The sequence below is a fragment of the Mesorhizobium sp. M0018 genome, assembly GCF_040323955.1.
Classification (GTDB): Bacteria; Pseudomonadota; Alphaproteobacteria; order Rhizobiales; family Rhizobiaceae; genus Mesorhizobium.
The window spans coordinates 1-57671 of sequence record NZ_JAMYVL010000019.1; the positions used below are offsets into that span (position 1 = coordinate 1).

Here is a 57671-nt window from a genome sequence, read left to right on the forward strand (position 1 = left end):
CCAGGGTGCGCCGCTTGATCTCCTGGTTCAGCCGCTCCAGCATGTTCGTCGACTTCATGTGCTTGTGGTGAGCTAGCGGCAGCCGATAGAAGCTCAGCGTCTCGCCGCGGAACTCGCTTCCGGGGGGACGCGCAGCCACAGCGCTTTTTCGCCGAGGCTGCCAACCATGCCTGCGTGTGCTGCGCGCTCGGCATCGGTCAGGCGCGACGGCAAGGCGATCGGCCGCACACCGATCGAAATATCGATGTCGTCGACATTCTGCCTGCCGCCCGCCGGAGTCAGGATGCTGTCGAGGATAAGGCTTGCCTGCTTGCCGCCGATGAGCTCGATATAGACCTCGGCCAGCAATTCCGAATCGAGCAGCGCGCCGTGCTTGGTGCGGCGGCCGTTGTCGATGCCGTAGCGGCGGCAGAGCGCGTCGAGCGAATTGGGGCCCATCGGATGCTTGCGGCGCGCCAGCGCCAGCGTGTCGACGATCCGTCCCGGATCGATGGCCGGATGGCCAAGCCGGCCGAATTCGAGATTGAGGAAGCCGATGTCGAAGCCGGCATTGTGCGCGACCAGTTTGGCGCCGTCGATGAAGGCCAGAAACTCCTCGGCGATCTCCATGAAAGTCGGCTTGCCCTGAAGATCGGCGGCACTGATGCCGTGCACGGCCTGCGCCTCGTGATGGATCTGGCGGCCTTGCGGGTTGATATATTTGTGGAAGGTTCGGCCGGTCGGGAAACGGTTGACCAATTCGACGCCGCCAAGCTCGATGACCCGGTCCTCGCGCGTGTCGAGGCCGGTGGTTTCCGTATCGAAGATGATCTCACGCATCGAATCAGTCCACTGGTTCCGGCATCATTCTAGCCGAATCACACCAGGAACAAAATGGCAACAAGTAATGCGGGTCTGCAAGCCTCTTAACCAGGCCTGGCTGCCTTATCCACGACTAGTTCGGCGATGATGGCCTTGACGGCCGCGCGAGTGGCGTCAAAGCCCTGACCGGTGTCGATGACAAAGTCGGCGCGCCGGCGCTTTTCGGTGTCGGGAACCTGCCTGGCCAGGATCGACGCCAGTTTCTCTTCGTTCATGCCCGGCCGCGCCAGCACGCGGGCGCGCTGGACTTCGGGCGGCGCGGTGACGACCACGACCTTGTCGACGCGGTTGCGGCCGCCGGTCTCGAACAGCAGCGGTATATCGAGCACGGCAAGCGGCGCGCCGGCGGCACGATGTTCAGCCAGGAAGGCATCGGCGTCGGCACGGACCAGCGGATGGATGATCGCTTCCAGCCGTTTCAGCGCGGCGGCGTCGCCGAGCACCCGCTCCGCCAGTGCCGCGCGGTCGACCGCACCGGATCGGGTGGTGCCGGGAAAGGCCGCCTCGACCAACGGCGCGGCCTTGCCGGCATAAAGGCGATGCACCGCCTCGTCGGAATCATGGACCGGCACGCCGGCTTCGGCGAACATCTTGGCCGCGGTCGATTTGCCCATGCCGATCGATCCGGTGAGGCCGAGCACGATCATTTTATCGCGCCGATATCGGCAGTAATTATTTGCCGCAGTTCGGCGGTGACTTCTGGCCTGATGCCGAACCACCGCTCGAAGCCGGGCACCGCCTGGTGCAGCAGCATGCCGAGCCCATCGACGGTTCTCAGGCCGCGCGCTTTGGCGGTAGCAAGCAGCGGCGTCTCCAGCGGCACGTAGACGATGTCGGTGATGATGGCGCGGTCCGGCAGTCTGCCTGGATCCGCGGACAGGCCTTCATTGCCATGCATGCCGAGCGCTGTCGTGTTGACCAGCAGGCCGGCATCTTCGAGCAATTCGCCGGTCGCCGCGAGGTTGTGGGCGGAAACGCCGGCACCGAAGCGGTCGCGCAGCTCCTGCGCCCTCGCAAGCGTCCGGTTGACGATGCGGATGTCGCTGACGCCGCGCTGCTTCAGCGCATGGATGACCGCGCGAGCGGCGCCGCCGGCACCGAGCACCACGGCGGGGCCGTTGGCCGCCCAGCCCGGTGCATATTCGTCCAGATTGGCGGCAAAGCCATGGGTATCGGTGTTGCCGCCGCACAATTCGCCATTCTCGAACCACAGTGTATTGACCGCACCGATCTGTTCGGCGTCGGCGTCACGCCGCTTGGCCAAAGCGAAGGCGGCTTCCTTGTGCGGGATGGTGACGTTGCCGCCGCGATAGCCTTGTGCCTGCAGCGTCTGCAGGAATTCGGCAAAGGCCTCCGGTGCAACGTCGATGGCCTCGTAGACGCCGTCGATGCCGTATTTCGCCAGCCAGTGGCCGTGGATCTTCGGAGACCTGGAATGCGCGATCGGGTGGCCGGTGACGAAGGCTTTTTTTGGGGCCTCAGCCATCGATCGCCCCGAACTCTCGCAGCTTGGCCAGCACCGGCAAAAGTGGCAAGCCGACAATAGTAAAATAGTCGCCTTCGATTTTTTCGAACAGCTGGATGCCTTCGCCTTCGATCTGGTAAGCGCCGACGCTGGACAACGCTTTGGCGCCGACGCGCGCCAGATGGCGGCCGATGAAGGCCGGATCGAGCTTGCGCATGGTCAGGCTGGCGATGCCGACATGCCGCCACAGAACCTGGCCGTCACGGGCGAGCACGACGGCGCTGTTGAGATGATGCGTCTTGCCCGACAGCGCCAGCAGATGACGGCGCGCCCCTTCCATGTCGGCCGGCTTGTGGAACAGCTCGTCGCCGAGCGACAGCGTCTGGTCGCAGCCGAGCACCAGGGCGCCGGGCTTGCGCTCACTGACGTCGGTGGCCTTGGCTTCGGCGAGCACCAGGGCGACGTCCTCCGGCGACACGCCAGTGTTCTGCAGCGGCGCCTCGAGCGCGCGCTCATCGACAGAAGCCGGAACCGCTTCGACAGTGACGCCGGCATTGACGAGCAGCGCTTTGCGGAACGGGCTGCCCGAGGCAAGGATGATTTTTTCGGCCATTTTTTTCGCCCGTTTGCTGGCGTCACTAGGGTGCGTCGAGATTCAGGTCAGGCCGCGCCGAAAATGGTGGCTTCCGAGAACCGGAGCGGAGCGTACATTTCGTACGTGAGCACCGGAAGCGCAGGAAACCGCCGTTTGCAGGCCGGCATCACCTGAATATCACACGCCCTAGCGCGTCTTGCCGCGCAGGGCAACGATGGCCGCCGCCGTCTCCTCGATCGAACGGCGGCTGACGTCGATCATCGGCCAGCCGTGCCGCGTGCATATCTGGCGGGCATAGGCGAGCTCTTCGGCGATCGCGGCGCGGTCGACATAGTCGGTCGGTTCGTAGGCGCTGGTGCCGAGAATGCGGTTCTGCCGGACCTGCGAGATCCGTTCGGCGGTGGCGACCAGGCCGACGATCAGCGGCCTCGTGGCATTGACCAGGCTTTCGGGCACTGGAACGCCGAGCACGATCGGGATGTTGGCGGTCTTGATGCCGCGATTGGCGAGATAGATGCTGGTAGGCGTCTTCGAGGTGCGGGAGATGCCGACGAGCACGATGTCGGCATCATCCATATTGGCCGGCAGCTGGCCATCGTCATGCTCCATGGTGAAGTTGAGCGCGTCGATGCGGCGGAAATATTCGGCGTCCAGCACATGCTGGGCACCGACGCGGCGGCCGGCCGGCGTGCCGAGATAGGACTGGAACACCGTCAGCACCGGTTCCAGCACCGAGACGCAAGGCAGGCCCATCGCCGCGCAGCGTTCGTCGATGCCGCGGGCAAGCTTCTGGTCGACCACCGTATAGAGGATGATGCCCGGCTCCTCCTCGATATCCTCGAACACCTTCGTCACCTGCTTTTCGGTGCGGATGAGCGGGTAGATATGTTCGATGGCGCGCGCGTCCTTGTATTGCGCGGAAGCCGCGCGGCCGGCGGCCAGCAGCGTTTCGCCGGTGGCGTCGGAAATCAGGTGAAGGTGAAAGAAGCTCTGCGGTTTGTTCACAGGATACATTCCAGGCTGTGGGCCGATGTGGATAAGCCGGGCGGGAAACTCGGCCACCGCAAAGCGACTGTATCAGATGGCGGTTTGTCCACAATTCGATGTGCTGTCGGCTTCTCCGGGCGGTTGGGGACAAGTCCGGGGACGGAGCTTTTTGCCTTCGCTTCATCCACAGGGGCAATTTCCCTGGCCTGGCGGCAACGCATTGACTCCAGTCGTAAATTCCCGACTTTCCACAAAGTCCTGCAATCCCGTTGGAGAAGCGCGCGACAATATGCTGGCTGGTCTTTTCGAGGGCAAAGCGGGACAGGAGACAACCACCACAACCAACAGACTCTTAGAATCATAAGATTCCTAAAAATAGAATATTTAATTATAGGGAAGCCTGGAAAGGCGAGCGCTCAATGCCTCAAGACCGGATCGTGCTGGACGTGTTGAGAGGCAAGGCGGCGTTTCCGCCACCGCTCTGGATGATGCGCCAGGCCGGCCGCTATCTGCCGGAATACCGGGAGACGAGGAGACGGGCCGGATCCTTCCTCGATCTTTGCTACGACCCGGATCTCGCCGTCGAAGTGACGCTGCAGCCGATCGAACGCTTCGGCTTCGATGCATCGATCCTGTTTTCCGATATTCTTGTCGTGCCGCATGCGCTCGGCCGCGACGTGCGCTTCGAGGAAGGACGCGGCCCGCTGCTGACGCCGATCACGGCTGCGGAAATTGCGGCTCTCGACGGCGAAACGTTTCACGTGAATCTCGAGCCGGTCTACGAGACGGTGCGGCGGTTGCGCGCCAGACTGCCTGATGAAACGACGCTGATCGGCTTCTGCGGTGCGCCCTGGACGGTGGCGACCTACATGATTGCCGGCCACGGTACGCCCGACCAGGCGCCGGCCAGGCTGTTCGGCTATCGCGAGCCGGCGGCCTTTCTTAGGCTGCTGAAGGTGCTCGCCGATCATTCGGGTGCCTATCTGATCCGCCAGATCGAGGCCGGCGCCGACGTGGTGCAGATCTTCGATTCGTGGTCAGGCGTACTCGACGAAGCGTCTTTCGAGTTGTTCTGCGTCGAGCCGGTGGCCTCGATCGTCCGGCAAGTGAAGGCTGCTCATCCCAATGTTCCGATCATCGGCTTTCCCAAGGGCGCGGGAGATCACTATCGAAGCTATCGCCAGAAGACCGGCGTGACCGGGCTGGGCCTCGACTGGACCGTGCCATTGTCGACGGCGAAGGAATTGCAGCGTGACGGCGCCGTGCAGGGCAATCTCGATCCGCTGAGGCTTGTAGCCGGTGGCAAGGCGCTTGACGACGGCGTGGGGGCGATCCTGAAGGCGCTGGGCGACGGGCCGCTGATCTTCAATCTCGGCCATGGCATCACGCCGGAGACGCCGCTGGCGCATGTCGAGCGGATGGTCAAGCTGGTGCGGAGCGCATCGTGACGATGATGGGCGCGGACAATGCGAACGGCACCAACACCGGTAAGGGCGCGATGCGCCGCGCGGCAATCGCGATCGCCATTTTCCTGGTGCTGGCCGGGCTGCTGTTTTTCTTCGGGCCCGATGATTTCTATCCCTGGGCGAAGGCGATCCATGTGATTGCCGTCATCTCCTGGATGGCTGGCATGCTCTATTTGCCGCGCTTGCTGGTCTATCATGCCGATGCCGAAAAAGGCTCCGTCCAGTCGGAGACTTTCAAGGTTATGGAGCGCCGCCTGCTGCGCGGCATCATCAATCCGGCAATGGTGATCACCTGGGCATTCGGCCTTTGGCTCGCCTGGAAAGGCTTTGGTTTTCAAGGCGGCTGGCTGCATGCCAAGATCGCTGCGGTGGTTGGCCTGTCGGCCGTGCATGGCTATCTCGCCGGCGCCGTCCGCAAATTTGCCGAAGACCGCAATGAAAAATCGGCAAGGCACTGGCGGATCGTCAATGAGATCCCTACATTGCTGATGATCGTCATCGTCGTCCTGGTAATCGTGAAACCGTTCTGACGTCTTCGGTTGCCCGCAAAAGGCGGCTTGCTCTTTCAACCGACCGACGATAAAAGACGGGTCTTCCTTCCCGTCATGCGCCGCCCATTTATCGCTTCGGCCGCGCCCGGCATTTGTCGCATCCCGCCGATATTTTTCCCAAAGCTTACTCAGAGTCCGTCTAATGATGCAAGAAATGAAACTCACAGAGTTCAAGAACAAGAAACCGCCAGAGCTGATCGCTTATGCGGAATCGCTCGAGGTCGAGAACGCCAGCGTCATGCGCAAGCAGGAGCTGATGTTCGCGATCCTGAAGAGGCTGGCGACCCAGGATATCGAGATCATCGGCGACGGCGTCGTCGAAGTGCTGCAGGACGGCTTTGGCTTCCTGCGCTCCGCCAATGCCAACTATCTGCCGGGTCCCGACGACATCTATATTTCACCGTCGCAGATCCGGCGGTTCTCGCTGAAGACCGGCGATACGGTCGAAGGGCCGATCCGCAGCCCGAAAGAGGGCGAGCGCTATTTCGCGCTGCTCAAGGTCAACACGATCAATTTCGACGACCCGGAAAAAATCCGCCATAAAATTCATTTCGACAATCTGACGCCGCTTTATCCGACCTCGCGGCTGAAGATGGAGATGGAGGTTCCGACCTCCAAGGATATTTCGGCGCGCGTCATCGACCTGGTGGCGCCGCTCGGCAAGGGCCAGCGCGCGTTGATCGTGGCGCAGCCGCGCACCGGCAAGACGGTGCTGCTGCAGAACATCGCCCATTCGATCACCACCAACCATCCGGAATGCTATTTGATCGTGCTTCTGATCGACGAGCGGCCGGAGGAAGTCACCGACATGCAGCGCTCGGTGAAGGGCGAGGTGGTGTCCTCGACCTTCGACGAGCCGGCGGTGCGCCACGTCCAGGTTGCCGAAATGGTCATCGAGAAGGCCAAGCGCCTGGTCGAGCACGGCCGTGACGTCGTCATCCTGCTGGATTCGATCACCCGCCTCGGCCGCGCCTACAACACCGTCGTGCCGTCATCCGGCAAGGTGCTGACCGGTGGTGTCGACGCCAACGCGCTGCAGCGGCCGAAGCGCTTCTTCGGTGCTGCCCGCAATATCGAGGAAGGCGGCTCGCTGACCATCATCGCCACGGCGCTGATCGATACCGGCAGCCGCATGGACGAGGTCATCTTCGAAGAGTTCAAGGGCACCGGCAATTCGGAAATCGTGCTCGACCGCAAGGTGGCGGACAAGCGCATCTATCCGGCCATGGACATCCTCAAATCCGGCACCCGCAAGGAAGACCTGCTGGTTCCGCGCCAGGACCTGCAGAAGATCTTCGTGCTGCGCCGCATCCTGGCGCCGATGGGAACGACCGACGCCATCGAGTTCCTTATCGACAAGCTCAAGCAGACCAAGACCAACGCGGATTTCTTCGATTCGATGAATACGTAAAGGGGGCAAGGCGCTGTCCCGCCGGCGTTCCGGTTCTGTGCACCTCGACCTATCGACGGCGCAACTGCCGCTCGAGTTCCTCAGCGTCGGTTATCACCGGCAGGCAGACCTGCCCCGTGCAGAGCCAGGCGCCGGGCTCGGTCGTTGGCGGCAGGACGCCGCCTGGCAAGGCCGGCAGATTTGTCGCCGAGCCAACAGGCACGACGACGTCCACCCGGCGCGGGTCTGGATTTCGATTCGCAACCGGAACAAGCCTTGGATGCTCCGGTCCATCCACGATCACCAGCTTCAGCGGTTCAAGCGCCAAGGCACAGGCATTGACTATACCCGCCTGGCCATAGCCCTGGTGCTCCGCCCGCCCGCCCGCGTGCTCTGCGACTGTCCAGGCTTTTTCCCAGAGATCGAGATCGCCCGAAAGCGACGACAATCGGACCAGAGCCTCGATGATCTGGCCGGTAGCGGAAGGAATGGCTTCGTCGACGTCGCCGCGGATGCGGATGGGCACATCCGCGCTGTCGGACGCGGTCAGATAATAGCCGGTCTTGTCGCTGTCCCGGTGCCAAAGATCGAGTTGCTCAATGAAGTTCCCGGCGCGATCGATGTAGCCGGGATTGCCGGTCGCCTCGAACAGTGAGATGGCGGCGTTGGCCATGGCGGCATAGTCGCTCGACAGAGCCGGAAACAGCTTCTTTGCGCCGAGCATCGAATGCGGCAGGCGGCCGTCACGTCCGGCAGCCGCAATCGCGGCAAAGGCCGTTGCCGCCGCTTCGATCCAGTCGGATCGGCCAAGCGACCGTCCGGCCTCGGCAAGGGCTGCGATCATCAAGCCGTTCCAGTCGGTCAGGGCCTTGCCGTCACGCCCGGGCCGCACGCGCTGTTCCCTCGCTGCCAGCAGCCTTTGCTTGAGCGGAACCAGAAGGTCACGATCGATGACGTTCTGCGCCTGTTGAGCATCAGTCTGGCAAATGATCGGCTTGCCTTCCCAACCATGCGGGTCGGCAAGCGTGAAGTATTTGAAAGACAATGCTGAATCGTCGCCAAGGGCTGCTTCTAGCTCATCCCTGCTCCAGGTGTAGAACAACCCCTCCTCGCCCTCGCTATCGGCATCAAGGCTGGCGGCGAAGGCATCGCCCTCGACTCGCATTTCGCGCAACAGCCAGGCAATCGTCTCTTCGATTCGCAACCGGAACAATTCCTTGCCGGTTGACGCATAGGCCCAATTGCACAAGCGGATGAGCTGGGCATTGTCGTAGAGCATTTTTTCGAAATGCGGGACCAGCCATTCGGCGTCGGTCGAGTAGCGGCTGAGTCCGCCGCCAATATGGTCATAGATGCCGCCGGCCAGCATCTTTTCGAGGCTGAGGAGGACGGCGTCGCGGTGGGATGCGGTGCCGTCGCGCAGCCAGGACAGCCAGAGGCTCTGCATGAACGGCGCGTTGGGGAATTTCGGCGCGCCGCGCAGACCGCCCAAATCGCGGTCGATCATGCCGTCAATGCCATTGGCGAGGTTCGCCAGCATGCCGCGGTCGAGCACGGCCTTGGCATGGCTGCCCGCTAGCCGCGTCTCGACATGCGTGGTCAGGCCGTCGGCACTCTGGTTAACGCTTTCTTTCTTCTCCCGCCAAGCCTTGTCAACCGCCTCCAGCACCTGGACGAAACCCGGCCGGCCGTAGCGGGCTTCGCGCGGAAAGTAAGTGCCGCCCCAGAACGGCTTGCCCTCCGGCGTCAGGAACATGGTCAGCGGCCAGCCGCCCTGCTCGCCCATCGAGGACAGCGACGCCATGTAGATCTGGTCGATGTCGGGGCGCTCCTCGCGGTCGACCTTGATATTGACGAAGAGACGGTTCATGACGGCGGCGACGTCGTCGTTCTCGAAGCTCTCATGCGCCATGACGTGGCACCAATGGCACGCGGCGTAGCCGACAGAGAGCAGGATCGGACGCTGCAGCACCTTTGCTTCGGCCAGAGCGGCGGGCGACCATGGCCGCCAGTGCACGGGATTGCCGCTGTGCTGCTGCAGATAGGGGCTGGCCTCTTCGGCAAGCAGGTTTTGTGCAGGCAATGTCACGGCACTACTCGATGCGGATTGAACAGGCATAGCTAGGGCGCTTCGGCAGAGCGGGCAAATGATTTCAAAAGACTCCATCGTGGCGCTGTCGAGCGGGCGCCTGCCGGCCGGCATTGCGGTGATCCGGATTTCCGGGCCGCAGAGTCGATTCGCTGTCGAAACGATTGCTGGATCGAAGGTGCCAAACCGCGTTGCCACCTATCGCAGGTTCCGGGCGCCCGACGGATCGGTGCTGGACAGCGGCCTGGTCGTCTTCTTTGCCGGCCCCGACAGTTTTACCGGCGAGGACGTTGCAGAGTTCCATGTGCATGGCGGGCGCGCCGTTGTGGCGAGGATGCTGGAAACGATCGCCTCCTTCGACGGCGTCAGGCATGCCGAGCCTGGCGAATTCACCCGCCGCGCCTTTCTCAACGGCAAGCTCGATCTGGTCGAAACCGAGGCGCTGGCCGATCTCATCAACGCCGAAACCGAGGCGCAGCGGCGCTTTGCCGTTCACAACGCCCAAGGCGTGCAGAGCGAACTCTATCTGGGCTGGCGCCGACGGCTGATCCACGCCCGCGCGATGATCGAGGCCGAGATCGATTTTGCCGACGAGGACGACGTGCCGGGCTCGGTCGCCGACACAGTCTGGTCGGATGTTCAGGCCGTGATCGACGAAATCGAGCGCCATGTCGCAGGCTTCCGGGCTGCCGAGATCATCCGCGACGGGTTCGAAGTCGTCATCCTCGGCGCACCGAATGCCGGCAAATCCAGCCTGTTCAACGCCCTGGCGCGGCGCGAAGCGGCCATCGTCACCGACGAGCCGGGCACGACCCGCGACCTGCTCGAGGTGGTACTGGACCTGCAAGGGGTGCGGGTCAGGGTAACCGACACCGCCGGTCTGCGGGAGGCGCCCGGCAAGATCGAGGCGATCGGCATCGAGAAGGCCAGGACCAAGGCGCACAGCGCTGATCTGCTGTTGCTGCTGGAGGATCTGGCGGAGCCAATCGCGATCGGTATGCTGCCGGGCGACATTCAGGCGCTGAGGGTCGGAACAAAAATTGACCTGCTGGGGGGTAAATCGCCCTCGCCTGCGGTGCACTATGATTTCGCTATCTCGACGCGGGACGGCACGGGTCTGGCCGAACTGCTGGACGAGATCGGGCGTCGTGCCGCAGTCCAGATCGGCAAGGCCGGCGATGTCCTGCCGTCGCGGCTGCGGCACGTCGAGCTGCTCAACGAGACGAAACGCTTCCTGCTCGCAGCAGTGGTCAGTGGTGATCGCGGGCAGGAGCTACGGGCCGAGGAACTGCGCCTGGCGGCGGATCGGCTTGGACGCATCGTCGGGACGGTCGATGTCGAGGATATGCTGGACGTTATTTTTTCGCAGTTCTGTATCGGCAAATGACTCACGTGAAACATTGCCAAGTACCGAGATGCGGGCGTGTCGCTAGCTTGCTCGCTTAGTGGGGGGAAGCCGGTGATGATTCACGTGAAACACGTAGCGATGAACGCAGACGGAATTGTTTCACGTGAAACGACTAGTGGGTGTCCTTGACAGTGCAGGCTCACGGGCACATGTGTCGGCGGATTTGAATCGGAATATACAAATGACCAATCACTATGATGTGGTGGTGGTGGGCGGCGGTCATGCTGGTTGCGAGGCGGCTAGTGCGGCCGCGCGGGCTGGCGCCAGGACCGCGCTGGTGACGCTGCGCTTCGACACGATTGGCGTGATGTCCTGCAATCCGGCGATCGGCGGCCTCGGCAAGGGCCATCTGGTTCGTGAGATCGACGCCATGGACGGGCTGATGGGCCGCGTTGCCGATGCGGCCGGCATCCAGTTCCGTTTGCTCAACCGCCGCAAAGGGCCGGCGGTGCGCGGGCCACGGACGCAGGCCGACCGAAAACTCTATCGGCTCGCCATGCAGGCGGCGATTCGCGAACAGGCTGGCCTCGATGTCATCGAAGGCGAGGTGCTGGATTTCGAAATCAACATCCGGGAAATCGACGACGGACGCATCGCGGCGGTGCTGCTGGCGGATGGAAGCCGGCTCGCCTGCGGCGCCGTGGTGCTGACGACCGGCACTTTTCTGCGCGGGCTGATCCATATCGGCGAGAAGAAGATCGTCGCCGGCCGCATGAACGAGCAGGCGAGCATCGGCCTGTCGGCGACGATGAGCCGCGCCGGCTTCAAGCTCGGGCGGCTGAAGACCGGCACGCCGCCGCGGCTGGACGGCAGGACGATCGATTGGGCGTCACTGGAGAGCCAGGCGGCGGACGAGGACCCCGTGCCGTTCTCGCTGCTGACCGATCGCATCGAAAATCCGCAGATCCATTGCGGCATCACCCGAACGACCAATGCGACGCACGAGCTGATTCGCGCCAATCTCGGCCGCTCGGCCATGTATTCGGGCTCGATCGAAGGCGTCGGGCCGCGTTATTGCCCGTCGATCGAAGACAAGATCGTCAAGTTCGGTGACCGCGAAGGCCACCAGATCTTTCTGGAGCCGGAAGGGCTGGACGACGACACGGTGTACCCGAACGGCATTTCGACCTCGCTGCCCGAGGACGTGCAGCTCGACATCCTGAAGACCATTCCGGGGCTGGAGCGGGCAACCATGCTGCAGCCGGGCTATGCCATCGAGTATGATCATGTCGATCCACGCGAGCTCAAGCCGACGCTGGAAACCAAGCGGATCGCCGGCTTGTTCCTCGCCGGCCAGATCAACGGCACCACCGGCTACGAGGAGGCCGGCGCGCAAGGGCTGCTTGCCGGCTTGAATGCAGCGCGCAAGGCGTCGGCGAGCGAGGAAATCGTGCTCAGCCGCACCGAAGCCTATATCGGCGTGATGGTCGACGATTTGACCAGCCGCGGCATTGCCGAACCCTACCGCATGTTCACCTCGCGGGCCGAGTTCCGGCTATCGCTGCGAGCCGACAACGCCGATGAGCGGCTGACGCCACTGGCGATAAGGCTGGGGATTGCCTCGCCGGAGCGGATGCAGCGGTTCAACAATGTCGTGCAAGATCTTGAGAAGGCGCGACAGCTCGCCCTCGGCACCACCATGACCCCCAATGAGGCAGCGCGCCATGGGCTTGAAATCAACCGGGACGGCGTCCGCCGCTCGGCCTATGAGCTGCTGGCCTATCCCGGCGTCGACATCGCCTGGCTGGCGCGAATTGAGCCGGCTTTCGCGGCGATCGACAGCAAAACGGCCGAACGTCTTGAAACGGAAGCCAAATATTCTGTCTATCTCGACCGGCAGCAGGCCGATGTTTCGCAGATCAGGCATGAGGAGAGCAGGCTTATTCCCAAATCGCTCGACTTTGCTTCTGTTCCCGGCCTGTCGAACGAGTTGAAGCAGAAGATGCTGGCACGCCAGCCGCGCTCGATTGCCGATGCGCAACGCATGGAAGGCATGACGCCGGCGGCGCTGGCGATTATCGTCGCCCATGTCCGCAATGCCGAGGCGACCGCGCGAAAGCAGGTCGCGTGAGCGCTGCGTCCTGGGCAAACCTGCAGGCGGCAGCGGGCCCGGTTTCACGTGAAACATTCGATCGCCTAGTCGAGTTCGAGGCCGTGTTCCAGAAATGGAACCGCCGGATCAATCTGGCCGCGCAATCGACGCAGGACGATGTCTGGCGCCGCCACATCCTCGACAGCGCGCAGCTGGCGCGAATCAAACCAGAGGCGAAGCGCTGGGTCGATCTCGGCTCCGGCGGTGGGTTTCCCGGCCTTGTGCTGGCCTTTTTGCTTGCCGAGCGGGACGGCGCCGGTATCGACCTGGTTGAAAGCAACCGGAAAAAAGCATCGTTCCTGCAAGCGGTCATCGGACAGTTCAGCCTGCCCGCCAAGGTTATCGCGCGCCGCATCGACGACAGCTATCCTCTTGTTCCTGCACCCCAAATCGTCACAGCCAGGGCACTCGCCTCGCTTCCGGCCTTGCTCGACCTGGCGGCACCGTGGCTGACCAAGGGGTCGCGCGGCCTGTTTCACAAAGGCCGGGATTACCGCGCCGAAGTGGCAGAAAGCGCTCAACGATGGTCTTTCGATCTGGTAGAACATGCCAGTGCAACCGACGCGCAGGGCGTCATTCTCGAAGTATCCGACTTGCGACAGCACCCTGGCTTGTGACCGGCGACCCAAATGAATTTCTGGCATAGACCCATGATGAAGAACGGCCCCCGAATCATCACCGTCGCCAACCAGAAGGGCGGCGTCGGCAAGACGACGACCGCCATCAATCTGGCCACCGCGCTGGCGGCCATAGGCGAACAGGTGCTGATCGTCGATCTCGACCCGCAGGGCAATGCCAGCACCGGGCTTGGCATCGACCGGCGCGACCGCACCGTCTCGTCCTATGATGTGCTGACCGGCGAGCTGGATCTCGAAGCGGCGGCGATCCCGACGGCGGTGCCTGGCCTGTCGATCGTACCGTCGACGCTCGACCTGCTCGGCATCGAGATGGAAATCGCCTCGGCGCCGGATCGGGTGCTGCGGCTGCGCAACGCTCTGCGGGCTTCGGCTGAGCGCTCGGCCAATTTCGGCTATGTGCTGATCGACTGCCCGCCGTCGCTCAACCTGCTGACACTGAATTCGATGGCTGCGGCCGATTCGGTGCTGGTGCCGCTGCAGTGCGAGTTTTTCGCGCTGGAGGGCCTGAGCCAGCTTTTGGAGACGGTCGAGCAGGTGCGCCGCTCGATCAACCCCGACCTGACGATCCAGGGCATCGTGCTGACCATGTTCGACGGGCGCAACAATCTCGCCAACCAGGTGGTGCAGGATGTGCGGGCGCATATGGGCGACAAGGTCTATGAAACCGTCATCCCGCGCAATGTTCGCGTTTCCGAGGCGCCGTCCTACGGCAAACCGGCGATTCTCTACGACCTCAAATGTTCGGGCAGCCAGGCCTATCTGCAGCTTGCTTCGGAAGTCATCCGCCGCGAGCGCAAATTGCGTGCCGCTTAACCGTTGTAAATAATAAACCTGATTCGATACCGAAACGATCTGGACGGACGATGAACGAAGACCCTTCGAGGAAAAGACTGGGACGGGGACTGGCGGCCCTGATCGGCGAAATCGATCGCCCGGCAGCTCCGGAAAAGCTCGGGCTGGCGGCCGACGGCAAGGTGCCGATCGAGTTCCTCAGCCCCAATCCCAAAAACCCGCGCCGGCATTTTGGCGACGCTGACCTGACCGACCTCGCCCAGTCGATCCGCGAACATGGCGTGGTGCAGCCGGTGGTGGCGCGGCCGTCGAAAACCCAACCGGGCCGCTACGAGATCATCGCCGGCGAGCGACGCTGGCGTGCGGCGCAACGCGCCGGGCTGACCGAAATCCCGATTATCGTGCGCGACGTCAACGATCGCACGGCGCTCGAACTGGCGATCATCGAAAACGTCCAGCGCACCGACCTCAATCCGGTCGAGGAGGCGCTCGGCTACCAGCAGCTGATCGACGACCATGGCTATACCCAGGCCGATCTCGGCCAGGTGATCGGTAAGAGCCGCAGCCATGTCGCCAACACGTTGAGACTGCTCAAGCTGCCCGACGTCATCCGCGACATGCTGGTCGACGGGGCGCTTTCTGCCGGCCACGCCCGTACCCTGGTGACGGCCAACGACCCGGCTGGGCTTGCCAAGCGGATCATCGATGAGGGGCTTTCGGTGCGCCAGGCCGAGGCCTTGGCGCAGCTGCCGGTCGGCGCGCCGTCGGCAAAACGCCAGCCCGCCGCACCGCCGCAAAAGGATGCCGACACGCTGGCGCTGGAGCGGCTGATGACCAGCACGATCGGCATGATCGTCACGATCGAGCACAACCAGCGCGGCGGCGTGATCAGCGTCGCCTACCGGACGCTGGAGCAGCTCGACGAGCTTTGCCGAAGGCTGAAGCGGGAGTAGGTAGGTTGCTAAAATTAGCCGGCAAATAAGATTTTTGCTGCCGCGCGGTGATTGGCGAAATCGTCGAAGTAGTCAATCTCCCCCCTTGAGGGGGAGATGGCCGGCAGGCCAGAAGGGGTCGTCAAATTTCAAGCGCCACCTCCTCTGTCGTCGCGGAAGGGGCTGGTGTTCTACGCGCTGTGATCCCCTCTGTCGCCTTTGGCGACATCTCCCCCTCAAGGGGGGAGATCAGGTGCGCTGCGCCAGCCTGGCGCTCTCCACGGCGATGCCGAGCAGGGCCTGGCGTGCCAGCGCGACCGACAGATCCGGCCGCCGGCGTGTCTGCAGGACCGCCGTCTGCAGGCGGTTGAGGGCGCGCCCGAGCGCCTCGCTGCTCCAGCGTTCGAGGGCTTTCTCGACCAGCTTGCGCCTGGAGAAAAACACCGGCGGGCGCGCCGCGGCAACGACCGAAGCGGCATTGCGGCCGCCGGCGTCCATCTGGCCGCGCATCGCCTGGATCGCCTGCAACTGCCGCATCGCCGATGAAAGTACCAGAAAGGGCTGGCCGCCGGACTGGCAATGGCGGGTGAAGGCGGTGTCGAAATCGGCGATCCTGCCTTCGAGCAGGGCGTCGACCGCCGCGTCGAAGGAGAGGCCCGAGACATCGCCAGACGTCGCCTTGACGTCGTCGAGGCCGATTTCGGCCTGGCCATGCGCGTAAAGCACCAGCTTTTCGATCTCGCCGCGCGAGGCCAGCCGGTCGCCGCCGAGATTGCGGCGCAGCGCCTGCCGCGCCTCCAGCGTCATCGACATGCCGGCCTTGCGCAGTTCGTCGTCGATGATCGTATCGATATCCCTGGCCTCATCGGCGTAGCAAGGCAGAGCCATGGCATTGTCCGCCGCCTCCACCACGGCGCGCAGGCCGACGCCCTTCTTCAGGTCGCCGGCCTCGATGAGGATGATGGCGTCCCGCGCGGGCTCCGACGTCAGCGCCTTGACGTCATCGGCAAGCGCCTTCTGAGCGCCGGCGTTGCGCACCCATAGCAGGCGCCGCTCCGAAAACATCGGCACGGTGCGGGCCTCGTCGAGCAGGCGGCCCTCGTCGCGATCGACCTCCGAACCGTCCAGCCTGACGACCGAGAACGGATCGTCAAGCGGCAGGCCGGTCTTGCCGGCAAAGGCCTTTGCCCGCTCGGCAACCAGCCCGCGATCGGGACCGTAAAGCAGCACGATCGAGACGCGCGGATCCGGCTTCGCGAGCCATGCATCGACCTCGTATGCTTTCTTTTGTGCCATGGGCGCTGATTAGCATGACGCGGGCGCGGGGTGAACGGCGCCGCCCTCCTTTCCTTCTCCCCCTTGTGGGAGAAGGTGGATTGGCGCGCAGCGCCAAGACGGTTGAGGGGTGCTGGCCGGAGCGCTGTTGGTGCCAAGCTGGAACACCCCTCATCCGACCGAGCTTCGCTCGGCCACCTTCTCCCACAAGGGGAGAAGGAGGTGCTCGTGCCGCCCAACCCGACGCATTGCCTTATCTGGCGGGAAACCCGGCGCAATCATCTCCCAAATTGCGCGCCGGCGCGGAAGATCGACAAGAAATTTCGCCGACATATCTCCATCCTGTCGGCCGCGGGCAGCAGCCAGCGGCAGCGAAGCCTCGCCCGACGAATTGGCACTGGTCTGGCGGTGTGCAAGTATCCTGGCCGGGCAACAGTGGAGGACCGAGATCATGGCCGATGCCGGAATGCTGCGCTTCCATGTTCCGGAACCGGAAGTGCGGCCGGGCGGGACGCCGGATTTCTCCAATGTGAGCATTCCAAAAGCTGGCTCGGTGCCGCGCCCGAAGATCGACGTCGACCCGCGCGACATCCGCGATCTGGCCTTCTCGATCATTCGCGTGCTCAACCGCGCCGGCGAGGCGGTCGGGCCGTGGGCAGGGCTGCTTTCGGACGACGAGTTGCTGGAGGGGCTGCGCCATATGATGACGCTGCGCAGCTTCGATGCGCGCATGCAGATGGCGCAGCGCCAGGGCAAGACCTCTTTCTACATGCAGCACCTCGGCGAAGAGGCTGTGAGCTGCGCCTTCCGCAAGGCGCTGTCGCGGGGCGACATGAATTTTCCGACCTATCGGCAGGCCGGCCTGCTCATCGCCGACGGCTACCCGATGGTCACGATGATGAACCAGATCTATTCGAACGAGGCCGATCCGCTGAAAGGGCGGCAATTGCCGATCATGTATTCGTCGAAGGAGCACGGCTTCTTCTCGATCTCCGGCAACCTGGCGACGCAGTACATCCAGGCGGTCGGCTGGGCGATGGCTTCGGCGATCAGCAACGATTCAAAGATCGCCGCCGCCTGGATCGGCGACGGCTCGACCGCCGAGTCCGACTTCCATTCGGCGCTGGTGTTCGCCTCGACCTACAAGGCGCCGGTCGTGCTCAACGTCGTCAACAACCAGTGGGCGATCTCGACCTTCCAGGGCATCGCCCGCGGCGGTTCCGGCACTTTTGCCGCCCGTGGGCTCGGCTTCGGTATTCCGTCGCTGCGCGTCGACGGCAACGACTATCTCGCCGTCCATGCGGTGGCCAAATGGGCGGCGGAACGGGCGCGCAGCAATCTCGGGCCGACGCTGGTCGAATACGTCACTTACCGCGTCGGCGCCCATTCGAGCTCCGACGACCCGTCGGCCTACCGGCCGAAGGCCGAGTCCGATGCCTGGCCGCTCGGCGACCCGATCGTCAGGCTGAAGAACCATCTCATCCAGCGCGGCGTCTGGTCGGACGAACGCCACGCCCAGGCCGAGGCGGAAATCCTCGACACGGTGATTTCGGCGCAGCGGGAGGCCGAGCGCCATGGCACCCTGCATGCCGGCGGCAAGCCCTCGGCGCGCGACATGTTCGAGGGCGTCTATGCCGAGATGCCGCCGCATCTCAGGCGCCAGCGCCAACAGGCAGGGGTCTGACCATGCCGCGGCGGACCATGATCGAGGCTATCCGCGACGCCATGGACGTGTCGATGGCGCGCGACAGCCAAGTCATCGTGTTCGGCGAGGATGTCGGCTTCTTCGGCGGCGTCTTCCGCTGCACGCAAGGCCTGCAGGCGAAATACGGAAAGAGCCGCTGCTTCGATGCGCCGATCAGCGAATCCGGCATTGTCGGCGCGGCCATCGGCATGGCCGCCTACGGGCTGAAGCCTTGCGTCGAGGTGCAGTTTGCCGACTATGTTTATCCAGCCTATGACCAGATCGTCTCGGAAGCGGCGCGGCTGCGCTACCGGTCGAACGGCGATTTCACCTGCCCGATCGTCGTGAGAATGCCGACCGGCGGCGGCATTTTCGGCGGCCAGACCCACAGCCAGAGCCCGGAGGCGCTGTTCACCCACGTCTCCGGCTTGAAAGTCGTGGTGCCCTCGAATCCGTATGACGCCAAAGGCCTTTTGATCGCGGCGATCGAGGATCCGGACCCGGTGATCTTCCTGGAACCGAAGCGGCTTTATAACGGCCCCTTCGACGGTCATCACGAGCGGCCGGTAACGCCATGGTCGAAACATGAGCTCGGCGAGGTTGCCGACGGCCATTACACGGTGCCGCTCGGCAAGGCGGTGATCCGACGGCCGGGTGCGGCGGTCACCGTGCTTGCCTATGGCACGATGGTCTATGTCGCCCAGGCGGCAGCCGAGGAGACCGGCATCGATGCCGAGATCATCGATCTGAGGACACTGCTGCCGCTCGACCTCGAGACGATCGTCGCCTCGGTCAACAAGACCGCGCGCTGCGTGGTCGTGCACGAGGCGACGCTGACATCGGGGTTCGGCGCCGAACTTTCGGCGCTGGTTCAGGAGAGCTGCTTCTATCATCTGGAAGCGCCTGTGGCGCGGGTCACCGGCTGGGACACGCCCTATCCGCATGCGCAGGAGTGGGACTATTTTCCCGGTCCTGCCCGGCTAGGCCGCGCGCTGGTCGAAACGATGGAAGCCTGAAGAGGGAACGATGGGCGAATATGTCATCAAGCTGCCCGATGTCGGCGAAGGCGTCGCCGAGGCCGAGCTCGTCGAATGGCAGGTCAAGGTCGGCGATCTCGTGCGCGAGGACGCCGTGCTTGCCGCTGTCATGACCGACAAGGCGACGGTCGAAATTCCGTCGCCCGTCGATGGCGAGATCGTCTGGTTGGGCGCCGAGATCGGCGACACGGTGGCGATCGGCTCGCCGATTGTCAGGTTGAAGGTGGCCGGCGAGGGAAATGTGAACGCAGGCGCGAAATCGGCGGAGGGTGAGGCGGCACCTACCCCCACCCCTAGCCCCTCCCCACAAGGGGGAGGGGGACGAGCTTCGGCCGCCAAAGCCGAAGCCAGGTCCAGCTCGCCCTTGGTCGGGCATGTGCCAAGAACCGAGGGCGCACGAACGGCGGATACGGAGTCCCCCTCCCCCTTGTGGGGAGGGGTTAGGGGTGGGGGTATTGCGCCGGCTTTCGAGGGTATAGCGCCGGTCGGTGCGCCGCGCCCCGAGGGCGAAAAGCCACTGGCCTCGCCGGCCGTCCGCCTTAGGGCGAAAGAGGCCGGCATCGACCTTCGGCAGGTCCCGGGAACCGGCCCGGCCGGCCGCATCCGGCACGAGGACATCGACGCCTTCCTGGCACGCGGACCGCAGCTCGCGAAGGCCCCTGGCCTCGCCCGCAACGAGGCGGTCGAGGACATCAAGATAGTCGGGCTCAGGCGAAAGATCGCCGAGAAGATGACGCTGGCCAGGTCGCGCATCCCGCATATCACCTATGTCGAGGAGATCGACGTCACCGCGCTCGAGGATTTGCGCGCCGCGCTCAACAAGGAGAAGCGGCCCGGCGCGGACAGGCCGAAGCTGACGCTGCTGCCGTTCCTGATGCGGGCGATGGTCAAGGCAATCGCCGACCAGCCCAATGTCAACGCACTGTTCGACGACGAAGCCGGCATCGTCCACAAGCATGGCGGCGTCCATATCGGCATCGCCGCGCAGACGGCTTCCGGGCTGATGGTGCCGGTGGTCAAGCACGCCGAGGCGCGCGACATCTGGGACTGTGCAGCCGAGGTTGTCAGGCTGGCCGAGGCGGCAAAATCCGGCACGGCGACGCGCGACGAACTGTCGGGATCGACCATCACCATCACTTCGCTGGGCGCCATGGGCGGCGTGGCGACGACGCCGGTGATCAATCATCCGGAAGTGGCGATCGTCGGCGTCAACAAGATGATGGTGCGGCCGGTATGGGACGGCAGTCAGTTCATCCCGCGCAAGATGATGAACCTGTCCTCCAGCTTCGACCACCGCGTCATCGACGGCTGGGACGCGGCGGTGTTTATCCAGCGGATCAAGACGCTGCTGGAGACGCCGGCGCTGATTTTTGTGGACTGAGGAGATGAACAGAGGATCGCAGGGGCGTGAGATGAGAGCAGTAGCGATCCTTCGCGCCCCCCTCTGCCCTACCGGGCATCTCCCCCTCAAGGGGGGAGATCGGACGTCATCCCGCCTTTCGCCAATCTCCAGCTTTGCAGGACTAAGCCGAACGCGAAAGCTGCCAATCTCCCCCCTCGAGGGGGAGATGTCCGGCAGGACAGAGGGGGGTGCTGCCCCGCCGGCTCGTCGAACTAAGGTGCAATGATGAAGGAAATCTCCTGCAAGCTGCTGGTCATCGGCGCCGGTCCGGGCGGCTATGTCTGTGCCATCCGCGCCGGGCAGCTGGGCATCGACACGGTGATCGTCGAGGCAGGCAGACCGGGCGGCACTTGCCTCAATGTCGGCTGCATCCCGTCAAAGGCGCTGATTTATGCAGCCGAAGAGTTCGAAAAGCTCTCGCACATGGCCGGCGGCAAAAGTCCACTCGGCATAACGGTCGCGGCACCGTCGCTTGATCTCGCCGCGACCATTGCCTGGAAAGACGGCATCGTTAGCCGGCTGAACAACGGCGTCGCCGGCCTGCTGAAGAAAGCTGGCGTGAAGACGGTGCATGGCTGGGCGACATTTCGCGACGGCAAGACCGTTGCCGTCGAGACCGAGATCGGCATGCAGGTGATCCGAGCCGAAACGGTGGTGATAGCGACCGGCTCGGCGCCGGTCGAGCTGCCGTCGCTGCCGTTCGGCGGGCCGGTCATTTCGTCGACCGAGGCGCTGGCGCTGAGCGAAGTTCCGGAGAGGCTGGCGGTGGTCGGCGGCGGCTATATCGGGCTGGAACTCGGCATCGCCTTTGCCAAGCTGGGCGCCAAGGTGACCGTGGTCGAGGCGTTGCCGCGCGTGCTGGCGCAATATGATGCGGAACTGACCCGGCCGGTGGTGAAGCGGCTGGCCGAACTCGGCATCGAGGTGCTCGTGAACGCCAAGGCCAAGGGGCTGTCCACTAAGCGCGACGCGCTGCTGGTCGAGACGAATGGCGGCAAGAACGGCAAGATCGCTGCCGACAAGATGCTGGTCACGGTCGGTCGCAAGCCGGTGACCGAAGGCTGGGGGTTGGAGCAGATCGACCTCGACATGGCCGGACCCTTCATCCGCATCGACGACCAGTGCCGCAGCTCGATGCGCGGCATCTTTGCCATTGGCGACGTCACCGGCGAGCCGATGCTGGCGCATCGGGCCATGGCGCAAGGCGAAATGGTCGCCGAGATCGTTGCCGGCCACAAGCGCAGCTGGGACAGACGAGCGATCCCGGCTGTCTGTTTCACCGATCCGGAGCTGGTCACCGCAGGCCTGTCGCCGGAGGAGGCCAAGACCCGTGGCGAGATCAAGGTCGGACAGTTTCCCTTCACCGCCAATGGCCGGGCGATGACGAAGTTGGGCGAGGACGGATTCGTCCGGGTAGTGGCGCGGGCGGACAGCCATCTGGTGCTTGGCATCCAGGCCGTCGGCCAGGGCGTGTCGGAGCTGTCGACGGCGTTTGGGCTGGCGCTGGAGATGGGTGCGACGCTGGAGGATATCGCCGGGACGATCCATGCCCATCCGACACAGGGCGAGGGTTTTCCGGAAGCGGCGCTGAAGGCGCTGGGGCACGCACTGCATGTCTGATGGCTCGCGCTCTCCCCCCTTGAGGGGGAGATGGCCGGCAGGCCAGAGGGGGTCGGTTCGACTGGATGCGACCTCCCTTGCGACAGATGGAGGTTGGCGCTCTACGCGAGGCGACCCCCTCTGTCGGCGACATCTCCCCCTCGAGGGGGGAGATTACGCAGCTCACCCTGCAAGCCGGCTAACCATTTCGTGCTGCGCATAGGCGCGGCCGAAGCGGTTGGCCAGGAAGGCGTCGAGGGCGATGTCCTCCTGCTTGATGAAGCCCCTGGCCGGCAAGGTGCCGTCCGCGAGCATGTCGAGCACCGCGCAGATGGCGGAGGCGGTGGTGATCTGGATGGCGCTGCGCACCGTTTCGCCGTCGCGCCTGGCGTAGATCTTGTTGGCGTAGGTTTCCTGCAGCAGACGGCCGTTCTTGCGGCCGCTGACGGTGACGAAGACGACAACCACGTCCTGCAGCGTCGCCGGCAGGGCGCTTTCGAAAATGTCCTTCAGCACGTCGCGGCGGTGCCGCAGGCCGAGGTCGTTGAGCAGCGCCTTCATAATAGCGGCATGGCCGGGATAGCGGATGGTGCGATAGTTCAGCGTCCGCACCTTGCCTTTCAGCGTTTCGGCCAGCGTGCCCAGCCCGCCCGAGGTGTTGAACGCCTCGTAGGTGACGCCGTCGAGCGAGAATTCTTCACGCTCCTCCAGCGGCGGCACTTCGATCAGCTCGCCTTCGACGATCGCCTCGCAAGGCTCGCAATATTCGTTGATGACGCCGTCGGTGCTCCAGGTCAGATTGTAGTTCAGCGCATTCGACGGGTATTGCGGCAGCGCGCCGACCCGCATGCGCACGCTTTCCAGCGTGTCGAAGCGGCTGGCGAGATCGTTGGCAACGATCGAGATGAAGCCCGGCGCCAGACCGCATTGCGGGATGAAGGCGCTGCTGCCGGAACGAGCCAGTTCCTTGACCCGCCTGGTGCTGACAACGTCTTCGGTCAGATCGAGATAGTGCACGCCGGCGCTGGCCGCCGCCTCGGCGATGCGCGTGGTCAGATGGAAGGGCGCCGCGCTGAGCACCGCGAATTTGCCGGCCAGGGCCGATTCGAGGGTGCCGGCGGCTTCGATGTCGAGTTCCAGCGTCTCGACCGTTTCAGGCAGTTCGGCCGCGCCGAGCTGCGCCGCCGAGCGGTCGACGAGCGTAACATGGTAGTTGCCCGTGGAAGCCAGCATCTCGGCAATGGTCGAGCCGATCTTGCCGGCGCCGACGACGATGATTTCCTTCATGACCGGTCCCTCGCACCAATGCTAAATTCACGGTTAGAATCGCAGCTTGCCTGTCGAAAGGAAGCGTGAGATTGTACGAAACGCAGCCTCTCTTTGGGCAATGTGACGGTAAGGTTCGTCGAAATGCTCAGCGATGCCGACCAGGCTCTGCTTTCCCTGCTGCGCACCAATGCGCGCGCCTCGACCGCAGAACTGGCGCGGCGGCTCGGCGTCTCACGAACGACGGTGCAAAGCCGGATCGAGCGGCTGGAACAGCGCGGCATCATCGCCGGCTACGGGGTCAGGCTGTCGCCGGATTACGAGCAGGGGCTGGTCAGGGCGCATGTCCTGCTCACCGTCACCCCCAAGCTTGCCGACAAGGTGGTGCGCAGCCTGCAGGCGCTGGCACCGGTTCGCACGCTGCACTCGGTCAGCGGCAATTTCGACATGATCGTCATCGTCGAGGCGCCGTCGATCAGGGATCTCGACACGCTTCTCGACCAGATCGGCGCCATGGACGGAGTCGAGCGCACGTCGTCGTCGATCATCCTGTCGACGCGGATCGACCGCTGAGCGGGCTGGTGTCGCGGGTCCAGATGCTGGCGGGACAGCGCCCCCCTCTGCCCTGCCGGGCATCTCCCCCTCCAGGGGGGAGATTGGATGTCACCGCGGCTTTCGCCAATCTCCAAGGTGGCTGAATGGATGCTATCGGCGAAGCTGCCGATCTCCCCACTAAAGGGGAGGATGTCCGGCAGGACAGAGGGGGGCGCGAAGGATCACCAAGGGCGGTGATCGTTCTGGCGTTACCGCAGCAAAGCGATATAGGCTTTCAAAATGTGGATCGATGGCGTGCAGCCGCCCCCTATCTCTCGCAGCATCGCGCGTTCACCCAAAGAACCTAGACAGGAGGCCTCCTTGCCCAAGCAGTGTTTTGGAAAATCCCATGTGCCATTGTCGCCGGCGGTCAGGGCCGGCGATTTCGTCTATGTCTCGGGCCAGGTGCCGGTCGGCACAGACGGGCTGGTGGTCAAGGGCGGCATCGCCGAACAGACCGAGCAGGTGCTGTCGAACGTCAAGGCGGCACTGGCGCTGGCCGGCTGTACCCTCGACGACGTAGTCAAGACGACGGTCTGGCTCGAAGACGCCCGCGATTTCGGCATTTTCAACACCGTCTATGCCAGGCATTTCCCGAAAGACCCGCCGGCGCGCACGACAGTGGAGTCGCGGCTGATGATCGACATCAAGATCGAGGTCGAGGCCGTTGCCTACAGGCCGGCCTGACGGGAAAATGGAGACAGGCGCGATGCAATTCGATCTCCTGATAAAAGGCGGCCGCCTCATCGATCCGGCCTCCGGCCTCGACGCGCAGCGCGATCTGGCGATTGCCGACGGCCGTATCGCCGCGATCGACACCGAAATCCCATTCGAACGTGCCGCCCGCGTCATCGATGCCACGGGCTCGATCGTCGCGCCGGGCCTGATCGACCTGCACAGCCATGTCTATTGGGGCGGCACGTCGCTCGGCGTCGATGCCGACCGGCTCGCCGCAAAGAGCGGCACCACCACCTTCATCGATGCCGGAAGTGCCGGTGCCGGCAATTTCCTCGGCTTTCGCCGCCACGTCATCGAGCGCTCGAAAGTCCGTATTCTGGCTTACGTCAACATTTCCTTTGCCGGCATATTCGGCTTCTCGCAGACCGTGGCGGTCGGCGAGTGCAGCGACCTCCGGCTCTGCGAACCGCGCGAGACCGTAGCGGCGGCTCGCGAGCACGCGGACGTGGTTGTCGGCGTCAAGGTCCGCTCGGGTCGCCATGCCGGCGGCACCAGCGGCATCGCGCCGGTCGATCTCGCGCTCGAAGCCGCCGACAAAGCCGGCCTGCCGCTGATGGCGCACATAGACGAGCCGCCGCCGGGCCGCTCGGAAGTGCTGCCGCGGCTGCGCAAGGGCGACATCCTCACCCACTGCTTCCGGCCGTTTCCCAACGCGCCGGTCTTCGCCTCGGGGGCGGTGCGGCCAGATATGCGGCTGGCGCGCGAGCGCGGCGTCATCTTCGATATCGGCCACGGCATGGGCTCGTTCGATTTCGAAGTGGCCAAGGCGATGCTCGGCGAGGGGCTGGCGCCGGACGTGATCAGCAGCGACGTGCATCTCTACTGCGTCGACGGGCCGGCCTTCGACATTCTGGTGTGCATGTCGAAGCTGCTGGCGCTCGGCATGCCGCTGGTCGAGGTGCTGCGCGCCGCGACACAGCGGCCGGCCGAAGCGATCGCCAGGCCCGATCTCGGCAGGCTGGCGGTGGGTGCGGTCGGCGACATCGCGGTGCTGCGGCTGCGTCCGGGCCGCTTCACCTTTGTCGATTCGGTCGGCGCCTCGCTGGTCGCCGAGCAAAGGCTGGTCTCGGACGGAATCGTGGTCGGCGGCAGCTGGTGGCCGAACGAGGCGGTGGACGATCTCGGCGAGACCGAACGCTTCGAAGCGCATGCGCACGACACGCATGTCGAGGTGGCGAGCCGGCATTTCGGGCGTGGGTGATCTCCCCCCTTGAGGGGGAGATGTCGCCGAAGGCGACAGAGGGGGTCGGTTCGACTGGGCTCGCTTCCTGCAACGGACGGAGGTTGGCGCTCGACGCGCCGCGACCCCCTCTGGCCTGCCGGCCATCTCCCCCTCGAGGGGGGAGATCACAGCTTCACCGCCCCGCCGCTCCATAAACCGGCGTCGCAATGCCTTCCATCCTCGCCTTGATCTGCAGCGCGACGTACTTCGAATAGAAGCGCGACAGCGCCAGATTGCCGCCGTGGAACCACAGCGCTTCCTGTGCCGTCGGCTTCCACATGTTGCGCAATTCGCCTTGCCACGGACCCGGGTCGCCTTTCACGCCCGAGCCAATCCCCCAGCACGGGCCGACCTTGTCGGCGACTTCGCGCGAGACGATCGCCGCCACCGTTTCGTTCATCGAGAGATAGCCGGTGCAGGCGATGATTGCGTCGGCCGCCAGTTCGGTGCCGTCGTCGAAGAGGATGCCTGTCTGCGTCAGCGACTTGATCCCGACGCCGCTGCGGATGCCGATCTCGCCGTCGATGATCAGGTCGCAAGCGCCGACATCGATGTAGAAGCCCGAGCCGGTGCGGTAGGCCTTCATCAGGAGCCCGGTCTCGTCGTCGCCGAAATCGATGGCGAAGCCGGCGCCGCGCAAACGATCGTAGAAGGCCGCGTCGCGCGCCTTGATGATGTCGTAAAGCGCCCGCTGGCCTTGCGGCAGCAGCGCGAACGGCGTCGAGGCGACGATCATGTCGGCCTTCTCGGTGGTGATGCCGCGGGCCAGCGCCTTTTCCGAAAAGATCTCGAAACCGATCTCCATCAGCGTGTCCGACTTGACCACCGTCGTCGGCGAGCGCTGGACCATCGTCACCTCGGCGCCGCTCTCCCAGAGGTCGACGCTGACGTCATGGCCGGAACTTGCGGCGCCGATGACGGCGACCTTTTTGCCGCGGAATTTCTCGCCGCTGGAATACTGGCTGGAATGCAGGATCTCGCCGTTGAAGACATCGGCACCCGGCAGGTCGATGCGCCTGGGCGGGCCATAGGCGCCGGTCGCAAAGACGATATGCTTCGGCTTTAGCGTGATGCGCTCGCCGGCGCGATCGAGTTCGACCGTCCAGACCCTTTCGGTCTCGTCATAGGACGCGCTCACGCATGTCGTGGAGGTCCAGTAGTTGAGCTCCATGACGCGCGTATACATCTCCAGCCAGTCGCCCATCTTGTCCTTGGGCGTGAACACGGGCCAGTTCTCGGGAAACGGTATGTAGGGCAGATGGTCGTACCAGACCGGGTCGTGCAGCACGAGCGAGCGGTAGCGATTGCGCCAGGAATCGCCGGCCTGAGCGTTCTTCTCGATGACTATGGCCGGCACGCCCAATTGCCTGAGCCGCGCCCCGAGCATGATGCCGCCCTGGCCGCCGCCGATGACCAGGCAATAAGGCTGCTGGCCGGCGCCGAGTTCACGTGTCTCGCGCGCCCTCGCCTCCAGCCAGGTCTCGCGCTCCGGATCGGCCTTGTGGCGGACGCCCAGCGGCCGCGCCGGGCCCTTGCGCTCCTCAAACCCCTTGAGATCGCTCATCGCGGTAAACAGTGTCCGGCATTTGCCGTCCCTGAGGCGCATGATGCCTTGGCCCCACGCCGATGACGTCTCGAAAGAAAACCAGGCTTCGATCGTGCCTTCGTCCGAAGTCGCTTCGCCGCTGAGCTGCCACCGGGCAGGTTTTGTCGTTGCCAGCGTCGCCGCCAGCATGTCGCGGATCGCGGCGCGGCCCTCCATCGTCCTGACGTTCCAGGTGAAGGTCAAGAGATCGCGCCAGTAGCAGTCCTCGACGAACAAATTGGTTGCCGCCTCGACGTCGCCGGCCTCGAGCGCCCGGGCAAAGGAATCGAGCCAGGTGGCCGCCTGTTTCGTCGGTGCGATGTCGAGCATCTGTCTTCCTAACTTCCAGTGGCCTTTGCGCTGCCCTCATTCTTACCCTTTCCCGGATCTTTGCGGGAGAGGGTGAGGGCAGCGCAAACAGTCCGGAAGCTAAGGGCGCAGCGTAGGCCGAAGCGACTGCCGCTGCCGTCAGGCCCGCGCGCGGGCCTGATCCGAACCGCTATCCAGCCATGCAAGATCGTCCGGCGAAAGTGAAATGTCGAGCGCCTGGAGGCTGTCTTCCAATTCGTCGAGCGTGCGCGGCCCGATCAGCGGGACGGACGGAAACGGCTGCGCCAGCACATAGGCGAGCGCGACGTGGATCGGGCTTTTGCCCAGCCGTCTGGCGAGCTCGATGGCGCGGTCGCGACGGCCGAAATTCCTCTCCGAATACCAGACCCGGACCAGCTCCTCATTGTCGCGCCGGTCGCGGCCGGCGCGGTCGGTGAAGAAGCCGCGGCCCTGGCTCGACCAGGCGAAATTCGGCATCTGCCGGGCGGTAAGCCAGGCCTTCCATTCGTCGCTGGAGGAGGTGACGCAGCCTGCCCAGATCGGCTCCAGCATCTCGGCCAGCGAGAAATTGTTGGAAAGCGCGCCGGGCTTCTGCTTGCCGGTGCGCTCGGCGTAGGCAATCGCCTTGTCCATGCGTTCCATCGTCCAGTTCGAGCCGCCGAACGGACCGCGAATGCGGCCGGCCTTGACCTCGCGGTCCATCGCATCGACGAATTCGTCGACCGGCACGTCCGGATTGTCGCGATGCATGAAATAGACGTCGATATGGTCGGTCTGCAGCCGTTCGAGCGACTGGGTGAGCTGCTTGCCGATGACGTCGGGATAGCAGAGCGGCGAGTGCGCGCCCTTGCCGATGACCACCGACTGCTCGCGCACGCCGCGGTTCTTCAGCCACTGGCCGAGCAGCGTCTCGGTATAGCCGGAACCGTAGACGAAGGCGGTGTCGAACAGATTGCCGCCGGCCTCGAAATAGGCATCGAGCAGGATGGCGCCCGACGAAAAGGTGCGGAAATCCTCGAAGCCGAGCGCCAGGCACGAGGCCGGCCGCGGCAGGCCCGGAATGCTGCGCTTGGGGATGGCGGTTCCGCCGGAGCGCAGCTTCCGTCCGGAGATCGTGTTGACGCGCTTTGCCGGTTTCTCGATGTCGTATTCGAGCCCGATCGCGGCCCGCCATTTGTCAAGCACGCGCAGATTGCCGAGACTGTCGGCCCAGCCCATGCCGGGCCAGGCGAACTCCTGCTTTCCGCCGAGAATTGCCTCGCCGGCGGCGTCGACCTCAAATGCGTACAGCCAGCCGTCTTCCGTGACCTCGACCACCTCGGTGTCACCCGGACGGATGATGCGGATTTCGCCGGTGCCGCCTTGCTGGCCGCCGGCATACCAGAAATCCGCCACCTCGATGCGGCCTTTGCTGCCGACAATACGCAAGACATTGTCCTGAGCGAGCGAGATGCTGCAGGACACTTCCGCGACGATGCCGCCCGGAAAATGCAACAGCGCCGACGCCCATTCGTCGACGCCGGATTGGCCGAGATGCGCAGCGCCGACGACTTTGTCCGGCTCGGCGAAGGGCTTTCCCACTGCTGCGCCGGCAATCAGCCGCGCCATCGAGACGGGATAACCGCCGACATCGAGAATGCCGCCGCCGGCGAGATCCTTGGCGTAAAGCCGGTGCTCCGGCATGAAGCCCGGCATGGCGAAGCCGAAGCTGGATTTGATCATCTTGATGTCGCCGATCGCGCCGGCCCTGATCAGCTCGACCAGCTTGGCCGTCTGCGGATGCAGCCGGTACATGAAGGCTTCGCCGAGAAAGGTGCCGGCCTTGCGCGCGGCATGGATCATGGCGTCGGCTTCGAATGCGGTCAGGCCAAGCGGCTTTTCGCAAAGCACGTGCTTTCCGGCCTCGGCCGCCTTGATCGCCCATTCGGCATGGCTCGGATGCGGCGTCGAAATATAGATCGCGTCGACATCCGGATCGCCAACCAAAGCCTCGTAGCCGTCCAGGATGCGGGCGCCGGGGAAAGCCTCGGTGAGCCCCGCCTTGCCGGGATTGCGCGCCCCTAAGGCGACCAATGTGCCGGTGCGCGAATGGGCGACGCCCCCGGCAAAAGCCTTGGCGATGTTGCCGGGCCCGAGAATGCCCCAGCGAACTTTTTCTGGTTTGGACGTCATGTCAAATCTCCGTGGGGTGGCCGCGAGCAATCGCGATCGGACAAAAGAAAGATGGGTTAGCGAACGCGTGCGCCGGTGGCGTCGAAGAGAAGCGAGCGGTCGGCTTTGATCGACACCACCAGGTCGTCGCCGTTCGCGCGATGCCGCGAGGCCTCGCGCTCGATGATCAGTTCCTCGCGTCCGCCCCCGGTACCGGAATTGGCATAGACATAGCTCACCGATCCCAAGTGCTCGGCGACGTCGGCCTTGAGGGTAAGGTCGCAATCGCCCTGGCCGGCGTCGAAGAAATGCTCCGGCCGCACGCCAAGCACGACATCGCCGCCTGTTGCAGGCAAGGCATCCGAAAGCGGCTTGCGCAGTCGCGCGCCGCGATGATTGACCAGTTCGACGACCGCCGCACCGTTGTCGGCCCCGACCATTTTTGCCGCCAGGAAGTTCATTTTGGGCGAGCCGACGAAGCCGGCAACGAAGCGGTTGGCGGGGTCGTCGTAGAGATCGAGCGGCGCGCCGATCTGCTCGATATTGCCGGCGTTGAGCACGACGATCCTGTCGGCCAGCGTCATCGCCTCGGTCTGGTCGTGCGTCACATAGACCATGGTAACGCCGAGTTCCTTATGAAGGCGCGATATCTCGACGCGCATCTGCACCCGGAGCTCGGCATCGAGATTGCTGAGCGGTTCGTCGAACAGGAACACTTGCGGCTCACGCACGATGGCGCGGCCGATGGCGACGCGCTGGCGCTGGCCGCCCGACAATTGCCGCGGCCGCCGCTTCATCAGCTCGGCGATGCGCAGGATTTCGGAAGCCCGCTTCACCCGCCGCTCGGTATCTGCCTTGGGGTTGCCGGTCATTCTCAGGCCGAAGCTCAGATTCTGCTCGACCGTCATGTGCGGATAGAGCGCGTAGGACTGGAACACCATGGCGATGCCGCGATCGGCCGCCTCGACGTCGTTCACCACCTTGCCGCCAATGGCGATCTCGCCGTCGCTGATGTCCTCGAGCCCGGCGATCATCCGAAGCAGCGTGGACTTGCCGCAGCCGGAAGGGCCGACGAAGACGACGAATTCGCCGTCATCGATGTCGATATTGGCGCCGTGGACGATCTCGAAGACGCCGAAGCGCTTGATGACGTTTTTGAGTGTGACTGCCGCCATGCTGATCCTTACTTGATGGCGCCGGCGGCGATGCCGGCAACGAAATGGCGCTGCAGAAGCACGAACACGACGAGCATTGGCGCCGTCAGCATCACCGCGCCCGCCATGATGCCGCCCCAGGACACCTTGGTGAGACCGATCAGCGTGCCGAGCGCCACGGGCGCGGTCATCGCGCCCGGCTTGGAATTGATCAGCAGCGGCCAGAGATAGTTGTTCCAGGAGGCAAGGAAGAGGATGATGGCGAGCGCCGCCAGCATCGGCCGCGCCAGAGGCAGTGCGACGAACAGGAATATCCGCCATTCCTTGACGCCCTCGACCTTGGCGGCGTCGAACAGCTCGTGCGGCATCATCGAAAAACTCTGCCGCATGAAGAGCACGCCCAGCGAATTGAACAGCGGCGGCACGATCAGCGCCACCCAGGTGTTGGCGAGCTTGAAGTCGCGCGCCACCATGATGAATTGCGGGATCAGCACGACCGCATAGGGCAGCGTGATGGTGCCGAAGATGATGGCGACGACCATGCCCTTGCCGAAGAAGTTGTAACGCGCCAGCGCCCAGCCGGCCATCGAGGTCAGCATCACCGATAGGAAGGTATAGGTCACCGCCACCGAGACGGAGATGCCGATGGCGCCGATGAAATTGGTGCCGCGCTGCAGATTGCTGACATTGTCGAGGAAATTGCCATGCGGCAAAAGCTCGATGTCGGGGCTGAAGATGCCGTTGTCGGGCATCGTCGAAAAAACCACCATCATCCACAGCGGAAACAGCCAGACCAGCGCCAGCGGCGTCAGGAACAGATGCAGCGCGATGCTGCGTCCCAATCTGGCCTGGGAACGGCTGACTCTTGAGTGCGAGGTCATTTCGGTTCCCTCGTCAGCCATATCTGCACCAGCGAAATGGCAATCGCCAGCCCGGCCATGGTGTAGGCGACGGCCGAAGCGTAGCCGAAATTGAGCGACCGGAAGCCCTGGCGGTAAAGCAGCAGCCCGAGCGTTTCGGTGCCGCCGCCCGGCCCGCCGCGCTCGGTGATCAGGAAGGGCTCGGTGAACAGCTGCATGGTGCCGATGATCGACAGCACGGCGCAGAACACGATGATCGGCTTGAGCAGCGGCAGCGTGATGTAGAAGAACTGTTTGACCTTGCTGACCCGGTCCAGGGTCGCCGCCTCGTAGACATCCTCGGGAATCGACTGCAGGCCGGCGAGCAGGATGATGGCGTTGTAGCCGGCCCAGCGCCACGTCACCGCCATCATGATCACCGCCATCGCCGGGGTGACGTTGGTAAACCAGTCGACACTGGGCAGGCCGATGCTGTTCAGCAATTTGTTGATGATGCCGTAGTCGAGATTGAACATCAGCCGGAAAACCGCCGAATAGGCGACCTCGCCGACCACGACCGGCGCGAAGAAGGCAAAGCGGAACAGGCCACGGGCCTTGAGCAGTGGCGAATTCAAAAGCACCGCCATCACAATCGCCAGCGAAATCATCACCGGCACCTGGATGACAAGGATCAGCAATGTGTTCTTCAAGGCATTGAAGAAGGCCGGATCGCCGATCAGCCGGCCCCAGTTGAAGGTCGGCGCGAAGCGCCACGGCACGGTGCGCGTCGCCTGGAACGAGATCAGGAAGGAATCGATGATCGGCCACAGCCAGAAGATCGAAAAAATCAGCAGATACGGCGCGAGGAAGCGATACGCCGTGGCGTTCTGGTAGCGCATCGTTTTTCCTCCTTTCTGCTTTCAAGTTCTTGCCTTCTCCCCTTGTGGGAGAAGGTGGATCGGCGCGTAGCGCCGAGACGGTTGAGGGGTGATGGCCGGAGTGCCGCCGGCGCCAAGCTGGAGCACCCCTCATCCGTCGCCTTCGGCGATACCTTCTCCCACAAGGGGAGAAGGGGAGCCGCGCGCTCGGAGCCGCCTCGTCTAGATCACGACTTGACCGGCAGGCCGGTCGCCGCGGCGATCTGGCTTGCGGCATCGTCGAGAGCTGCCTTGGCGTCGGGATAGCCGCCGGCCAGATATTTGGTCTGCACCGCGCGGATGATGATTTCGGCGTCGCTCTGGAACGGCGTGCCGCGGCTGGGGACGACCTTGGGCAAGGTGCCGAGGATGTCCTTCCACACGGCCTGGCCACCCCAATAGGGCAGGCCTTCGGAGACATAAGGGTCGTTGAGCGCCGAGATCAGCGACGGCACCAGGCCGAAGCCTTTCAGCATGGTGATCTGGCCCTCATTCGTCGCAAGCGTGTATTTCAGATAGGCGTAGGCGGCTTCCTTGTTCTTAGACACCGAGGTGATGGCGAGCGAGGAGCCGCCGAGATTGGCGGCGCGCGGACCGTCGGCGGTCAGGCTCGGCATCAGATAGACGCCCCATTTGCCTGCCCCATCGGGCGATTCGGTGCGCACGGTGCCTTCATACCAGCCGCCATACATCTGCGTGGCGACCTTGCCGGCGGTGTTGTTGGTGATCTTGGTGCTCCAGTCGGCAGAGGAAATGATGCCGGCATCCTTCATCTCCTTGATCTTGGTCATGGCATCGACGCATTTGGGCTGGTTGACCGTGATCGATTGCCCGTCGGCGGAGAAGTAGGCGCAACCCTGCTCATTGGAGATCATGCGGAAGAATTCGGAATCGCCGTTGAAATCGGCGTTGGTCATCGTGACGCCGGGATTGGCGGCCTGGATTTTCTTGGCGGCGGCGATGAAGTCGTCCCAGGTCTTGATCGAGGACGGATCGACGCCAGCCTTCTCGTAGAAGTCGCGGCGGTAGAACATCGCCACTGGACCGGAATCCCAGGGCATCGCATAGGCCTTGTCGTCAACCTCGAGCTCGGTACGCTTGAAGTCGGGGAATTTTGCCTGGTCTTCCGCGGTGTAGCCGAGCGTATGCAGGTCGACGAAGCAATCCGGGAACTGGCTCCAGTAGTTTTCGGCTTCGCCGTTCTCGATCGTAACGATGTCAGGCAGCCCCTCGCCGCCGGCGGCACAGCCGGCGATTGATTTGTCGTAGGTCGGCTGGTTGCCAAGGTCCTCGACCGTCACCTTGATGTCGGGATACTGCTTGTTGAAGCCCGCTATGGTGGCCTTCAGCGACGAAGCGGCGATATTCCAGCTCCAGATCGTGATTTCACCGGACTGCGCAAAGGCCGGGCTGGAGCCCAAGGCAAGCGCGAGCGCGGCGCAGGTCAATTTTATGCGCATTGAAATCCTCCCATTTCAGTTGCTCTCTGTTTGCGAGCGTGGCTAGACTAGGCCTCGGGAAAGCCTTGTCCGCGACAAAGGGAATAAGAAATGAGCGGAAAGTAAGATGCCGGAAAGGCCGTTTTACCAGCCTGGCGCCAGCAGCGTGGAGGGCCTGCCGCTGCTGCTGCAGATGTTCCACACCCAGCCCCTGGTGATGCTAAAGCCGCATTGGCACGCCCAGGTCGAGGTGAATTTCATCGTGCGTGGCGCCGTGCATTACCGCATGGATGGGCACGGGCTTTCACTTTCTGCGGGTGACATGTGCCTGTTCTGGGGCGGCCTGCCGCACCAGATGGACGAAGCGTCCGACGATGCCATCTATGCCGGCGCGCATTTGCCGCTGGTGCATTTCTTCCGGCTGCATTTGCCCGTCGATGTCCGCAACAGGCTGATGACCGGCGCGACGCTGGTGACCGACGCCACCGACCGGTCGGACGACCACAATTTCGAGCGCTGGAATCGCTATGCCCGCTCCGGCGACCCGGTCAAGGCCGAGCATGCCGTCAACGAGCTTTTGCTGCGGCTGGAGCGGGTGCGCTTCGAGCCTTACCGGCTGGTGCCCGAAACCCCGGTCGAACAGGAGATAGGCAGTCCCTTCGATCAGCAATCGCTGCGCAATGTCGGGCGCATGTGCGACTTCATCGCCGAGAATTTCCTCTACGAGATCGATTGCGTCGACATCGCCGCGGCGGCCGATATCCATCCCAAATACGCCATGAGCATATTCAAGAAATCGACCGGCATGACGCTCAATGAATATGTGAACTTGCTGCGCCTCAGCTACGCCCAGGCGCTGCTGATGCATCAGGATGCCAATGTGCTGCGCGTCGCCATGGAATCGGGCTTCGGCTCGCTCAGTGCCTTCAACAAGTCGTTCCGCAAGCTTTCCGGCATGTCGCCGTCGGATTTCCGCAGGGGCGTGGCCGGCGCCAGATAACGGCTGGATTCAAGCGATAATATCCAGGCGCCTCGGCAGGCGGTTCATCGGCGACGGCCCGTTGGCGGTGATCAGGAACTGGTCCTCGAGATTGAAGCTGGCGAGACCGTCGATGTAGAGCGGGATCTCGAATGCCAGCACCATGCCGGCCTCGATCACGACGTTGCTGTCGGCCGAGATGAACGGCCATTGCTCGGAAAACACGGAATTGCCGACGCCGTGGCCGAAATGGCCGCGGCGATAGGAACGCAGGCCCTGGCGCGCCAGGCTTTCGCTGGCGGCGCGATGCACGGCGGCTAACGGCTTTCCGGGCATAAGCGCGGCAAGCCCGTCGGCGAAGGCGCGTTCGGCTATCGCATGCAATTCGGCCTGTTCGGGCGAGGGCGGCCCGAAGGTGAAATTCCGCGACATATCCGAGGCATAGCCGTTCACGCTGCACACCATGTCGGCCTTCAGCGGATCGCCGGCGGCGGCGACGACGTCGGCGCCTTTTGGGCGAGCGCCCAGCGTGACGTATTCCGCCGTCGAGATTTGCTGCGACGACCCGGCGGCTGCATCCGCGACGCCTTGCCGGTAAAGCGCGACCAGCTCAGACTGACGCATGCCGGTCGTCGCATGCTGCTGCAGCCGCGACAGGCCGGCCTCCGACAGGGCGATGCCCTGCTGCAGAAGGTCGATCTCGCTCTGCGATTTGATTGCCCGCAGCCTGTCGAGAACCGGCGAGCCGTTGACCAGGGCAGTGCCCGGCAACATTGCCTGCATCGCGGAAAAATCGCTGGCCGAGACGAAATCCAGCTCGATGCCGAGCGTCGCACGCTCCAGCCCGAATTCTGCGAGGATCGTTTTCAGCTCGCGGACGGAGCGGGCAAGCTCGAAGGTCGCCGGACGTGAAAAACCGGGGGCGCGGCCAACTAGGCCGGCCTCGATGCGCTGCGCAACAGGCCGGTCGGCCGTCGCCGGCTCGAGCGACACCGATTCGATCCAGATCGCATGCGTGCGCAGCACGGCGCCGGCCATCGCCGCCCGGAGCTGGGCAGCCTGGAAATCCGCCACCACGACGCCGATCGGCAGGTCGCCTCGCTTGGGAATAACGACGAAACCGGCGCCGGCCCGGCGGAACAGGCCGGCCGGGCCGATCCAGGCACCGGTGGCATATTGGAACGCCTCGGGCTCGCAAAGCATCAGCGCCTCGATGCCGGCGCGCTGCATCAGGTCAGTTGCGCGCTCGCGGTCGACAAAGCCGGTCATGGGATCTCCTCGAATGCACTCGAATCCGACGCCGATGCGGCGGCGTTTGGTCTTAGCGTAGCTTCAGTGCCGCCGTGGAGCAGCTTTTTTCTGGAAGCGCTGTTCACCTTGAGAGTTCGTCGTCGGGAAACGAAAAAAGCCGCGGCGAACCACGGCTTTCAACGCGACAAGTGGTCTGTTTCGAATGCTTACTCGGTTTCGTCAGAGGTGTCGTCGGCAGTGTCTGCCGCGTCTTTCGCGGCCTTTCTATCCAGCGCTGCCTGCAAGGCCAGCGTAGCCTGCGGTGAGGCCGGTGTCGTGGCAACGACCGCCATTGCATGAGCAACGCCGGTCGTCGACTTGTCCTTGGCCGCGGCGGAAGTGGCGGCTCCGTGTCCCTGCGAGCCGGCCCCGGCCGAGTTTCCGCCGTTACCGTTGCTGCCGCCATTGCCGTTGCCATTGCCATTGCCCCCGGGAGCAGCGAGTACCGGAGATGCGACAAGGGTGAGAGCGGCTACAGTCGCGAATAGACAGGTGCGCGTTTTCATAGTTCCTCCTTCGAGTCGCCCTCCCGCCAGGATGGGTTTCAGGTGAAAAACGTCAGGACTTTCGAATCCGAAAGTCGGCTGTTACCTAGCTTTGTTCAAATACAGTATTCTACAAGACGGACCTTGGTCCGAAATCGATACGCAAAAGTCCTGGATTTTATCGACAGCGTACTTCGGACGACCGCAGCGGCGGGATTTTTGCTGCCGGCAGATCCGGCGCCGCTACAGCGCAGTGTGCGTCGGCTGACATGAGGCTAGGGTCGAGGAAACCTAGCTGCTCGGCTATCGGTGACTGAGGAACATTCCACATTTCGTGAAGTTGGGAGCGCAGGCGCGCTTTTGAGGTGCCAAAATGTTTGATGCCGGCGGGCTTTTGGGAGGAAGCCATGATCCGCGTCACGCCTGCATTTCGTATTTCGCGCCACATTTTTTTCCGGTTCGTCCTCAATCTCGAATATATATGGAAGCCGAATATTACCTGCGCGGTACAACCGGAAAAGGGATCGAAGACTCGGATGCTGGCCCGAAGGCCGGCGCTGTCGTTGGCGGCAAACAGGTCAGCTTTGACACGCCTGCAATCGGCGAGTTCATGCGCCCATGGCGTCCAAAAAGCTAGTGAGTTCAATTGGCTCGCCCGAAAAGAGTCGAACTCCTGACCCCTAGATTCTGGTCTGAGAAGTCAAGATCTAGGCGGTTCGAACGTGTCCCCTACTCCGTCAACGCTCCGGCTTCCCACCGCCAAGGCACATCATGGTTTAGGAGCTTGGCTTAGACGCCCGGAGTGAAGTACCCAGCCCATACCTTGTTCCATTCTGGAGTTTCCACGTTTTTCGCAGCGGTCAAGGCCGCCGAGAATCCGAGATGGTCAATACCAGTGAAATGATGCAGGTTCTTCTGGACCACGTGGCAAGCAGACCGCTGAGCAGACGTAGCTTCCTGGTTTCAGCATATGGACCCTCTTTGTAATACGAATTGAAAATTGCGCCCTCATGTTTCAGAACAGGTCGGTAGACCCGCGAGGATGATTTCGAATCCTGCGGGTCGCTCACGGTCCTCAAGGCGAGAATTCTAAGAGACGTTCAACAATGACCCAGCACGCAGAAAACGCTCGAATTCTCATGTACAGCCACGACACGTTCGGGCTCGGCCATTTGCAGCGCTGCCGGACTATCGCGCATTCGCTGGTCGAGGATTTCCGCGGACTTCAGGTGCTCATCATTTCGGGTGCGACTATCGCTGGCGCCTTCGATTACCGCGCCCGTGTCGACTTCGTGAAGATCCCCAGCGTCATCAAGCTGCGCAACGGCGAATACACCTCGCTGGAAAAGGACATCGATCTGCATGAGACGCTAAGGATGCGCCAGTCGATCATCCGCCATACAGCTGAGACCTTCCGGCCCGATATCTTCATCGTCGACAAGGAACCGCTCGGCCTGCGCGGTGAGATTGAGGACACGCTGTCCTACCTCAAGACGCGGGGCACCACGCTGGTGCTTGGCCTGCGCGAGGTGATGGATGCGCCGCATCTGCTCGAAGCAGAGTGGGCGCGCAGAGACGTGATGCGCAAGATAGGCGTCTTCTACGACAAGGTCTGGGCCTATGGTCCGCCGGATTTCTACGATCCGTTGACGGGCTTGGATGTGCCCCCGGCTGTCAGGGCAAAGATGAGGTTCGTCGGGTTCCTGCAACGGAGCCTGCAACGGAACGAGTTGCCCGGCCACCGGCCCGAGGGCGACTATATCCTCGTTACTACCGGTGGCGGCGGTGACGGCGCCGATCTGATCCACGACGTCATCGATGCCTATCAGCAGGATCCGCAATTGCAGCATAGAGCCCTGATCGTGCTTGGGCCTTACATGCCGGCGCGCAAGCGCAACAAGCTGCTCAAGAAGGGGTCCAAGATCCCTTACATCAAGATCATCGAGTTCGACAACCGCATGGAAGACCTGATTGCCGGCGCCAAGGCGGTAGTGGCGATGGGCGGCTACAACACCTATTGCGAGATACTGTCTTTCGACAAGCCGGCGCTGATCGTGCCGCGCGTCGAGCCCCGCCGGGAACAACTGATCCGCGCACGGCGCGCAGCCGAACTCGGCCTCATCGAGATGCTTTTGCCGGAAGAAGCCGAGGACTCCCGGCGGTTTGCCGATGCACTGAAGGTGCTGCCGGACCGGCCCCGCCCATCGCAGAGCAATCCGCATCTGACGCTCGAAGGGCTGCCTCATATTTCCGAAATCGTCGCGGAACTGCTCGACCGGCGGGCCGGCCATCACCTTTCGGTCATTGAAGGAATGACCTGAGTTGCAACATCGCAAGATCGTCGTGGTTCTGAAGGGTTATCCGCGGCTGTCCGAAACCTTCATCGCGCAGGAACTGCTCGGTCTTGAGCGTGCGGGGTTCGACCTGATACTCGTCGCGCTCAGGCGGCCGACCGACGAAAAACGCCACCCCGTGCATGACGAGATCAAAGCGCCCGTCCATTATCTGCCGGAATATCTGCATGAAGAGCCGCTGCGCGTGCTTCGCTCGCTGTTTGCCTGTCTGCTGCGTCCGGGCTTCTGGCGCGCGCTCGGATGGCTGGCTGCCGATATGCCCCGCGACTTTACGCGCAATCGCGCGCGGCGCTTCGGGCAAGCGCTCGTGCTGGCGGCCGAATGGCCGGAAAACGCGGGCTGGCTGCATGCACATTTCGCGCACACGCCTGCATCGGTGACGCGCTATGCCAGCCAGCTTCGTGGCCTGCCGTGGACCTGCTCGGCCCATGCCAAGGACATCTGGACTTCGGCGGACTGGGATCTGGCCGGCAAGCTTTCCTCGGCGCGCTGGACGGTCACTTGCACGAAAACCGGCTTCGACCGTCTGAAAAAACTCGATAACGGCAACTCGTCCGTGCATCTGAGCTATCATGGGCTCGACCTTGATCGCTTCGGCAGTTTCGGCGAGGCGCGAAAGCAGCATGACGGCTCGGCTCCGGACGAACCGGTTGTCGTTCTGAGTGTCGGGCGCGCCGTTGAAAAGAAAGGTTACGATACGTTGCTGGAGGCCCTTGCCCTGCTGCCCGGCGATTTGGCGTGGCGTTTCGAGCATATCGGCGGCGGCGAAGAATTGGAACGGTTCAAGGCGCTGGCGCAAAAGCTCGGCCTGGATGGTCGCGTCTCTTGGAAAGGCGCGCTTGCGCAGGAGGAGGTGCTTGAGCACTACCGCCGCGCCGACATCTTCGCCCTGGCCTGCAGGATCACCGCAAATGGCGACCGCGACGGTCTGCCGAATGTTCTGGTGGAGGCGGCTAGCCAGCGGCTTGCCTGCGTGTCGACCGATATTTCCGGCGTGCCGGAGCTTTTATCGTCGGATGAAACCGGGTTGCTGGTTCCGACGGAAAACCCGCTTGCCCTGGCACGGGCGCTGGAGCGCCTGATCCGTGATCCCGTGCTCCGCGACCGCCTCGGCGACGCCGCAGAGCGGCGCGTGCGCGGCAATTTCGATCATATGGCAAGCATTGGACAGCTCAAGGAACTGTTCGAGCGGGAGTGGCGGGCCGCCGAATGAAGCGGCTGCGCGCTTTCTTCTATGTCCAGCACCTGCTCGGCATCGGCCATCTCGCGCGCGCCAGCCGCATTGCGGCGGCTCTGGTCGATGACGGGTTTGACGTTACCGTCGTGACCGGCGGAGCGCCGATCGCCGGGTTTCCGGGACTGGGTGTACAATCTGTAACCCTGCCACCTGTCACCTCCGGTGATGAAGGATTTTCGGGACTTGTCGACCTGCAAGGCAACCCGATCGACGATGATTTCAAGAAATGGCGTTCAGAGATGCTGCTGCAGGCATTCCGGGATTGCAGGCCTGATATCGTCATTGTCGAGGCGTTTCCATTTGGACGCCGGCAGATGCGTTTCGAACTCTTGCCGCTGATCAAGGCCATCGACGCGACGTCGCCCAGACCGCTGCTGGCGACGTCCGTCCGTGATATCCTCCAGGAGCGCGTCAAGCTGGGCCGAAACGAGGAAACGGTCGATCTCATCAACAGGCATTTCGATCTTGTTATGGTCCACGGCGATCCGGCTTTCGCAACCATCGACAAGACATTTCCACTGGCTGGGGCGATCAGGGCCGAGGTCACCTACACGGGGCTCGTTGCCGCGCCGCCATCGCCCGCGGCCTCCGAGCGCTTCGACGTTCTGGTGTCGGTTGGCGGCGGGGCTGCCGGAAAGAGCCTTGTCAGATCCACCATCGCAGCGGCGCGGAATGCCAACAACGCTTGGAAATGGTGCTTGATCACCGGCCCAAACCTGCCGAAAGACGAGTTTGACGCGATCGCACGCGATGCCACGCCAGGCCTGTCCATCTTCCGGTTCCGCGAGGATTTCGCCAGCCTGCTGACCGGCGCCCGCCTGTCAGTCTCGCAGGCGGGTTACAACACGGTCTGCGATGTCCTGCGCGCGGGTTGTCGCTCCCTGCTCGTCCCATTTGCAGCCGGCGGGGAAACCGAACAGACGGTTCGCGCCCTGATGCTCGAAGAACTCGGTCTTGCAACGGTGCTGATGGAAAAGGATCTGACGCCTGAAGGTTTGGCGCAAGCGATCGAACAAGCGCTTGTGGAACCGACGCCATCCGCGCATCGTCTCGATCTGGAAGGCGCGCGTCGCTCCGCGCAAATCCTGCGCGAGCGGCATCGAACATGGTCCCTAAATGTGGGGCCCGGTTTCGGAAAAGTTCATGATTGAACAGACGATAGATCCTAGAGCGGTTCATCGTTTCACGCAGAACCGCTGTGTCTCTTTGTTTTGACGCAATTCCGGACGGAAAGCCGTTTCCACACTTTCCTGCAAATGCTCTAACGCGCGTCGCGCCTGGTGAGATTCGTGCGACGCGCTTCAAGTCCTGTTTTTATGCGTGTCGTTGTCCCAAACCGCTACGCGCTTTTGGGCGAAATGCATTAAACAGTTCCAATCAGCATGAAGCGCGTATAATTTTTTGTCGGCAGTTCGCCGGAGAACCGCACCTCCCGCAGCGCCGCCATTTCCTCGAAGGCTGCAAGCGAAGCCACGCAGTTGATGTGCGTCGGCTCGCTGAAATAATCGTTCGATTGCAGCAGTACATTCGTGCCCGGCGGAAGCAGAGCAAGCCAGGCGCGCAGATCGGCTATGTGTTCGCAGCTCGTATTGATCATCAGATCGGGCCGCCCGGCCGCATAGTCGAGTGCGTACATATCTGCCGTCAGCGCCCGGAACCGGTCGCCGGCTTCCCGGTTGAGGGTCCGGGCGACCGGCGCGACTTCGGGATCGATGTCGATACTATCGACCGCCGCGATGTCGAAGCGGGCGTCGTTGAAAAGCATTGCCGGCAATACGCCGTACCATCCACCCAGAACCCATATGCGTCCGAAGCGGCCGCCGCCGCTTTCGAACAGCCTGTCGAGCGCCCACATCTTGCAGGCGACCTGCTTGTGGTTGAAGGCGTTGGCGATATCGGCCTTCGGATGCTTGGCGACGACCCGCGCCAGCCCTGCCACGAGAGGGCAGTTGACATAAGCAGCAATTCCCCGCGTGAGGTCTAAGGCTTGCTCGTGCCAGTCCATGGCATTGCGTGGTTGCGTGACATCCATCATAATTCGTCTTGTATGTTGGGATTTTGGGCGACACAACGCAATCTTGCCTCCCGCAAGACTGTTTGATTCCGCGGACGTGATCATGCTGCAAGCCGCTTGGCTATTGCCCGGTGCCGGAGAGAGCCTGTTGCATCTGTCCGGATCATCGGCGTCCATCCGCCAGCACCAGCCGCGCAGCTGCGGCCTCGTGCCGCTCGGCTGTTCGCCAAAGCCCTACGAAAGCCGCGGACCGTTTGGCCAGCCGCTGTCTTCGCCGATCAACAATGCCCATGTCGATGCCATCGACCATGCGTCGGAACTGGATCGCGCCGCCTCGCAGGTTTCTTGCATCGTTGAGCGCAGGACAATGTCCGTGCACAGCAGCTTCGAGCTTGTCGTTGGCGATGAAGAAATTGCCGATACGCCATTCGCCAGCAGGTGCTTTTACATCCTGCATCCTTCCAACTGAAGGGTCCACAGTCGCATATGGAAGCCAGCCTAGCCCGCTATATCTGGACGCACACCAAGAAGCAGCAACTCTGGATATTGATGATCGTCGTGCTTTCGATGATCCCGTATTTCATGTCCTTCGACCTGCCGAAGCTGATCGTCAACGGACCGATCCAAGGTCGCGGCTTCGAGCAACCGGGCGCGACCCAGCCATTCATGAGGCTACACTATAACCTGCCGTTCGTTGGAGAGGTCCAGTTCTTCTCCGGTTTTCAGCTCGACCGCAAGGAGACCCTGTTTGCCCTGAGCCTTGTGTTCCTCTTGCTAGTCGTCATCAACGGCCTGTTCAAATTCTACATCAACACCTACAAGGGCCGCCTCGGCGAACGCATGCTGCGGCGTATCCGCTTCGATCTGGTCGACCGTGTGCTGCGTTTTCCGCCGGTTTATTTCAAGCGGGTGAAATCCGCCGAAGTGGCGACCATGGTGAAGGACGAGGTGGAGCCGCTGGGCGGCTTCATCGGCGACGCCTTCCTGCAGCCGGTACTGCTCGGCGGCCAAGCGCTGACGGCCATGCTGTTCATCATGATCCAGAACGTCTGGCTCGGAATGATAGCGGTCGTGATCGTGGCGATCCAGATCGTGCTCATCCCGCGAATGCGGCGGCGGCTGATCGTGCTCGGGCGCCAACGGCAGTTGACGGCGCGCGCGCTTTCGGGCCGGGTTGGCGAAATCGTCGACGGCATCGGCGCGGTTCACGTCCACGATACATCAAACTACGAGCGCGCCGACATAGCTGCCCGGCTCGGGCTCATCTTCAAGATCCGCTTCGATCTTTACCAATGGAAATTCATGGTGAAGTTCCTCAACAATTTTCTCGCGCAGCTCACGCCCTTTCTGTTCTACATGATCGGCGGGTATCTGGTCCTCGAGGGGCGGCTGGACGTCGGCCAGCTCGTGGCTGTGATCGGCGCCTACAAGGACCTGCCCGGACCGATGAAGGAACTGATCGACTGGGATCAGGATCGGCAGGATGTCCAGGTCAAATATCAACAGGTCGTTGAACAGTTCACCGTCGAGGGTCTCATCGCGCCGAAAATCGGGGCATTGACGATCGACGATCCCGATCCGATGACCAAGCCGCTGTCGGCGATCAATCTGTCCGTAGCAGACGATGGCGGTGCAATGCTCCTCAACCGTATCTCCCTCCAGGTCAAGCCGGGTGAGACGGTGGCACTGGTCAGTACCGCAACAGGTGGAGCGGAGGCGCTTGCAGAAGCCTTCGCGCGGCTGACCTGGCCGGACAGCGGAAGGGTCGCTTCGGGCACCGACGACCTGCTTGAACTCCCCGAAGCAGTAACCGGCCGGCGCATGTCGTATGCCTCGTCGGATGTTTTCCTGTTCCAGGCAAGCCTCCGCGACAACCTGCTCTACGGGTTGAAGCATGCGCCGCTGACATCGGTGCCTTATGACGGTGCTGCGGCAGATCAGCAACGCTGGAACATTCACGAGGCGCGCCGGTCGGGCAATCCGGATCTTGATATCCACAGCGACTGGATCAACTATGCTTCCGCTGGCGCTACCGGCCCGCACGACCTCTTTGAAGCCGTGCGCCGGGTGCTCGACGCGGTTGTTCTGTCGCGTGACATTCTGGATCTCGGCTTGCGCTCTTCGGCCGACCTCACGCGTCACACGGAGCTTGCCAGGCGGATCGTCGAACTGCGTGCGGCGCTGCGGACCCGGCTGGAACAAGAGGGGCTGAGCGGACTGGTGGTTCCTTTCGAACCGGGCGCCTACAACAAGGAAGCAACGATCGGCCAAAACCTGCTCTTCGGCGCTGCCGCCGGCCCTGAACTGGCCGACAGGGCGCTGGCGGCCAATCCCTATTTTGCTTCCGTGCTGAGGCAAGCCGGCCTCGACCGAACGCTCTACGAAATGGGCTTGGAGATCGCCAAACAGGCGATCGAGCTGTTTGCCGACCTGCCGCCCGATCACCAGTTCTTCCAGCAGCTCGCCTTCATGAGCGCGGAGGAGATACCCGCCTACGAAACCTTGCTGCAACGGCTCAAGAACCGTCCCTACGAGGCGGTTTCGGAAAACGATCGCGCCATGATCGTTACCTTGAGCTTTGCCTACATCGAGCCCCGGCACCGCTTCGGCCTGCTGAGCGACGAGCTGATGAGCAAGATCGTCGCTGCACGCAACCGGTTCTATGAAGACCTGCCGCCCGAGCTGCACAATGCGGTCGAACGGTATGATCCTGCCAAATACATTGCCGCGGCCACCGTCATGGATAATGTCCTGTTCGGGCGTGTGGGCAACAATCATCCCGACGCGCCCGACCGCATACGCTCCATCGTCTATGACATTCTTGACGAACTGGGGCTTTATGGCGAACTTCTGGATGTCGGCCTGGACTTCAACGTCGGCTCCGGCGGCAGGCGGCTGACCGGTGGACAGCGACAGAAGCTCGATGTTGCCCGAGCCTTGCTCAAGCGTCCCGATTTTCTCATTCTCAACCGGCCGCTATCGGCGCTCGACCAGCGCATGCAGGATAAGGTGCTGCGAAATGTGCTCGAGGAAGCCAGGCGCGACGGCCATTCGCCGGCAATTGTGTGGGTCGTGACGAGTCCGGCAATGGCGATGATGTTTGATCGCGTTATCGTCTTCGACTCGGGTCAATTGGCGGAAGACGGAACACACGAGACACTTTTGGCAGGGAACGGTATCTTCAAGGAACTGTTGTCATAGAGCAACGGATATTCAGCTGGGATCATTCTGCCGGTGCACGACATCGGGCTCGCCACCTTTCGCGTGGTTTGTCTCGCCATCCCGGAAAGAGAATTGATTCCATCGGGGCGTCCGTTGCTCTAGTCTGGCAAACGCGAATTTTGGAAGGTTTGCGACAATGCTGCTCAAGGATGAAGTTGGAATGCTGCAACGCGTTCCCTTGTTCTCTGCCATCGAGCCGACAAAGCTCAAGCTGCTTGCGTTCACATCCGATCGTGTGAGCTACAGCGCCGGCCAGATCCTTTTCCGGCAGGGCGACGAGGGAGACGCCGCCTATGTCATCCTTTCAGGCAGAGCGGATATTCTTGTCGATTCCGACAGCGGACCGATAAAAGTTGCCGAACTGGAGCCAAATTCGATCGTTGGCGAGATCGCCATATTGTGCAACAGCTCCCGCACTGCCACCGTCAGAGCGGCAAGTCCGCTGGAAGCCCTGAGAATCCGCAAGGATCATTTCCTGAGGCTTATGAGGGAGTTCCCGGAAATGACCATCGAGATATTGCGGGTTCTTGCCGATCGCCTAAGCCATACGACCGCGGATCTGATCGACGCACGAAGCGCCAAATAACGACGGACGTGCGCTCGATCCTCGCCGTCGTGACGGCACTGTCCTCTCGCTGAGAGAAGATCACCCGGAGAAAGCCTGTCTGTCTCGCCTAGCAGCAGTTGTTTGGATATGATGGGCGAAGGGGTAGCATGGACGACAACGTTTTCCTGGTCAGGTTTTGGGGTGTCCGCGGCAGCATTTCGGTATCAGGCCCAGAATTCTCTCGCTATGGCGGCAACTCAATCTGCGTCGAGATGCGATGCGGTAAGCACACGCTTCTGTTCGACGCAGGCTCTGGCCTACGGCCTGCCGGCGCGGCGCTTCAGGCGTTGGGCGTGACCGATTTCGACCTGCTTTTCACCCATTGCCATTACGATCACATCATCGGGCTGCCGTCTTTTGCGCCGATCTATGACCGGGGCGCCAAGGTTACGCTTTGGTCCGGGCATCTTGCAGGACACATGACGACCCGGCAGATGGTCGATGAGTTCATGCGGCCGCCGTGGTTTCCGGTGAAATTGGAGGCCTGCAAGGCAAGCCTCGACTATCGCGATTTCGTATCCGGAGACGTGCTTCGCCCGCGCGAAGGGGTGGTGGTCCGAACCGGCAGTCTTATGCATCCGGGCGGCTGCATAGGCTACCGGGTCGAATGGGGTGGCGGCGTCGTGGCGGTGATCACAGACACTGAGCACGACCCGGACAAACTCGATCAGACGGTGCTCGGCCTGATCGAAGATGCCGACCTCGTCATCTACGATTGCACCTACACCGAGGAGGAAATGGAACGCCGCCGCGGTTACGGGCACTCGACGTGGCAACAGGGCGTCAAACTCTGTGAGGCGGCAGGTGCGCGGAGGCTTGCGCTGTTTCACCACGATCCGACACGCACCGACAAGGAACTGGACAAGATCCAGAAACTGGCCAAGGACAGGTTTACCGGCGCTTTTGCCGCGCGGGATGGCCAGACGCTCAACATTCCAGTCTCATTGCGCAAAAAGCGCTGAGCTATTTTCCTCTATCTCTTTGTCTTGACGCAATTCCGGACGGAAACCGTTCACACTTTCCTGGAATTGTTCCACCGGCGCTGCGCCCGATCAATGTCCTGATCGGAAGCCATGCGCAGGCTTCAGTCTGTGCGGTGACTGTGAACAGCCGTTCGAGGAAGAGCCAGGCCGATTCATCATGTACGAGATGGTGGGTGAGCAGGCCCACGGGTTCGCCCCCATCGAATGCATGCTGCAATTGCGCGATGATAGCCTGAACCAATAGGCCATGATCGCGGCAGCCGTGCGTGCCATGCCAATCCATGATGTCGACATTGCTGTTGATGACCGCAAGTGAAGCCGGCCTTGGCGGCCCATAGACCGACAATGCCGAAAATCCTATCGATCCAAGGTCGGATACCAAGCCGGCGTCGATCCTGTTCCAGGGTGGTACCAGCATCGGAACAGCACGTGCGCCGTGCAGGCCGGTTACGTGCGCCAGCCCGCGAGCCAGATCATCGAGCACCGCCTCGCGTGGCCGATGCGCGCCGAGCTCCTGCTTCTTCTGGCCCTCGGGCGCATGATTTCGGTGCGCCCAGCCATGGATGGCGACCGTGGCATGCGGCGCCTCGTCAAGCCGAACGACAAGCTTCTCGTCAGTCAGGGCGGGAATGACGGCCAGAGTCACCGGAACCGCGAATTCACCGGTGAGGTCGAGCAACCGATCAAGCGCAGGCGTCGGACCCACGGCGTCATCGTCGCGCAGCCAGAACTCTGCCTTACGGTCCGCCCGTTGCCGGCTCGCCAGTTCCTCCACCAAGGGTTGCCAGATCTGATCGGATGTCATGAGACCGGGATCTTTGCAAGAAGTTCGGCCAGACGCGCCGCCGCAGCACCGATAGAACGTTCTTCGAGGATGAAACGTCTGGCTTCTGCGGCCATGATGGATCTTTCGTCGTTACGGGCCAGAAGCCTTTCAATGGCAGAAGCGAACGCCGCCACATCGCCCGGCGGGGTGAGAAACCCGGCCTGGCCATCCCGCACGACCTCCGGCACGCCGGCGATGTCCTGAGCCACAACCGGAAGGCCGGCGGCCTGTGCTTCAAGATAGGCAACGCCATAGGCCTCGCCGAAACCCGGCCAGACGTAAATTCCCCCACTGTAGAGGACATCCGGCACGGCGGCTGGCTCAATCGCGCCAAGCCATTCGATACGCTCGGCGGGCAAGCCGGCGAATTGCGCTTTGATCTCCTCGCGGGCAGGTCCGTCCCCGACGACCGACATGGTCCAGGGCAGGTGACCGATCGAACCGAGCGCCTGCGCCAGCATGCCATAGCTTTCGACTTTGTCGCCCGGGCGCATCATGGCGACGGTAACGAGGCGCGTCGGACAACCCCGTGCCGGGGTTTCCCGGAATAGCGATGTGTCGATGAAAGGCGAAAGCATGCCGAAAGCGGCGTCGGGTACCGCATCTGCCAGTCCCTGACGATCCCTTTGCGTGAAGCAGATGTTCAGCGCCGCCTGTTCGACGGCTCGCGCCACCAACGCTTGCGTGTCGGCCCACAAACCGGTGTTGCGCCGCCTTGAATAGGAGGCTTCCGCTGTCACATAGGGGACACCAAAGGCCAACGCCAGTTCGGGCCCGATCAGGTCGGGTGCCTTGTAATAGGGATGATAGGTGAACCACAGATCGGGCTTGCCGTCACGATCCCAAAGCCTTGCCAGCCGCGCTGCTTCCTCCCGGGCCTCGATCTTGAGCGCATCGAAACTTTTCGAATCCGGTTCGCGTAGATAGAAGCGCAATTCGGATGCCAATTCGACGCTATGCCTTCCATGCTCCAGTGCCTTGACCAGCATCCGTGCCATCTGGCGGTCGCCGGAGGCAACGGGATGATTGGGCGACTTCAGCGGCGCATAGAAGGCAATTCGCATCGCCGGACCCTATCATCGGAAAGCCTGCGCAAGTCAATTTCGAAGCATGATCGACTTCACCCTCAAGCACTGGAATGTGCTATCTGATGCTCATGGAAACAGCTGCCGCGTCCGATCCGTTTGTTGCTTCTCTGCCGGTCTTCGCAAAGTTCGAAAGCGTTGCCGATATCGATAACTATCGGCCTCTCCCCGATGGCTGGGCGCTGGCCACCGCAGACATCGTCGGCTCGACCAAGGCGATCGAGGCGGGGCGCTATAAAACCGTCAATATGGCCGGTGCCAGCGTCATTTCGGCGCTGCTCAATGCGCTGGGTAGGCAAGATCTTCCCTTTGTCTTCGGCGGCGACGGTGCGCTCGTGGCGTTTCCCGGCTCGGCGCTGGAGATCACCCGCAACGCGCTGGCGGCTGTCCAGAGATGGGTGGCGGACGAACTGGACCTGACCTTGCGTGCCGCAATCGTGCCGATAAAGGATATAAGAGCGCAAGGCCTCGACGTTCGCGTGGCGAGGTTCCAGGCCTCCGATGCGGTCTTCTATGCCATGTTCGCCGGAGGTGGCGGCAGTTGGGCGGAAGCCGAGATGAAAGCGGGGCGCTACCGCATCGATCCTGCGCCGGCCGGCGCGCGGCCGGACCTGACCGGCCTCTCGTGTCGCTGGAACCCGATCGAAGCCCGGCATGGCGAAATCGTCTCGATCATAGCCATACCGGGGGCGTCGCGCGACTTGCGCGGTTTTCAGTTTCTGGTTTCCGACATCATCGCCCTTGCCGGCAGGCAGGAACGCGATGGCCACCCGGTGCCGGTGAACGGGCCGGACTACAGTTTGCTGCCCGCCGGCCTCGATATCGAGGCGCGGGCCACGGCGCCGGCAGGACGGCGGTGGCTGTCGAAGCTGTGGATAGTGTTCCTGATGACTCTTACGGCTGTTACGGATAGATATGGCTGGACGATCGGCAGATTCGATCCGAAGATCTACAAACGCGAAGTGGCCAGCAATTCGGATTTCCGGAAGTTCGACGATGGCTTGAAGATGACCATCGACGTTGACGCGGATGTGTTGCAACGGATCGAGGACCGGCTGAAACAGGCGGAAGAGGCGGGCATCTGCAACTATGGCCTGCACCGCCAGAAATCGGCCTTGATGACATGCCTCGTCGCATCGCCGCTGCAGCGCGATCACGTTCATTTCATCGATGGCGCCGCCGGCGGCTATGCGATGGCTGCCGCAAGCCTTAAGGCGAAGGTGCCGGTCTGACGCTTGCGGACATCGATTTTCCGCAATATGCCTCGGGGCTCTTGTGAGCGGTGAGCCTCACCATGGAAGCGGACGGCCTGTCCGAATTGACGGGAAGCAGATTTTTGGACGCCTCACGATCGACATATGACCGTCTTCTGAACCGGATTTCGACGCGTGCCGCGCAAGTCGGCGTGATCGGACTGGGCTATGTCGGGTTGCCGCTGGCGGTTGCGATCGCACGCGCCGGCTTCCCTGTTTTCGGCTTCGACATCGAAGCCCAGAAGGTCGAGAGCCTGAACAACGGCCAATCCTACATCGAGGCGGTGACGTCGACAGCCCTTGCCGGCCAGGTGGCGAGCGGACGGTTCCGCGCCACTGCGGATTTTGCCCAACTGGCCGTCTGCGATGTCATCATCATCTGCGTTCCGACACCACTGACGAAACACCGCGAGCCGGATCTCTCCTTTGTCAGGAACACCGCAGGCACCATCGCGAAGCATCTGCGTCTCGGCCAGCTGATCGTGCTGGAATCGACCACCTATCCCGGCACCACCGACGACGTGATCAAGCCCATCCTGGAAAAAACCGGCTTGCAGTCGAGGATAGACTTCTTCCTCGGCTTCTCGCCCGAACGCGAGGATCCCGGCAACCGCAGCTTTGAAGTCGCGACGATCCCCAAGGTCGTGGCAGGTGACGGCATTGAAGCGGCGACGCTCGTGCAGGCTTTCTACCATGGCGTGGTCAAGACCGTCGTTCCGGTTTCCACCACGGCGACCGCCGAGGCGGTCAAGCTGACGGAAAACATCTTCCGCTCGGTCAACGTAGCCCTCGTCAACGAGTTGAAGATCGTGCTCGGTGCGATGGGAATCGACATCTGGGAGGTGATCGAGGCGGCAAAGACCAAGCCCTTCGGCTACATGCCTTTCTATCCTGGCCCTGGACTTGGCGGGCACTGCGTTCCGATCGATCCCTTCTACCTGACGTGGAAGGCTCGCGAATACGAACTGCCGACCCGCTTCATCGAGCTGGCGGCAGAGATCAACACGGCCATGCCGCGTCATGTGGTCGATGAACTGGCGAAGGCGCTGGACCGGCGCTGCGGCAAGGCGCTCAGCCGCTCGCGCATTCTCATCATCGGGCTCGCCTATAAGAAGAATGTGCCCGACATCCGCGAAAGCCCCTCATTGCGGCTCATTGAACTCATCGAGGAATGGGGCGGCAAGGCGGAATTCCACGATCCGCATGTTACCGAAATCCCGGCCACACGGGAGCATATGGCGATCAAGGGGCGTCGCTCGGTCGAATTGACCGAGGTCGCCTTGAAGGATTTCGACGCTGTCGTCGTTGCAACCGACCACGACGCGATCGACTATCAGGCGATCGCGGATCACGCTCTACTGATCGTCGACACACGCAATGTTTTTGGCCGCCTCGGGCTAGCCCGAGAGACGGTGGTGAAGGCCTGACGGCGTCCGAGCCGGCGAATTTGTGGCGGATCAAGGAGATTTCGAGATAGCATGAGCACAGCGCAAGCAGAAATTTCTGCCATTCTCATGGATAAGGTTGCCGATTGGCTGACCCAATCGGCGTTGGCGGGCAACGACCTGGAAACATTGGTAAGGGGCTTTTGTGAACGGTTGGCTGCTGCCGGCCTGCCGTTGAAGCGGGTGCATTTGAGCTTTTCGATGCTTCATCCGCTTTATGACGCGCTCGGCTTCACCTGGCTCCGCGGCCAGGGCCTGGAAGTGGAAGGCTTCCGCAAGGAGAACGGCGTTCATTCCGACAGATTCCTGACCAGCCCATACTACCATCTGCTCAGCCACAAGCTCGACCATCTGCGGCGCCGGCTCGACCCGTCGGTGCCGTCGGAATTTCCTGTTTTCGATGACCTCAAGCTGATGGGCGTCACCGATTACATGGCTTTTGTCCATCCCTTCAGCGGCAACACAAGTCAGGGCATGATCGGGTCTTGGTCCACCGACAGTGCTGCAGGCTTCAGCGACAGCATGATTTCGGCGCTGCTGCGTATCCAGAACCATCTCGCTATCGCAACCAAGATGGCGGTGCTCACCAAGCTTGCCGATAACATGATGACCACTTATCTCGGCGGCGACGCCGGCAGGCGCGTGCTCGAAGGCCAGATCAAGCGCGGCGAGGGTGATACAATCCGGGCGGCACTGGTCATGGGCGACATGCGCGGGTCGTCAAGACTTGCCGAAACCTCCGGCCGCGAAGTCTATATCGATACGCTGAACCAGTTTTTCGACGCCGCTGCTGCACCTTTCAATCGCAAGGGCGGGCAGATCATGAGTTTCATAGGTGATGGCTTCATTGCCGTCTACCCTTGCGCAAGGCACCGTTCACAGTCCGAGATCGCCTGCCAGGCTGCTCTTGCAGCAGCGCACAAGGCCACCGCGCGCATGATGGATCTTAATCTGCGCAGAAAGCAGCAGGGATTGAGCGACATAAACTATGGTATCGGCCTGCATGTCGGCAATGTGATGTTCGGCAATGTCGGGCTTACCGACCGGCTCACATTCTCTGTCTTCGGCTCGGCCGTAAACGAGGTCCAGCGCCTCCAGACCCTGACCAAGAAATATCCGCACAGCGTTCTCGCCAGCAAAGACTTCGCCAGCTATTGCGGCGCCAACAACTGGCTGGCGCTCGGCATGGAGGAACTGGCGGGCATCAGGCAGAAGCTAACGGTGCTTTCACCCGATTTGTCGGGTGCTCTGTCGCTCGACGAAGATGGTGCGCTGGAGCCGATTTACGACCGCATATCGGACGCCGAGCAGGTCATGCTGCTTCATCGCAATGCCGCGCGGCCGTCCGCGGGCGACCCGAGGAAGCTCCAGTAACCGCCACGATCTGATCCGAACGCGTTTGGTATGCAGTCCGGTCGCCGGTTCCGCCAGGGAACTGGCGACTGTTCGAATCCAAGTTGCTCTAGGCTGGCAATGCGTTAGTCTCGCCTTCTGGACGTGCCAGAGTGGGGGCTGGTGTGAGAATGAATTTGGGCGTTGATCTGCTGCGGATCGAGGATGTTGGCATCTCTTTTGCCATTATAGGGGGACCGTTGCATGCTGTCAGGCGTGCAAATCTTCGCGTCCTGCCCGGCAAGGTTACCGCGCTTGTGGGCGAGTCCGGTTCCGGAAAATCGGTTCTCAGCCAGGCAGTGATGGGCATTTTGCCGAACACAGCCCATGTTCGCGGCCGTATCCTGTTCTCCGATCCAAAAAAGCCCGGTACGACGCAGGATATACTGCAGATGCCGCGTGACGGAACCGAAATCCGGGCGTTGAGAGGCAGCCGCATCGGCAAGATATTTCAGGAGCCGATGACATCGCTGTCGCCGCTGCATACGATCGGCAATCAGGTCAGCGAATCCCTACAGATTCATACGCCCATGGCTCGGGTGGAGCGCAAGGCGCGGACCGAGGAAATGCTCGGCCTTGTCGGCTTTCCCAACCCCAAGCGCGCCTATGACATGTATCCCTTTGAACTTTCGGGAGGATTGCGTCAACGCGCCATGATCGCCATGGCGCTTATCTGCCGGCCCGCCCTGTTGATCGCCGACGAGCCGACGACGGCGTTGGACGTGACCATCCAGGCGCAAATCCTGCAATTGCTGCGCGAGCTCCAGACGAAGCTGAACATGGCGATGCTGCTGATCACGCACGACCTTGGCGTAGTCGCCAATGTCGCCGACGAGGTGGTGGTCATGTACCATGGCGAGATCATGGAAGCGGGACCCGTGGAGGCGATATTCCGCCGGCCGGGCCACCCTTACCTGAAGGGCCTGATGGCAGCCGTTCCGCATTTCGACCTGAAGCCCGGCGAAAGGCTAAAGGCGCTCCGCGAGGTGCCGGTGAATGTCGGGAACCTGCTCGGCAAGCAGACGGCGCCGGCATCGAAGGGGCCGAACGACCTCCTGCTATCGGTCAGCGATCTGACAAAGACCTTCACGATCCGCAAGTCCGGATGGTTCGGCGGAGATCATCAAACCTCTGTTCGCGCCGTGGACGGCGTGAGCTTTGATATCAGGCGGGGTGAGTGCCTGGGTCTTGTCGGCGAAAGCGGCTCCGGCAAAACCACCGTCAGCAAGATCCTCATGCGGGCTGTCACCCCTACCGGCGGCTCTGTGATCTTCAATGGCCGCGATGGTCCGATCGACGTCTTGGAAGCCGAGGGAGACGCCCTGCGCATGCTGCGCGCGAAAATCCAGATGGTATTCCAGGATCCGGTTTCGTCGCTTTCACCCCGCATGACGGTGGAGAACATTTTGAGCGAGCCGCTGGAAATCCATCGACGTGGCAATGCCGCGTCCCGACTCGCCACGGTCAAGAGCCTGATGCAGGCAATCGGGCTCGACCCGCGCTTCATAAAGCGTTATCCGCATAGTTTCTCCGGCGGGCAGCGTCAGCGTATCGGCATCGCGCGCGCGTTGGCGCTGGGACCTGAACTCCTGATCTGCGACGAGCCGGTTTCGGCACTCGACGTCTCTGTCCAGGCGCAGATCCTGAACCTTCTTAAGGACCTGCAGAAGGAACTGGGCCTGACCTACCTGTTCATTTCCCACAACCTGGCGGTGGTGGACTACATGGCAGACCGCATCGCGGTGATGTGCGGCGGGCGTATCGTCGAGCTCGCGCCGCGCGAAATTCTGCTTAGGAAACCTATCCACCCCTACACGCGCTCACTGGTCGCCGCAGTTCCTTTCCCCGATCTCGACAGGCCGATGGATTTCAAGACGCTGAAACTCAGCGGCGCTTCCGACACCAGCGCATGGGGACCGCAATTCCGCGACGAGGGCGACGAGGATATGCTGTCGCCGCTCGATCTTGGCGGCGGCCACGTCGTGCTGGCCCGACGTTCGGCCGATTTCAGCGAGCTACGCCATTGATCAGCCGGCGCACCGTCCTTGGACTCATGGCTTCGGCATTTCTGCCGGGCACGTTGCGCGCCGGCGATCTGGAGCCGGAATTTCTTGAGGCGCAGCTGAAGGCCAGAGCGCTGCCGGCACTCGCCGAACGCCTGCCCAAGCGCCCTCGCGCGTTGAATCTCGCCGCGATGGGCCGGCAGCCCGGCCAATATGGCGGCACGCTGCGCACGATCATCGGCAGCCAGAAAGACATCCGGATGATGACAATCTACGGGTACGCTCGCCTGGTCGGCTATGACGAAAAGCTTAACCTGCAAGCCGACATTCTCGAAAGTTTCGATGTAGCGGATGATCGTGTCTTCACTTTCAAGATACGAGAAGGACATAAATGGTCTGACGGTAGCCTGCTGACGTCGGAGGATTTTCGCTATTGCTGGGAAGATGTCTGGCTTAACGATGAGCTTTCGCAAGGCGGGCTCGCCCCGGCCCTGCTGGCGGACGGCAAGCCGCCACGCTTCGAGATCGTCGATCCGTTGACGGTCCGCTATAGTTGGGATGCGCCCAATCCCGACTTCCTGCCCAAGCTCGCCGCTGCTTCGCCCCTATCGCTTGTTCTGCCGGCCGCCTATCTCAAGCAGTTCCACAAGAAATACCAAGATCCATTCCGGCTCGCCGGCCTAATGAAGGAGAACCGGGCCCAGAAATGGACGCTCTTGCACATCCGCATGTCGCGGCAGTATCGCCCGGAGAACCCGGAACTGCCGACGCTCGATCCCTGGCAGAACCGGACCAAGCCGCCGGCTGAGCAGTTCGTCTTCGAGCGGAACCCGTTCTTTCATCGAATAGACGAGAATGGCCGGCAACTGCCTTATGTCGACCGGATTGTCATGAATGTCAGCTCGTCGGCGATCATTTCCGCCAAGACCGGTGCGGGCGAGAGCGACCTGCAAGGCATGGGAATTGACTTCACCGATTACTCCTTCCTGAAGGATGCGGAGAAGCGCTACCCGGTGAAGATGCATCTCTGGAAACGCACACAAGGTTCGCGGCTGGCGCTGCTGCCCAATCTGAATTGTGCCGACCAGGTGTGGCGTGGCCTTTTTCGTGACGTGCGCGTGCGCCGCGCACTTTCGCTCGCTGTGGACAGGCGCGAGATCAATTTGGCTGTGTTCTACGGATTGGCGCAGGAAAGTGCCGATACGGTCCTGCCGGAGAGCCCGCTCTACCGGCCGGAATTCGCGAAAGCCTGGGTCGCCCATGATCCCGACCAGGCCAATGCCCTGCTCGACGAGGTCGGGCTTCAGGCGCGTGACGATGACGGCCTGCGGATACTCCCCGACGGACGCCCGGCGCAGCTCGTAGTGGAAACGGCCGGCGAAAGCACGCTGGAAACGGACGCGCTCGAGCTCATCACCGATCACTGGCGCAAGATCGGCATCGCCCTGTTCATCCGGACTTCGCAGCGCGACATCTTCCGCAGCCGCGCGCTTGGTGGCCAGATCATGATGTCGATGTGGTCGGGCATCGACAATGGCGTGCCGACCGCCGACATGAACCCCTACCAACTCGCCCCCACCGTCGATGACCAGCTGCAATGGCCGCTCTGGGGTGCTCACTACTTGTCCCGTGGCAAGGTCGGCGAAGCGCCCGATCTTCCGCCCGTGGTCGAGTTGATGGCTTTACTCAAGCGCTGGAACGCATCGACCGAAGCCACGGAGCGCGCCGAGATCTGGAATTCAATGCTGTCGATCTATACCGATCAGGTGTTTTCGATCGGCACGGTAAACGGAACGCATCAGCCGATTCTGGCATCCTCGCGGCTGCGCAATCTGCCTGACAAGGCGCTCTACGGCTACGACCCGACCGCCTATTTCGGTGTCTATATGCCGGATACATTCTGGCTTGGAGAGTCCTGAGCGTGCTTCGATATTTTGTCTGGCGTATCGCCGTGATGGTTCCAACGCTGCTGGTCATATCGGCACTGGTGTTCACGAT

At 62.6% G+C, this 57671-nt stretch carries 48 protein-coding genes and 2 pseudogenes (1 of these 50 running past the window's edge); 30 read left to right on the forward strand and 20 right to left on the reverse strand.

Features of this window, described 5'->3' with window-relative positions:
• The 6 genes and pseudogenes from NKJ81_RS23435 to NKJ81_RS23460 form a co-directional block, all read right to left on the reverse strand.
• A pseudogene (locus tag NKJ81_RS23435) lies at window positions 1–103 on the reverse strand (transposase); the annotation flags it as partial.
• Window positions 94–819: a DNA polymerase III subunit epsilon gene (gene dnaQ, locus NKJ81_RS23440; protein ID WP_352541913.1), complete on the reverse strand. Its 726-nt coding sequence runs from the start codon at window positions 817–819 to the stop codon at window positions 94–96. The pseudogene NKJ81_RS23435 and the gene dnaQ, both read right to left, overlap by 10 nt.
• 86 nt (window positions 820–905) lie before the next feature.
• On the reverse strand, window positions 906–1508 hold the full coding sequence (gene coaE / locus NKJ81_RS23445; protein ID WP_352473995.1) for a dephospho-CoA kinase: 603 nt from the start codon (window positions 1506–1508) through the stop codon (window positions 906–908).
• A complete protein-coding gene (locus NKJ81_RS23450) occupies window positions 1505–2347 on the reverse strand; it encodes a shikimate dehydrogenase (RefSeq protein ID WP_352541914.1) in 843 nt (280 codons plus the stop codon). The genes coaE and NKJ81_RS23450 overlap by 4 nt, the downstream gene beginning before the upstream one ends.
• Window positions 2340–2939, reverse strand: a complete 600-nt coding sequence (locus NKJ81_RS23455; protein WP_352541915.1) for a Maf-like protein — start codon at window positions 2937–2939, stop codon at window positions 2340–2342. Before NKJ81_RS23455 ends, NKJ81_RS23450 begins: the two co-directional genes overlap by 8 nt.
• 168 nt (window positions 2940–3107) lie before the next feature.
• Window positions 3108–3926: a pyruvate, water dikinase regulatory protein gene (locus tag NKJ81_RS23460; protein ID WP_254817949.1), complete on the reverse strand. Its 819-nt coding sequence runs from the start codon at window positions 3924–3926 to the stop codon at window positions 3108–3110.
• Between the two features lie 401 nt (window positions 3927–4327).
• Between NKJ81_RS23460 and hemE the strand changes: the two genes are divergently transcribed.
• The 3 genes from hemE to rho all read left to right on the forward strand — a co-directional run bounded on the left by hemE (window position 4328) and on the right by rho (window position 7336).
• Window positions 4328–5356, forward strand: coding sequence for a uroporphyrinogen decarboxylase (gene hemE / locus NKJ81_RS23465; protein ID WP_352541916.1), 1029 nt, complete (start codon window positions 4328–4330; stop codon window positions 5354–5356).
• A 2-nt stretch (window positions 5357–5358) separates the two neighbouring features.
• The gene (gene hemJ, locus NKJ81_RS23470) at window positions 5359–5904 is read left to right on the forward strand and encodes a protoporphyrinogen oxidase HemJ (RefSeq protein ID WP_502898648.1); all 546 of its coding nucleotides are present in this window, start codon (window positions 5359–5361) and stop codon (window positions 5902–5904) included.
• Between the two features lie 166 nt (window positions 5905–6070).
• Complete coding sequence (rho, locus tag NKJ81_RS23475; RefSeq protein ID WP_023675925.1) at window positions 6071–7336, forward strand: transcription termination factor Rho; 1266 nt, start codon at window positions 6071–6073, stop codon at window positions 7334–7336.
• A 49-nt stretch (window positions 7337–7385) separates the two neighbouring features.
• Here rho and NKJ81_RS23480 read toward each other — a convergent pair whose 3' ends face one another.
• A complete protein-coding gene (locus tag NKJ81_RS23480) occupies window positions 7386–9404 on the reverse strand; it encodes a thioredoxin domain-containing protein (protein WP_352541917.1) in 2019 nt (672 codons plus the stop codon).
• 58 nt (window positions 9405–9462) lie between these two features.
• Between NKJ81_RS23480 and mnmE the strand changes: the two genes are divergently transcribed.
• The 5 genes from mnmE to NKJ81_RS23505 all read left to right on the forward strand — a co-directional run bounded on the left by mnmE (window position 9463) and on the right by NKJ81_RS23505 (window position 15287).
• The gene (mnmE, locus tag NKJ81_RS23485) at window positions 9463–10791 is read left to right on the forward strand and encodes a tRNA uridine-5-carboxymethylaminomethyl(34) synthesis GTPase MnmE (RefSeq protein ID WP_352541918.1); all 1329 of its coding nucleotides are present in this window, start codon (window positions 9463–9465) and stop codon (window positions 10789–10791) included.
• 202 nt (window positions 10792–10993) lie between these two features.
• Complete coding sequence (gene mnmG, locus NKJ81_RS23490) at window positions 10994–12883, forward strand: tRNA uridine-5-carboxymethylaminomethyl(34) synthesis enzyme MnmG (protein ID WP_352541919.1); 1890 nt, start codon at window positions 10994–10996, stop codon at window positions 12881–12883.
• Entirely contained in the window at window positions 12880–13521 is a 642-nt protein-coding gene (gene rsmG / locus NKJ81_RS23495; protein WP_352457186.1) for a 16S rRNA (guanine(527)-N(7))-methyltransferase RsmG, read from the forward strand. Before mnmG ends, rsmG begins: the two co-directional genes overlap by 4 nt.
• 33 nt (window positions 13522–13554) lie before the next feature.
• Window positions 13555–14355, forward strand: a complete 801-nt coding sequence (locus NKJ81_RS23500) for a ParA family protein (RefSeq protein ID WP_084642633.1) — start codon at window positions 13555–13557, stop codon at window positions 14353–14355.
• Window positions 14356–14405: 50 nt separating this feature from the next.
• Window positions 14406–15287, forward strand: a complete 882-nt coding sequence (locus NKJ81_RS23505; protein ID WP_352541920.1) for a ParB/RepB/Spo0J family partition protein — start codon at window positions 14406–14408, stop codon at window positions 15285–15287.
• 228 nt (window positions 15288–15515) lie between these two features.
• Here NKJ81_RS23505 and holA read toward each other — a convergent pair whose 3' ends face one another.
• Window positions 15516–16562 (reverse strand): DNA polymerase III subunit delta, encoded by a 1047-nt coding sequence (gene holA, locus NKJ81_RS23510; protein WP_352541921.1) that lies wholly within the window; start codon window positions 16560–16562, stop codon window positions 15516–15518.
• A 430-nt stretch (window positions 16563–16992) separates the two neighbouring features.
• On the opposite strand from holA, the gene NKJ81_RS23515 reads away from it, so the two are divergent.
• From NKJ81_RS23515 to lpdA, 4 genes are all read left to right on the forward strand, one after another.
• Entirely contained in the window at window positions 16993–18225 is a 1233-nt protein-coding gene (locus NKJ81_RS23515; protein WP_254817940.1) for a 3-methyl-2-oxobutanoate dehydrogenase (2-methylpropanoyl-transferring) subunit alpha, read from the forward strand.
• A gap of 2 nt (window positions 18226–18227) precedes the next feature.
• Window positions 18228–19241, forward strand: a complete 1014-nt coding sequence (locus NKJ81_RS23520) for an alpha-ketoacid dehydrogenase subunit beta (protein WP_352541922.1) — start codon at window positions 18228–18230, stop codon at window positions 19239–19241.
• 10 nt (window positions 19242–19251) lie between these two features.
• Window positions 19252–20643: a dihydrolipoamide acetyltransferase family protein gene (locus tag NKJ81_RS23525; RefSeq protein WP_352541923.1), complete on the forward strand. Its 1392-nt coding sequence runs from the start codon at window positions 19252–19254 to the stop codon at window positions 20641–20643.
• A gap of 246 nt (window positions 20644–20889) precedes the next feature.
• Window positions 20890–22284 (forward strand): dihydrolipoyl dehydrogenase, encoded by a 1395-nt coding sequence (gene lpdA / locus NKJ81_RS23530; protein WP_352541980.1) that lies wholly within the window; start codon window positions 20890–20892, stop codon window positions 22282–22284.
• A 162-nt stretch (window positions 22285–22446) separates the two neighbouring features.
• Here lpdA and NKJ81_RS23535 read toward each other — a convergent pair whose 3' ends face one another.
• Window positions 22447–23550, reverse strand: coding sequence for a saccharopine dehydrogenase family protein (locus NKJ81_RS23535; RefSeq protein WP_352541924.1), 1104 nt, complete (start codon window positions 23548–23550; stop codon window positions 22447–22449).
• 123 nt (window positions 23551–23673) lie between these two features.
• Between NKJ81_RS23535 and NKJ81_RS23540 the strand changes: the two genes are divergently transcribed.
• From NKJ81_RS23540 to NKJ81_RS23550, 3 genes are all read left to right on the forward strand, one after another.
• Window positions 23674–24102 (forward strand): Lrp/AsnC family transcriptional regulator, encoded by a 429-nt coding sequence (locus tag NKJ81_RS23540; protein ID WP_352474012.1) that lies wholly within the window; start codon window positions 23674–23676, stop codon window positions 24100–24102.
• Window positions 24103–24444: 342 nt separating this feature from the next.
• On the forward strand, window positions 24445–24810 hold the full coding sequence (locus NKJ81_RS23545; RefSeq protein ID WP_023675940.1) for a RidA family protein: 366 nt from the start codon (window positions 24445–24447) through the stop codon (window positions 24808–24810).
• Window positions 24811–24832: 22 nt separating this feature from the next.
• The gene (locus tag NKJ81_RS23550) at window positions 24833–26062 is read left to right on the forward strand and encodes an amidohydrolase/deacetylase family metallohydrolase (protein WP_352541925.1); all 1230 of its coding nucleotides are present in this window, start codon (window positions 24833–24835) and stop codon (window positions 26060–26062) included.
• Between the two features lie 154 nt (window positions 26063–26216).
• Here NKJ81_RS23550 and NKJ81_RS23555 read toward each other — a convergent pair whose 3' ends face one another.
• The 6 genes from NKJ81_RS23555 to NKJ81_RS23580 all read right to left on the reverse strand — a co-directional run bounded on the left by NKJ81_RS23555 (window position 26217) and on the right by NKJ81_RS23580 (window position 34519).
• Window positions 26217–27998 (reverse strand): NAD(P)-binding domain-containing protein, encoded by a 1782-nt coding sequence (locus tag NKJ81_RS23555; protein ID WP_352541926.1) that lies wholly within the window; start codon window positions 27996–27998, stop codon window positions 26217–26219.
• A gap of 138 nt (window positions 27999–28136) precedes the next feature.
• Window positions 28137–30170, reverse strand: coding sequence for an aldo/keto reductase (locus tag NKJ81_RS23560; protein ID WP_352541927.1), 2034 nt, complete (start codon window positions 30168–30170; stop codon window positions 28137–28139).
• A gap of 56 nt (window positions 30171–30226) precedes the next feature.
• On the reverse strand, window positions 30227–31324 hold the full coding sequence (locus tag NKJ81_RS23565) for an ABC transporter ATP-binding protein (protein WP_352541928.1): 1098 nt from the start codon (window positions 31322–31324) through the stop codon (window positions 30227–30229).
• 8 nt (window positions 31325–31332) lie between these two features.
• Entirely contained in the window at window positions 31333–32184 is an 852-nt protein-coding gene (locus NKJ81_RS23570; protein ID WP_023675945.1) for a carbohydrate ABC transporter permease, read from the reverse strand.
• Window positions 32181–33041, reverse strand: coding sequence for a carbohydrate ABC transporter permease (locus tag NKJ81_RS23575; protein ID WP_254817930.1), 861 nt, complete (start codon window positions 33039–33041; stop codon window positions 32181–32183). Before NKJ81_RS23575 ends, NKJ81_RS23570 begins: the two co-directional genes overlap by 4 nt.
• Before the next feature lie 206 nt (window positions 33042–33247).
• On the reverse strand, window positions 33248–34519 hold the full coding sequence (locus tag NKJ81_RS23580; protein ID WP_023675947.1) for an extracellular solute-binding protein: 1272 nt from the start codon (window positions 34517–34519) through the stop codon (window positions 33248–33250).
• A gap of 106 nt (window positions 34520–34625) precedes the next feature.
• Between NKJ81_RS23580 and NKJ81_RS23585 the strand changes: the two genes are divergently transcribed.
• Window positions 34626–35498 carry a helix-turn-helix domain-containing protein gene (locus NKJ81_RS23585; protein WP_352541929.1) on the forward strand — a complete coding sequence of 291 codons (873 nt, stop codon included), beginning with the start codon at window positions 34626–34628 and terminating at the stop codon, window positions 35496–35498.
• A gap of 9 nt (window positions 35499–35507) precedes the next feature.
• Here the strand turns inward: NKJ81_RS23585 and NKJ81_RS23590 are convergent, their stop codons facing one another.
• Window positions 35508–36746, reverse strand: coding sequence for a M24 family metallopeptidase (locus NKJ81_RS23590; RefSeq protein ID WP_352541930.1), 1239 nt, complete (start codon window positions 36744–36746; stop codon window positions 35508–35510).
• 188 nt (window positions 36747–36934) lie between these two features.
• A complete protein-coding gene (locus NKJ81_RS23595) occupies window positions 36935–37273 on the reverse strand; it encodes a hypothetical protein (RefSeq protein WP_023675950.1) in 339 nt (112 codons plus the stop codon).
• Between the two features lie 386 nt (window positions 37274–37659).
• Between NKJ81_RS23595 and NKJ81_RS23600 the strand changes: the two are divergent.
• The 4 genes and pseudogenes from NKJ81_RS23600 to NKJ81_RS23615 all read left to right on the forward strand — a co-directional run.
• Window positions 37660–37868: pseudogene (locus NKJ81_RS23600) on the forward strand (hypothetical protein); the annotation flags it as partial.
• A gap of 490 nt (window positions 37869–38358) precedes the next feature.
• Entirely contained in the window at window positions 38359–39573 is a 1215-nt protein-coding gene (locus NKJ81_RS23605) for a glycosyltransferase family protein (protein WP_352450264.1), read from the forward strand.
• A 1-nt stretch (window position 39574) separates the two neighbouring features.
• Window positions 39575–40819 carry a glycosyltransferase gene (locus tag NKJ81_RS23610; protein WP_352541931.1) on the forward strand — a complete coding sequence of 415 codons (1245 nt, stop codon included), beginning with the start codon at window positions 39575–39577 and terminating at the stop codon, window positions 40817–40819.
• A complete protein-coding gene (locus NKJ81_RS23615; protein ID WP_352491730.1) occupies window positions 40816–41994 on the forward strand; it encodes a glycosyltransferase family protein in 1179 nt (392 codons plus the stop codon). The genes NKJ81_RS23610 and NKJ81_RS23615 overlap by 4 nt, the downstream gene beginning before the upstream one ends.
• 212 nt (window positions 41995–42206) lie before the next feature.
• On the opposite strand, the gene NKJ81_RS23620 is transcribed toward NKJ81_RS23615, so the two are convergent.
• Window positions 42207–42875, reverse strand: coding sequence for a class I SAM-dependent methyltransferase (locus NKJ81_RS23620; RefSeq protein ID WP_352470917.1), 669 nt, complete (start codon window positions 42873–42875; stop codon window positions 42207–42209).
• A gap of 85 nt (window positions 42876–42960) precedes the next feature.
• Here NKJ81_RS23620 and NKJ81_RS23625 point away from each other — a divergent pair, with 85 nt between their 5' ends.
• The 4 genes from NKJ81_RS23625 to NKJ81_RS23640 all read left to right on the forward strand — a co-directional run bounded on the left by NKJ81_RS23625 (window position 42961) and on the right by NKJ81_RS23640 (window position 47648).
• The gene (locus tag NKJ81_RS23625; protein WP_352470896.1) at window positions 42961–43326 is read left to right on the forward strand and encodes a hypothetical protein; all 366 of its coding nucleotides are present in this window, start codon (window positions 42961–42963) and stop codon (window positions 43324–43326) included.
• Window positions 43327–43343: 17 nt separating this feature from the next.
• On the forward strand, window positions 43344–46058 hold the full coding sequence (locus tag NKJ81_RS23630) for an ABC transporter transmembrane domain-containing protein (protein WP_352500819.1): 2715 nt from the start codon (window positions 43344–43346) through the stop codon (window positions 46056–46058).
• Window positions 46059–46215: 157 nt separating this feature from the next.
• Window positions 46216–46665, forward strand: coding sequence for a cyclic nucleotide-binding domain-containing protein (locus NKJ81_RS23635; RefSeq protein WP_023675957.1), 450 nt, complete (start codon window positions 46216–46218; stop codon window positions 46663–46665).
• A 128-nt stretch (window positions 46666–46793) separates the two neighbouring features.
• Window positions 46794–47648, forward strand: a complete 855-nt coding sequence (locus NKJ81_RS23640) for an MBL fold metallo-hydrolase (protein WP_352470894.1) — start codon at window positions 46794–46796, stop codon at window positions 47646–47648.
• Window position 47649: 1 nt separating this feature from the next.
• On the opposite strand, the gene NKJ81_RS23645 is transcribed toward NKJ81_RS23640, so the two are convergent.
• Both NKJ81_RS23645 and NKJ81_RS23650 read right to left on the reverse strand, forming a co-directional pair.
• Window positions 47650–48474 carry a polysaccharide deacetylase family protein gene (locus NKJ81_RS23645; protein ID WP_352541932.1) on the reverse strand — a complete coding sequence of 275 codons (825 nt, stop codon included), beginning with the start codon at window positions 48472–48474 and terminating at the stop codon, window positions 47650–47652.
• Complete coding sequence (locus tag NKJ81_RS23650) at window positions 48471–49559, reverse strand: glycosyltransferase family 4 protein (RefSeq protein ID WP_352541933.1); 1089 nt, start codon at window positions 49557–49559, stop codon at window positions 48471–48473. Before NKJ81_RS23650 ends, NKJ81_RS23645 begins: the two co-directional genes overlap by 4 nt.
• A 74-nt stretch (window positions 49560–49633) precedes the next feature.
• Between NKJ81_RS23650 and NKJ81_RS23655 the strand changes: the two genes are divergently transcribed.
• The 6 genes from NKJ81_RS23655 to NKJ81_RS23680 all read left to right on the forward strand — a co-directional run.
• Window positions 49634–50812, forward strand: coding sequence for a DUF3095 domain-containing protein (locus NKJ81_RS23655; RefSeq protein ID WP_352541934.1), 1179 nt, complete (start codon window positions 49634–49636; stop codon window positions 50810–50812).
• A 104-nt stretch (window positions 50813–50916) separates the two neighbouring features.
• Window positions 50917–52260, forward strand: a complete 1344-nt coding sequence (locus NKJ81_RS23660) for a nucleotide sugar dehydrogenase (protein ID WP_352541935.1) — start codon at window positions 50917–50919, stop codon at window positions 52258–52260.
• 51 nt (window positions 52261–52311) lie between these two features.
• Window positions 52312–53652 carry an adenylate/guanylate cyclase domain-containing protein gene (locus NKJ81_RS23665; protein ID WP_352470889.1) on the forward strand — a complete coding sequence of 447 codons (1341 nt, stop codon included), beginning with the start codon at window positions 52312–52314 and terminating at the stop codon, window positions 53650–53652.
• 149 nt (window positions 53653–53801) lie between these two features.
• On the forward strand, window positions 53802–55697 hold the full coding sequence (locus tag NKJ81_RS23670) for an ABC transporter ATP-binding protein (protein ID WP_352541936.1): 1896 nt from the start codon (window positions 53802–53804) through the stop codon (window positions 55695–55697).
• On the forward strand, window positions 55694–57592 hold the full coding sequence (locus NKJ81_RS23675; RefSeq protein WP_352541937.1) for an ABC transporter substrate-binding protein: 1899 nt from the start codon (window positions 55694–55696) through the stop codon (window positions 57590–57592). The genes NKJ81_RS23670 and NKJ81_RS23675 overlap by 4 nt, the downstream gene beginning before the upstream one ends.
• A gap of 2 nt (window positions 57593–57594) precedes the next feature.
• Window positions 57595–57671, forward strand: partial view of an ABC transporter permease gene (locus tag NKJ81_RS23680; protein ID WP_023675966.1) — the 5' end (the start) only. Its footprint extends 922 nt past the window's final position; the window shows 77 of its 999 coding nt (coding positions 1–77); it begins with the start codon at window positions 57595–57597; its stop codon lies off the right edge, out of view.

Bases quoted from the DNA above. Each gene is read 5' to 3' on its own strand.
- hemJ (WP_502898648.1), top strand. From the start codon at position 5,359: ATGATGGGCGCGGACAATGCGAACGGCACCAACACCGGTAAGGGCGCG.
- NKJ81_RS23540 (WP_352474012.1), top strand. From the start codon at position 23,674: ATGCTCAGCGATGCCGACCAGGCTCTGCTTTCCCTGCTGCGCACCAAT.
- NKJ81_RS23535 (WP_352541924.1), bottom strand. From the start codon at position 23,550: ATGAAGGAAATCATCGTCGTCGGCGCCGGCAAGATCGGCTCGACCATT.
- NKJ81_RS23620 (WP_352470917.1), bottom strand. From the start codon at position 42,875: ATGGATGTCACGCAACCACGCAATGCCATGGACTGGCACGAGCAAGCC.
- NKJ81_RS23665 (WP_352470889.1), top strand. From the start codon at position 52,312: ATGAGCACAGCGCAAGCAGAAATTTCTGCCATTCTCATGGATAAGGTT.
- NKJ81_RS23520 (WP_352541922.1), top strand. From the start codon at position 18,228: ATGCCGCGGCGGACCATGATCGAGGCTATCCGCGACGCCATGGACGTG.
- NKJ81_RS23455 (WP_352541915.1), bottom strand. From the start codon at position 2,939: ATGGCCGAAAAAATCATCCTTGCCTCGGGCAGCCCGTTCCGCAAAGCG.
- NKJ81_RS23505 (WP_352541920.1), top strand. From the start codon at position 14,406: ATGAACGAAGACCCTTCGAGGAAAAGACTGGGACGGGGACTGGCGGCC.
- NKJ81_RS23625 (WP_352470896.1), top strand. From the start codon at position 42,961: ATGCTGCAAGCCGCTTGGCTATTGCCCGGTGCCGGAGAGAGCCTGTTG.
- NKJ81_RS23555 (WP_352541926.1), bottom strand. From the start codon at position 27,998: ATGCTCGACATCGCACCGACGAAACAGGCGGCCACCTGGCTCGATTCC.
- NKJ81_RS23645 (WP_352541932.1), bottom strand. From the start codon at position 48,474: ATGACATCCGATCAGATCTGGCAACCCTTGGTGGAGGAACTGGCGAGC.
- NKJ81_RS23585 (WP_352541929.1), top strand. From the start codon at position 34,626: ATGCCGGAAAGGCCGTTTTACCAGCCTGGCGCCAGCAGCGTGGAGGGC.
- NKJ81_RS23590 (WP_352541930.1), bottom strand. From the start codon at position 36,746: ATGACCGGCTTTGTCGACCGCGAGCGCGCAACTGACCTGATGCAGCGC.
- mnmG (WP_352541919.1), top strand. From the start codon at position 10,994: ATGACCAATCACTATGATGTGGTGGTGGTGGGCGGCGGTCATGCTGGT.
- lpdA (WP_352541980.1), top strand. From the start codon at position 20,890: ATGAAGGAAATCTCCTGCAAGCTGCTGGTCATCGGCGCCGGTCCGGGC.
- NKJ81_RS23670 (WP_352541936.1), top strand. From the start codon at position 53,802: ATGAATTTGGGCGTTGATCTGCTGCGGATCGAGGATGTTGGCATCTCT.
- NKJ81_RS23630 (WP_352500819.1), top strand. From the start codon at position 43,344: ATGGAAGCCAGCCTAGCCCGCTATATCTGGACGCACACCAAGAAGCAG.
- dnaQ (WP_352541913.1), bottom strand. From the start codon at position 819: ATGCGTGAGATCATCTTCGATACGGAAACCACCGGCCTCGACACGCGC.
- rho (WP_023675925.1), top strand. From the start codon at position 6,071: ATGCAAGAAATGAAACTCACAGAGTTCAAGAACAAGAAACCGCCAGAG.
- NKJ81_RS23500 (WP_084642633.1), top strand. From the start codon at position 13,555: ATGATGAAGAACGGCCCCCGAATCATCACCGTCGCCAACCAGAAGGGC.
- hemE (WP_352541916.1), top strand. From the start codon at position 4,328: ATGCCTCAAGACCGGATCGTGCTGGACGTGTTGAGAGGCAAGGCGGCG.
- mnmE (WP_352541918.1), top strand. From the start codon at position 9,463: ATGATTTCAAAAGACTCCATCGTGGCGCTGTCGAGCGGGCGCCTGCCG.
- NKJ81_RS23565 (WP_352541928.1), bottom strand. From the start codon at position 31,324: ATGGCGGCAGTCACACTCAAAAACGTCATCAAGCGCTTCGGCGTCTTC.
- NKJ81_RS23450 (WP_352541914.1), bottom strand. From the start codon at position 2,347: ATGGCTGAGGCCCCAAAAAAAGCCTTCGTCACCGGCCACCCGATCGCG.
- NKJ81_RS23560 (WP_352541927.1), bottom strand. From the start codon at position 30,170: ATGACGTCCAAACCAGAAAAAGTTCGCTGGGGCATTCTCGGGCCCGGC.
- NKJ81_RS23515 (WP_254817940.1), top strand. From the start codon at position 16,993: ATGGCCGATGCCGGAATGCTGCGCTTCCATGTTCCGGAACCGGAAGTG.
- NKJ81_RS23550 (WP_352541925.1), top strand. From the start codon at position 24,833: ATGCAATTCGATCTCCTGATAAAAGGCGGCCGCCTCATCGATCCGGCC.
- NKJ81_RS23615 (WP_352491730.1), top strand. From the start codon at position 40,816: ATGAAGCGGCTGCGCGCTTTCTTCTATGTCCAGCACCTGCTCGGCATC.
- holA (WP_352541921.1), bottom strand. From the start codon at position 16,562: ATGGCACAAAAGAAAGCATACGAGGTCGATGCATGGCTCGCGAAGCCG.
- NKJ81_RS23580 (WP_023675947.1), bottom strand. From the start codon at position 34,519: ATGCGCATAAAATTGACCTGCGCCGCGCTCGCGCTTGCCTTGGGCTCC.
- NKJ81_RS23605 (WP_352450264.1), top strand. From the start codon at position 38,359: ATGACCCAGCACGCAGAAAACGCTCGAATTCTCATGTACAGCCACGAC.
- NKJ81_RS23650 (WP_352541933.1), bottom strand. From the start codon at position 49,559: ATGCGAATTGCCTTCTATGCGCCGCTGAAGTCGCCCAATCATCCCGTT.
- NKJ81_RS23575 (WP_254817930.1), bottom strand. From the start codon at position 33,041: ATGCGCTACCAGAACGCCACGGCGTATCGCTTCCTCGCGCCGTATCTG.
- coaE (WP_352473995.1), bottom strand. From the start codon at position 1,508: ATGATCGTGCTCGGCCTCACCGGATCGATCGGCATGGGCAAATCGACC.
- NKJ81_RS23655 (WP_352541934.1), top strand. From the start codon at position 49,634: ATGTGCTATCTGATGCTCATGGAAACAGCTGCCGCGTCCGATCCGTTT.
- NKJ81_RS23640 (WP_352470894.1), top strand. From the start codon at position 46,794: ATGGACGACAACGTTTTCCTGGTCAGGTTTTGGGGTGTCCGCGGCAGC.
- NKJ81_RS23595 (WP_023675950.1), bottom strand. From the start codon at position 37,273: ATGAAAACGCGCACCTGTCTATTCGCGACTGTAGCCGCTCTCACCCTT.
- NKJ81_RS23635 (WP_023675957.1), top strand. From the start codon at position 46,216: ATGCTGCTCAAGGATGAAGTTGGAATGCTGCAACGCGTTCCCTTGTTC.
- NKJ81_RS23570 (WP_023675945.1), bottom strand. From the start codon at position 32,184: ATGACCTCGCACTCAAGAGTCAGCCGTTCCCAGGCCAGATTGGGACGC.
- NKJ81_RS23525 (WP_352541923.1), top strand. From the start codon at position 19,252: ATGGGCGAATATGTCATCAAGCTGCCCGATGTCGGCGAAGGCGTCGCC.